General features: G+C 40.3%; 50 protein-coding genes and 1 pseudogene. 12 read left to right on the top strand and 39 right to left on the bottom strand.

The annotated features are described in order from the left end of the window. Window positions 1-695 precede the first annotated feature (695 nt). Window positions 696-1,310 (bottom strand): master DNA invertase Mpi family serine-type recombinase, encoded by a 615-nt coding sequence (locus ACTTJ8_RS04460; RefSeq protein ID WP_442720434.1) that lies wholly within the window; start codon window positions 1,308-1,310, stop codon window positions 696-698. Window positions 1,311-1,633: 323 nt separating this feature from the next. Between ACTTJ8_RS04460 and ACTTJ8_RS04455 the strand changes: the two genes are divergently transcribed. From ACTTJ8_RS04455 to ACTTJ8_RS04445, 3 genes are all read left to right on the top strand, one after another. After that, window positions 1,634-2,902, top strand: a complete 1,269-nt coding sequence (locus ACTTJ8_RS04455) for an ABC transporter substrate-binding protein (protein WP_442716284.1) — start codon at window positions 1,634-1,636, stop codon at window positions 2,900-2,902. Window positions 2,903-3,096: 194 nt separating this feature from the next. Further along, window positions 3,097-4,005, top strand: coding sequence for a carbohydrate ABC transporter permease (locus ACTTJ8_RS04450; protein ID WP_442720433.1), 909 nt, complete (start codon window positions 3,097-3,099; stop codon window positions 4,003-4,005). Continuing rightward, entirely contained in the window at window positions 4,005-4,865 is an 861-nt protein-coding gene (locus tag ACTTJ8_RS04445; RefSeq protein ID WP_442720432.1) for a carbohydrate ABC transporter permease, read from the top strand. The genes ACTTJ8_RS04450 and ACTTJ8_RS04445 overlap by 1 nt, the downstream gene beginning before the upstream one ends. A gap of 118 nt (window positions 4,866-4,983) precedes the next feature. On the opposite strand, the gene ACTTJ8_RS04440 is transcribed toward ACTTJ8_RS04445, so the two are convergent. From ACTTJ8_RS04440 to ACTTJ8_RS04425, 4 genes are all read right to left on the bottom strand, one after another. Further along, a complete protein-coding gene (locus ACTTJ8_RS04440) occupies window positions 4,984-5,679 on the bottom strand; it encodes a hypothetical protein (protein ID WP_442718907.1) in 696 nt (231 codons plus the stop codon). A 1-nt stretch (window position 5,680) separates the two neighbouring features. Beyond that, window positions 5,681-6,847, bottom strand: coding sequence for a DUF8084 family protein (locus ACTTJ8_RS04435; protein ID WP_442716280.1), 1,167 nt, complete (start codon window positions 6,845-6,847; stop codon window positions 5,681-5,683). Window positions 6,848-7,136: 289 nt separating this feature from the next. Then, window positions 7,137-10,481 (bottom strand): tetratricopeptide repeat protein, encoded by a 3,345-nt coding sequence (locus ACTTJ8_RS04430; protein WP_442720431.1) that lies wholly within the window; start codon window positions 10,479-10,481, stop codon window positions 7,137-7,139. Continuing rightward, window positions 10,441-11,190, bottom strand: a complete 750-nt coding sequence (locus ACTTJ8_RS04425) for a tetratricopeptide repeat protein (protein WP_442720430.1) — start codon at window positions 11,188-11,190, stop codon at window positions 10,441-10,443. Before ACTTJ8_RS04425 ends, ACTTJ8_RS04430 begins: the two co-directional genes overlap by 41 nt. Window positions 11,191-11,224: 34 nt before the next feature. On the opposite strand from ACTTJ8_RS04425, the gene ACTTJ8_RS04420 reads away from it, so the two are divergent. Both ACTTJ8_RS04420 and ACTTJ8_RS04415 read left to right on the top strand, forming a co-directional pair. Next, window positions 11,225-12,595, top strand: coding sequence for a tetratricopeptide repeat protein (locus ACTTJ8_RS04420; RefSeq protein WP_442720429.1), 1,371 nt, complete (start codon window positions 11,225-11,227; stop codon window positions 12,593-12,595). A 2-nt stretch (window positions 12,596-12,597) separates the two neighbouring features. Further along, window positions 12,598-13,272 carry a metallophosphoesterase gene (locus tag ACTTJ8_RS04415; RefSeq protein ID WP_442716276.1) on the top strand — a complete coding sequence of 225 codons (675 nt, stop codon included), beginning with the start codon at window positions 12,598-12,600 and terminating at the stop codon, window positions 13,270-13,272. An 81-nt stretch (window positions 13,273-13,353) separates the two neighbouring features. Here the strand turns inward: ACTTJ8_RS04415 and ACTTJ8_RS04410 are convergent, their stop codons facing one another. Both ACTTJ8_RS04410 and ACTTJ8_RS04405 read right to left on the bottom strand, forming a co-directional pair. Next, window positions 13,354-14,583 (bottom strand): ABC transporter permease, encoded by a 1,230-nt coding sequence (locus ACTTJ8_RS04410; protein WP_442720428.1) that lies wholly within the window; start codon window positions 14,581-14,583, stop codon window positions 13,354-13,356. A 2-nt stretch (window positions 14,584-14,585) separates the two neighbouring features. Continuing rightward, a complete protein-coding gene (locus ACTTJ8_RS04405) occupies window positions 14,586-15,809 on the bottom strand; it encodes an ABC transporter permease (protein ID WP_442720427.1) in 1,224 nt (407 codons plus the stop codon). A gap of 314 nt (window positions 15,810-16,123) precedes the next feature. Between ACTTJ8_RS04405 and ACTTJ8_RS04400 the strand changes: the two genes are divergently transcribed. The 6 genes from ACTTJ8_RS04400 (at window position 16,124) to ACTTJ8_RS04375 (ending at window position 23,953) form a co-directional block, all read left to right on the top strand. Further along, window positions 16,124-16,516: a hypothetical protein gene (locus tag ACTTJ8_RS04400; RefSeq protein WP_442720426.1), complete on the top strand. Its 393-nt coding sequence runs from the start codon at window positions 16,124-16,126 to the stop codon at window positions 16,514-16,516. Between the two features lie 154 nt (window positions 16,517-16,670). After that, window positions 16,671-17,603 carry an NYN domain-containing protein gene (locus ACTTJ8_RS04395; protein ID WP_442718912.1) on the top strand — a complete coding sequence of 311 codons (933 nt, stop codon included), beginning with the start codon at window positions 16,671-16,673 and terminating at the stop codon, window positions 17,601-17,603. Between the two features lie 41 nt (window positions 17,604-17,644). After that, complete coding sequence (locus tag ACTTJ8_RS04390) at window positions 17,645-18,682, top strand: hypothetical protein (RefSeq protein WP_442720425.1); 1,038 nt, start codon at window positions 17,645-17,647, stop codon at window positions 18,680-18,682. 208 nt (window positions 18,683-18,890) lie between these two features. Then, window positions 18,891-20,072 carry a dicarboxylate/amino acid:cation symporter gene (locus ACTTJ8_RS04385; RefSeq protein WP_442716270.1) on the top strand — a complete coding sequence of 394 codons (1,182 nt, stop codon included), beginning with the start codon at window positions 18,891-18,893 and terminating at the stop codon, window positions 20,070-20,072. A 65-nt stretch (window positions 20,073-20,137) separates the two neighbouring features. Then, the gene (pyk, locus tag ACTTJ8_RS04380; RefSeq protein ID WP_442718915.1) at window positions 20,138-21,898 is read left to right on the top strand and encodes a pyruvate kinase; all 1,761 of its coding nucleotides are present in this window, start codon (window positions 20,138-20,140) and stop codon (window positions 21,896-21,898) included. 294 nt (window positions 21,899-22,192) lie between these two features. Next, on the top strand, window positions 22,193-23,953 hold the full coding sequence (locus ACTTJ8_RS04375) for a thiol-activated cytolysin family protein (RefSeq protein WP_442720424.1): 1,761 nt from the start codon (window positions 22,193-22,195) through the stop codon (window positions 23,951-23,953). 120 nt (window positions 23,954-24,073) lie between these two features. Here the strand turns inward: ACTTJ8_RS04375 and ACTTJ8_RS04370 are convergent, their stop codons facing one another. Further along, window positions 24,074-25,789 (bottom strand): DNA repair helicase XPB, encoded by a 1,716-nt coding sequence (locus ACTTJ8_RS04370; RefSeq protein WP_442720423.1) that lies wholly within the window; start codon window positions 25,787-25,789, stop codon window positions 24,074-24,076. 174 nt (window positions 25,790-25,963) lie between these two features. Here ACTTJ8_RS04370 and ACTTJ8_RS04365 point away from each other — a divergent pair, with 174 nt between their 5' ends. Then, complete coding sequence (locus ACTTJ8_RS04365) at window positions 25,964-26,194, top strand: IS3 family transposase (RefSeq protein ID WP_442720422.1); 231 nt, start codon at window positions 25,964-25,966, stop codon at window positions 26,192-26,194. 174 nt (window positions 26,195-26,368) lie between these two features. On the opposite strand, the gene ACTTJ8_RS04360 is transcribed toward ACTTJ8_RS04365, so the two are convergent. From ACTTJ8_RS04360 to ACTTJ8_RS04210, 31 genes and pseudogenes are all read right to left on the bottom strand, one after another. Further along, on the bottom strand, window positions 26,369-27,094 hold the full coding sequence (locus tag ACTTJ8_RS04360) for a hypothetical protein (protein ID WP_442720421.1): 726 nt from the start codon (window positions 27,092-27,094) through the stop codon (window positions 26,369-26,371). 166 nt (window positions 27,095-27,260) lie between these two features. Then, on the bottom strand, window positions 27,261-27,536 hold the full coding sequence (locus tag ACTTJ8_RS04355; protein WP_442720420.1) for a hypothetical protein: 276 nt from the start codon (window positions 27,534-27,536) through the stop codon (window positions 27,261-27,263). 52 nt (window positions 27,537-27,588) lie between these two features. Continuing rightward, the gene (locus ACTTJ8_RS04350) at window positions 27,589-28,056 is read right to left on the bottom strand and encodes a hypothetical protein (protein WP_442720419.1); all 468 of its coding nucleotides are present in this window, start codon (window positions 28,054-28,056) and stop codon (window positions 27,589-27,591) included. Window positions 28,057-28,058: 2 nt separating this feature from the next. Next, window positions 28,059-28,505, bottom strand: coding sequence for a hypothetical protein (locus tag ACTTJ8_RS04345; RefSeq protein WP_442720418.1), 447 nt, complete (start codon window positions 28,503-28,505; stop codon window positions 28,059-28,061). A 200-nt stretch (window positions 28,506-28,705) separates the two neighbouring features. Further along, window positions 28,706-28,837, bottom strand: a complete 132-nt coding sequence (locus ACTTJ8_RS04340; RefSeq protein WP_442720417.1) for a hypothetical protein — start codon at window positions 28,835-28,837, stop codon at window positions 28,706-28,708. A 99-nt stretch (window positions 28,838-28,936) separates the two neighbouring features. Further along, window positions 28,937-29,293, bottom strand: a complete 357-nt coding sequence (locus ACTTJ8_RS04335; RefSeq protein WP_442720416.1) for a hypothetical protein — start codon at window positions 29,291-29,293, stop codon at window positions 28,937-28,939. Window positions 29,294-29,305: 12 nt separating this feature from the next. Next, complete coding sequence (locus ACTTJ8_RS04330; RefSeq protein WP_442720415.1) at window positions 29,306-29,752, bottom strand: hypothetical protein; 447 nt, start codon at window positions 29,750-29,752, stop codon at window positions 29,306-29,308. Window positions 29,753-30,105: 353 nt separating this feature from the next. Then, window positions 30,106-30,429, bottom strand: a complete 324-nt coding sequence (locus tag ACTTJ8_RS04325) for a hypothetical protein (protein ID WP_442720414.1) — start codon at window positions 30,427-30,429, stop codon at window positions 30,106-30,108. Between the two features lie 155 nt (window positions 30,430-30,584). Further along, window positions 30,585-30,758 (bottom strand): annotated as a pseudogene (locus tag ACTTJ8_RS04320) (DNA/RNA non-specific endonuclease); the annotation flags it as partial. A 106-nt stretch (window positions 30,759-30,864) separates the two neighbouring features. Continuing rightward, window positions 30,865-31,263 carry a DUF6985 domain-containing protein gene (locus tag ACTTJ8_RS04315; RefSeq protein WP_315555377.1) on the bottom strand — a complete coding sequence of 133 codons (399 nt, stop codon included), beginning with the start codon at window positions 31,261-31,263 and terminating at the stop codon, window positions 30,865-30,867. A 3-nt stretch (window positions 31,264-31,266) separates the two neighbouring features. Beyond that, window positions 31,267-31,629: a hypothetical protein gene (locus ACTTJ8_RS04310; RefSeq protein WP_442720413.1), complete on the bottom strand. Its 363-nt coding sequence runs from the start codon at window positions 31,627-31,629 to the stop codon at window positions 31,267-31,269. Beyond that, entirely contained in the window at window positions 31,626-31,817 is a 192-nt protein-coding gene (locus tag ACTTJ8_RS04305) for a GH-E family nuclease (protein WP_442720437.1), read from the bottom strand. The genes ACTTJ8_RS04310 and ACTTJ8_RS04305 overlap by 4 nt, the downstream gene beginning before the upstream one ends. A 7-nt stretch (window positions 31,818-31,824) precedes the next feature. Further along, complete coding sequence (locus tag ACTTJ8_RS04300) at window positions 31,825-32,382, bottom strand: ankyrin repeat domain-containing protein (protein ID WP_442720412.1); 558 nt, start codon at window positions 32,380-32,382, stop codon at window positions 31,825-31,827. A gap of 50 nt (window positions 32,383-32,432) precedes the next feature. Continuing rightward, a complete protein-coding gene (locus ACTTJ8_RS04295) occupies window positions 32,433-32,621 on the bottom strand; it encodes a GH-E family nuclease (RefSeq protein ID WP_442720436.1) in 189 nt (62 codons plus the stop codon). Beyond that, the gene (locus ACTTJ8_RS04290) at window positions 32,614-33,126 is read right to left on the bottom strand and encodes an ankyrin repeat domain-containing protein (protein ID WP_442720411.1); all 513 of its coding nucleotides are present in this window, start codon (window positions 33,124-33,126) and stop codon (window positions 32,614-32,616) included. The genes ACTTJ8_RS04295 and ACTTJ8_RS04290 overlap by 8 nt, the downstream gene beginning before the upstream one ends. 1 nt (window position 33,127) lies before the next feature. Further along, complete coding sequence (locus tag ACTTJ8_RS04285) at window positions 33,128-33,421, bottom strand: GH-E family nuclease (protein ID WP_442720410.1); 294 nt, start codon at window positions 33,419-33,421, stop codon at window positions 33,128-33,130. A gap of 418 nt (window positions 33,422-33,839) precedes the next feature. Then, entirely contained in the window at window positions 33,840-34,244 is a 405-nt protein-coding gene (locus ACTTJ8_RS04280; protein ID WP_442720409.1) for a hypothetical protein, read from the bottom strand. Further along, window positions 34,244-34,573: a hypothetical protein gene (locus tag ACTTJ8_RS04275; protein WP_442720408.1), complete on the bottom strand. Its 330-nt coding sequence runs from the start codon at window positions 34,571-34,573 to the stop codon at window positions 34,244-34,246. The genes ACTTJ8_RS04280 and ACTTJ8_RS04275 overlap by 1 nt, the downstream gene beginning before the upstream one ends. A 134-nt stretch (window positions 34,574-34,707) precedes the next feature. After that, the gene (locus tag ACTTJ8_RS04270; protein ID WP_442720407.1) at window positions 34,708-35,100 is read right to left on the bottom strand and encodes a hypothetical protein; all 393 of its coding nucleotides are present in this window, start codon (window positions 35,098-35,100) and stop codon (window positions 34,708-34,710) included. Window positions 35,101-35,216: 116 nt separating this feature from the next. Next, window positions 35,217-35,615: a DUF6985 domain-containing protein gene (locus ACTTJ8_RS04265; RefSeq protein ID WP_442720406.1), complete on the bottom strand. Its 399-nt coding sequence runs from the start codon at window positions 35,613-35,615 to the stop codon at window positions 35,217-35,219. After that, window positions 35,608-35,826 carry an HNH endonuclease gene (locus tag ACTTJ8_RS04260; RefSeq protein ID WP_442720405.1) on the bottom strand — a complete coding sequence of 73 codons (219 nt, stop codon included), beginning with the start codon at window positions 35,824-35,826 and terminating at the stop codon, window positions 35,608-35,610. Before ACTTJ8_RS04260 ends, ACTTJ8_RS04265 begins: the two co-directional genes overlap by 8 nt. Beyond that, the gene (locus ACTTJ8_RS04255; protein WP_442720404.1) at window positions 35,814-35,960 is read right to left on the bottom strand and encodes an AHH domain-containing protein; all 147 of its coding nucleotides are present in this window, start codon (window positions 35,958-35,960) and stop codon (window positions 35,814-35,816) included. Before ACTTJ8_RS04255 ends, ACTTJ8_RS04260 begins: the two co-directional genes overlap by 13 nt. Window positions 35,961-36,124: 164 nt before the next feature. Then, a complete protein-coding gene (locus ACTTJ8_RS04250) occupies window positions 36,125-36,517 on the bottom strand; it encodes an SMI1/KNR4 family protein (protein ID WP_442720435.1) in 393 nt (130 codons plus the stop codon). Between the two features lie 74 nt (window positions 36,518-36,591). Beyond that, window positions 36,592-36,825 (bottom strand): HNH endonuclease, encoded by a 234-nt coding sequence (locus ACTTJ8_RS04245; RefSeq protein WP_442720403.1) that lies wholly within the window; start codon window positions 36,823-36,825, stop codon window positions 36,592-36,594. A 27-nt stretch (window positions 36,826-36,852) separates the two neighbouring features. Beyond that, window positions 36,853-37,269 carry an immunity 70 family protein gene (locus tag ACTTJ8_RS04240; RefSeq protein WP_442720402.1) on the bottom strand — a complete coding sequence of 139 codons (417 nt, stop codon included), beginning with the start codon at window positions 37,267-37,269 and terminating at the stop codon, window positions 36,853-36,855. Window positions 37,270-37,830: 561 nt separating this feature from the next. Then, window positions 37,831-38,301 carry a hypothetical protein gene (locus tag ACTTJ8_RS04235; RefSeq protein ID WP_442720401.1) on the bottom strand — a complete coding sequence of 157 codons (471 nt, stop codon included), beginning with the start codon at window positions 38,299-38,301 and terminating at the stop codon, window positions 37,831-37,833. A gap of 15 nt (window positions 38,302-38,316) precedes the next feature. Continuing rightward, window positions 38,317-38,787 carry a hypothetical protein gene (locus ACTTJ8_RS04230; RefSeq protein ID WP_442720400.1) on the bottom strand — a complete coding sequence of 157 codons (471 nt, stop codon included), beginning with the start codon at window positions 38,785-38,787 and terminating at the stop codon, window positions 38,317-38,319. Between the two features lie 250 nt (window positions 38,788-39,037). Then, window positions 39,038-39,388, bottom strand: coding sequence for a hypothetical protein (locus tag ACTTJ8_RS04225; RefSeq protein WP_442720399.1), 351 nt, complete (start codon window positions 39,386-39,388; stop codon window positions 39,038-39,040). 21 nt (window positions 39,389-39,409) lie between these two features. Beyond that, window positions 39,410-39,619, bottom strand: coding sequence for a hypothetical protein (locus tag ACTTJ8_RS04220; protein ID WP_442720398.1), 210 nt, complete (start codon window positions 39,617-39,619; stop codon window positions 39,410-39,412). A 543-nt stretch (window positions 39,620-40,162) separates the two neighbouring features. Next, complete coding sequence (locus tag ACTTJ8_RS04215; protein ID WP_442720397.1) at window positions 40,163-40,876, bottom strand: hypothetical protein; 714 nt, start codon at window positions 40,874-40,876, stop codon at window positions 40,163-40,165. Window positions 40,877-40,886: 10 nt separating this feature from the next. Continuing rightward, entirely contained in the window at window positions 40,887-41,381 is a 495-nt protein-coding gene (locus ACTTJ8_RS04210) for a Tox-REase-5 domain-containing protein (protein WP_442720396.1), read from the bottom strand. Window positions 41,382-41,581 lie beyond the last annotated feature (200 nt).

Below are 41,581 nucleotides of genomic sequence, written 5' to 3'. Positions count from 1 at the left end.
TTAAAATGCAACAGTTGAGAGAATGTCAATTCTCGAAGACTGTTGCATTGGTGCGCGATAGCGCACATACAATCTGCGATGTTTGCGGGTTAGCAAACTCGACGTGTTTTTCAGCCGCGCTATTTCAGCGGCTGAAAATAAACCTCCATATAATTTGAACCAAATCGTTGTAGAGCATACCACTCATACCGTATACCGGTTTCTGCTTTATTACGATTGGAAAGTTGTTCTTTATATTGTAATAAGTGCTTATAAATAGCTGGGTACTCTCGTTGAAAAGCTTGTTCTGCTTCTTTTGAAGCACCTGTTATATTGGTATTTCTATGAAGCGGAAAATGCCATGGAATAAATAAGAGGTATAATTCAGCAAAATCATATCCATACCGTTTTATATCTCTGCCGCGAAGAATCGGGCGTATAATATCGACAGAATTAGGCGATAGTGCTATAAGCTCATCTTTTTTGCTTTATCTATAATAAAAGCTTCATTGCAGCCTGTTTTTATTCCGTAATTGATTTGGATATCCTATGAAGAGCTATGAGGAAAAATAATATTTACAGCTTCGTTTTTTCGTTCAAGTAAATCGCTGAAAAATAATACAGAGTAACCGATAAGAAAAACTGGGATAAAAACTAGACGATATAATTATTGGAGCCGTCCTCTACAGGCAGCTCCAAAATCGCAGGAATAGAAGCTATTCCGATATTGCCGGATTGTTAAGGCGTTCCTTAATAAACTTATCAACCGTTATACGATGTACATCAAAGATTCTTCCGATGGCTGCTTTTGAAATTTTTTTATTGAGCAGTTCTTCTACTTCCTGCTCTTTTCCACTTAATTTTAGCAATGAATTTTTACGTCCCTTAGGTCTGCCGAGTACAACGCCTTGCGTTTTCCGCAAAGCCAAGGCTTCTTTTGTGCGCTGACTGATAAGCTGCCGCTCAATCTCTGCTGCAAGCGAGAATGCAAAAGCAAGCACTTTTGAGTTGATATTATCTGCAAACTCAAAATTCTCTTTAATTGAAAAGATTCGGACATGTTTTTCAATGCACGCATTCAAGAAACTCATTACATTTAAAAGACTTCTGCCTAACCGCGAAAGTTCCGGTACTATCAGTAAATCATTTGCGTGTAATCGTTCACTTAGAGTGCCAAGTTTACGATGTCCAATCGAAATTCCACCCGACATTACTTCTTCGACAAATTCATCAATCGTAATGTTCCGCTCTTCTGCCCAACGGCACACCTCAAACCGCTGATTTTCCAGCGTTTGTTTTTCCGTACTAACCCGCAAATATGCGTATATCATAGATTACCTCCAATCTGCACAAGTATACGCATTAAAAAGAATGCGTATCAGAAGGTAATGCTTTTAAGTACGGACAAGAGAAACCAGGAGAGTATGTAACATTGTTTTCAACCGCAACGCAGCTTGTCTGCGTTGTTGGTTATACATCTATCCTCTTCTCTCTGATATTATATCATAAAATCTATAACTGATATAGTGATAGCAATCAGTCAGTATTTTTTTCTTGACAGATGCTTTTTTGTCGTTTATCCTTTAAAAGTATGTAGCTGTCCGTAAATATGCATAATTGCTATGTTGCGGTCTATTATTGAGGAGGATGATTTATGAAAAAAGTACTTGCAGTACTTGCGGCATGTTGTATTACTGCGTCGTTTGCTTTTTCTATGGGAGGCAGCGAAGGCGGAAATAAAAATGCAACGGTAAAGATGTTTCAACTCAAGGTTGAGATTAAAGATGCAATCGATGCTTATGCAGCAGCGTACTCAGCTGCACACCCGGAAGGCGCTGTAAAGGTTGAAACTCTGGGCGGCGGCGGAGACTATGCTGGGGCATTAAAAGCAAAGCTCCAGTCCGGGCAAATGCCGGATATTTTTGTTATTACCGGACAGGGTGAATACAATATTTGGAAAGACTATATCGCCGATTTAAGTGATCAGCCGTGGGTAAAGGATACTGATGTTGCCTTTAAGCAGAACGGAAAAGTATATGGGTTCCCGGTTGCCGTTGAAGGTTTCGGTTTGGCATACAATGCAGAGATTTTAAAGAAAGCCGGTGTTGACCCTGCAACACTTACAACTCGCAAGGCTTATGAAGAAGCATTTAAACTGATTGATTCCAAAAAAGCGGAACTGGGGTTGAATGCAGTTGTTTCAATGGCTGCTTCTGTTGCCGGTAATATGTGGTGGTCAATCGCACTGCACAACTTTTCATGCTATTGGGGCGGCGGTTTAGCGGCGGATGACACCTCTGTGATTGAGGCTGGACTCAAGGGAATGGTGGATGATGCCCGCTTTATGCAGTATGCAAAATATGTCCAGCTGCTGTTTCAATATGCCGACAAAAAAATCCTTCAGAATGGAAGCTATGATGAACAGGTGGCTTCCTTTGCACAGGGCAAAACCGCATTCCTTCATCAGGGAAACTGGGTTGATCCCAACTTAAAGCAACTCGGCGCTTCTTTTGAGATGGGGTATGCTCCCCTCGCCTTCTTGGATGCTGAAGAAAAAGGTTTGTATGTATTCGCACCGAGCTTTTATTGTGTAAATGCAAAAAGCCCGAATGCAGCTGCTGCAAAAGCATTCTTAGCTTCTATTGCCGGAACTTCAGAAGGTCATTCATACATGGTTAAATCAGCCGGTATGATCCCTGCGTTTAAGTCTGTCAAATTAGAGCCGGAAGGAAAACTGAGCCGTGCTTTAATGGCTGCGAACGCACGCGGCGGCAATTACGGTGTATTCTTCGGGATGATGCCGGATGGCGCCGGTCAAAATGTGTTTGGTCCGATCTTTGACTTATTTGCACAAAACCCTGATAATTTTGATCAGTTCGTTGCTGATATGAAGAAGGCGATTAAGTCTCTTCCAAATATGTAATTATCGTGCTAATTGAGACCTCTGGAAACTGCTGCATTGATGCATGAACAGCGTATATGTCAATGAACAGGTATTTTCGTAGCAAGTGCGAAGTGTTTTTAGAGGTCGCTTAGTATAGAAATAGCGCCGGTTTACATTGCAGCCAGTGCAAATAGCCCTTTGGAGTACAAAACCGGTACTTATGCTACTATATTATGAGAGAGTTTCCTATGAAGCTAAAAGAAAAGTCTATTATTAATGTGTTGTTTTGTATGCCGTGTGTGTTTTCTTTTATTATGATTATTGTTATTCCATTTTGTTTCGGTGTGTATTACTCGATGACAGACTGGAACGGTGTCCGCGATACTGTAAAGTTTGTGGGATTCGCTCATTTTAAAACGATTTTTACCGCACCTGATTTTATATATTCGTTTTTAATAACTGTTTTGTATACAGTGATCAATTTAATATTAGTGAATGTCGTGAGTTTTATGCTCTCGCTTTTTGTTACCTCTAAGATTAGATTTAGGAATTTTTACCGTGTAGGATTTTTTGTTCCGTATCTTATTGGCGGTATTGTACTTGGATATATTTGGCAGTTTATTTTTAACAATGCTGTCGTTTCTATCGGAAATAGCTTTGGTCTTGAATTTCTACAGTCTTCATTATTAAGCCGTCCCGGAACAGTTATTTGGATGATGTCGTTTGTAAACACTTGGCAGTATTCAGGTTATATCATGCTGATCTTTGTAGCTGCTATTCAAAGCATTCCCGATTCGCTTTTGGAAGCAGCCCAGATAGATGGTGCAAATTACATCAGACGGATATTCCATATTATTATTCCGATGATGGCGAATGCATTTACTATTTCTCTTTTCTTAACCCTGACTTCTTCCTTTAAACAATTTGACATGAATTTAACACTGACGACAGGCGGACCTGCAACCCGCTTCCTTGATACTCCGATTAAAGCAAGTCAGCTTTTGGCAATGAACATTTTTGATACAGCAACAGCAAACCGTATGGCAGAGGCACAAGCAAAGGCGGTTGTGTTATTTGCGGTGCTTGCCGTTATTTCTGCTATTCAAGTGTCTGTAAATAAACGTAAAGAGGTGGAAATGTGATGAAACACCATAAATCTATACAGCATCCAATAATCAGTATTGTAGTGTTTTTGTTTTTTGTTCTTTTTATGTTCCCTTTTGGTATGGTTATTCTCAATTCTGCTAAAACCTCAAAAGAGATTATCAATAATGCAATGGGGATGCCGGAATCGTGGGGGCAGCTTTTTACAAACGTGAAAGCTATTTTTACCAACGAAAGTGTAAATTATATTTCTGCATTTTTTGACAGCAGCGTGATTACCATTATCACACTTGCCGTTATTGTTGTTTTTTCATCTATGTGCGCATGGGTTTTGGTGCGGAACGATAACAGTGTTTCACGGATTGTATTCATGCTCTTTGTGATGGTTATGGTTATCCCGTTTCAGGTGCTTATGTATCCGATGGTGCGCTGGATGCGTATTATGGGGGAGGTTATGCATCTACCTTTGTTAGGCACAATGCGCGGTATTGTTTTTGCTTATCTGGGGTTCGGGTGTCCGCTTTCGATTTTTGTTTTCCACGGTTTTATCAAAAATATCCCATACGAGTTGGAAGAGGCTGCCACGATAGACGGTTGCCCGTATGGTACTATTTTCTTTAGAATTGTTTTTCCGCTTTTGCAGCCTATTATCATCACAGTATTGATCTTGAATGGTATTTGGATATGGAACGACTATCTATTACCGTTGCTGGTTTTGAGTTCAAACGGTGCAGTACAAACTTTGCCGCTTGCTATTACCGTATTCGCCGGTTCTTATTTAAAGCAATGGGATTTGATTTTGACATCAACCTTAATTGCAATGCTGCCTGTTATCATTTTATATCTCTTTGCACAGCGGTATATTATCAAAGGTATGGTTGACGGTTCAATAAAATAAAAACTCTGCTTTCACAGTGATATGATTTTGTACGAGACATTTGTAAGAGTGATACATTGGTTGATGAACGCGCTATTTCAGCTTAATAATATGGAAGGGAAGCTCTGGAAGGTTCAATTTAGAACGGCAGTGCAATCGGCTTACTTAAAAACCCGAACGACTGATCGCTATTTTCGCCGAAACACTGGACATATCGTGCATCGGCAGGTTTATCCTTGAGGGCAGCAAGCGAATCCGAGTGCTGTTCCGTATTATTTAAGGCTATCCGGTATACCGTAAGCGGCTGTAGGTCAGCGCTCAGCATAATCAAAGAAAAAGAAGAACACACATTACGGTCTTTAATAGAAAGTGTCCATTGCTCATCTTGCAAAGTAAAATCAAAAGGAAGCTCCTTTGGGGTATAGGGAGCTGCGAGGGAAAATGTTGTTTTGCTTGTATTACCGCCTAAATCAGCAGCAGTCAAGGTATATGTGCCTTCGGGAAACAAGCGGCGGGGATAGCTGAATTTATTTGAACCAACCCACTGAACCTGTGCGCCATACCCGGCTTCTTGCAGGAAAACAGTATTTTCACGGTGGATCATCCACTCTAAACCGGTACTGTCTTCCCGCAGCGTTAAATTTTTATAATCATTACGCCCGTCCCGGTCATCCAGCAGTATAAATGCGGCAAGCCGTTCCGTTAGCACTCCCTGCCGGTTATAACTATAGATTCGCTGCCTTTTTGCCTGTACAACCGCCGGGGTGTTAAAAGAGCACGCAGCATACAGAAGAATAGCCGGCAGCAAGCAGGCGGATAAAAAGCGCTGTCTCATATTAAAATCCAAATGAGAGGTTTACAACGGTCAAGTCTGCCGCCGATTTACTTGCATTCGATTCAAAGTGGACATTCACCTTTTCACACTGTTCAATGAGATAGGAAATATAATACATTCCTAAGCTGCATACGTCCGATCCTTCGGGCTGCGCCTTGTAAAAGTCGATCAAAGAATTTCTCTTTACATCAGCTTTTTTCATATCATTGAGATTTTCTTTCACTGCTTCTGCAGATTTTGCTCTATTATACAGCGAAATTTGCATCTTTCCTTGTGTACCGATAGATGTGTTACTGCCGCCGCCGATTTTCCACGACACAAATACCTTTTCATCCTTCCGCTTCAACTCAGCTATAATTAACTGCCTGACTTTGGGGTCATAAAGCGTTTCTTGCAGGTTTTCTTTATGCTGAAACAATACCTTGGCAGCATTCCTCATATTCATATTTTCTGCGCTTTGAATCAATTCCATCAATAAAAGCGATGTAAATTCCGCTATTTTCGTTTTATCCATGTATTCATTCAAACTTGTGCGGATAGTACGGACAATCAAATCAAAATCTGGTGCATTTTTAAACTTTGTAATGATAAACCAGGTAAACGGACGCAAATTGTTCAAGAATTTTTCGCCCAGAAAAAGCTTCATATTTTTATCTTCCGCACGCATACCTGTAGCCTTGTTAATAAAGGTATAGAGCGGCTCTAATATCTCTTTTTTGGTTTGATAAATTATATCTTCGTTCTTTTTCAAAAGATCGGCAAGATATTGCTGGTTGATATGTGATTTCTCATCAATAATACTGGTAGGGTTTAATCTATTCCATTTCTTTATAACAGGAGATGCTAGTATCTGTTTGAATATAAAGGCATCATATTGGCGGTATAACAGTGAAAATACAATCAACTTAGATAAATCCATGATCTCTTGACGCGAAGACACTAATTCTGCCTGTGATATTTCGATTTTGGAAATATAATTTGCAAGAATCAACCGCTGAATATTCTCAGGCATAAAAGAGTCGAGAGAAATACCGTACTCTTCAACATTGCCCGCCAAGGTAAAACGGAGTAACTTCTTATTTTGTTTAATAAAAAAAGTTGAACCTTCCTGCGTTAATACAAGCTTAATTGGAAGATCTAATATCCGTTTCTTTCCCACTGTTGCCATAATCAATTATCCTCATCTCAAACTAATAGACAAGGGGCATACCAAAAGCTGGTTACTTTCGGGATACCCCAGACGAGTTTAAAGTTAAGTCTTTAGGTATCAATAACTTAAACTCAAACATCGCAACTAAATCTAAGCAACTGTCCCAAAACTGTTACGCAATCCGCTTTAGCGTATATGACGAATCATTTCCTCACAGAAAAAGCTGATCGGCTTTCAGTTTTTGGACAGCCCCAACGCGCACCGCTACAAACTTCATTCTTACCATCGGGATATCATCGTATTCCTTTTAGAGATTCCCTAACACTTTTCGTATTTCAGCAGCATAGCGGTAATTCGGTCGCTGCCGCAGTAATTGCTCAAAAATGGCCTTTGCCTCACTCTTGTTATCCATACTAATATACACTTTTCCAAGCTCATAGTAACTATCCCACGCCTGTGCATTCATTTTTATGCTAGATTGATAGGTGTCGCGCGCATTTTCTTTTAAGCCTGCAGATAAATACACAGCGGCAAGGTTTTGACGGGCTTCCATATCATGCGGCATAATTTTTATTGCAGTGCTATAGAAGTCAATCGCTTTTCCATATTGGTTTTCAAGCCCATATAGCTTCCCCAAATTCATATTGACTTCAAAGTTAGAAGGTTCTATCCGGTACGCTGCTTGCAAATTTTGTTCAGCTCCATCGAGTTTTCCAGCTTCAAGCTGCAGCCGCCCAAGGTTAATACGCGGTTTACTGTACGAGCCGTCTGCAGCTGCAGCACGGGCATAGTAATCTTCCGCTTCTTTGATCCGATTATTTTTTTCTAAAGCGAGTCCATAGGTATACAAAAAGCGGGCATCCCGGCTATTCCCTGCAAGGGCTTTTTGTGCATTCTGCAGCGCATCAGTAGTATTCCCTGCCTCTAACTGCACTGCAGCGAGATTATAATAGGTAACAGGATCTGAATCACCAAGAGTCAGCGCCTCCTTAAAATAACGCTCTGCCTGTTTATTATCTTTTTGCTTTGCATATACTTGAGCCATTTCCTTGAGCGCTGATAAGTTTGCTGGTTCCAGTGCCAGTGCTTTTTGATAATTGGTAAGTGCTTCGGAATACTTCCGCTGCTTGTCCTGTATTCGTGCTATTTCGATCCATGCACGGACATACCCCGGTTTTAATGCTGCAGCCTTCGTAAAGGCCGTCAGCGCTGCATCATTGGCATTCATAATCTTATGGGTTATACCCAGGTTAAAATATCCCGCTTCATAATTCGGATTAGCTTTAACCGTTTGTTCAAAAGCAGTCCGGGCTTGGGGATATTTTTTTTGATCAAAATATTTTCTGCCTAATTCATAGCTATACAGATAGTTTTGACTATCCAAGCGGCTAGCTGTCTCCAATTCCTGCAATGCCAGCGCTGGATTATTCTGAGCATCGGCTTTCTGTGCAGAGATAAAATGCGTCTGTGCATCATTATTATCTGCTGCTGCTCCGGTACGGGTATTGGGTGCAGCCTTCTCCGTCCCGGTATTGCGTCCCCGGCTGGGAGCGCTCTTTTTTTGCTGAGCAGCAGGTTTCGTATTCTGCCCTTTAGCCGGCGTTTCTTTTTGCGCCGCACTTTGTGCCGCGGCAATTTTGGCTGCCAAATCCTGTGCAGCCGCATCATCCTTTGCTGCGATAGCCTTTTTCACATACTCATCAGCTTTTTTCAATGCATTTTGCTTTGCCTGTGCATTTGCAGCGCCCTCCGCAAAATCGAGCATTGCCTGAGCCATCGCCCGATAATTTTCAGCTGCAAAATCATTATCCTTAGGCATCAGCCGTCCTGCTCGGTCAAAAGCTAAAACACTATTGTTAAGTTGCTTCCGTTTTGCCGCAGTTGTTCCCTGCGCAACCAGATTTTCAACCTGCCGTTGCGCCGGAGTTTTTGCAGCAGCCTTTGTATTCTGCGCCGATTCCTTTTGCGGCGGCTGCGCCCCCGCTTTTTGCGCCCCGGCTTGATTTTTCTGTGCGGATGCAGCCTGTGTCTTCCGTTGCTTCTCAGCCCGTTTCTGCGCTGCTGCCTGCTCACGCTGCTTTTGTTGGGCAGCCGCTTTCTGTGCGGCTTGCGTTTTTGCTAACTGTTCTTGTTGTTTGCGTTGGCGTTGTTCATCGGCTTTCTTCCGGGCAGCTTCTTCTTCCTGTGCCTTCCGCTGCTCCTCAGCCCGTTTCTGTGCTGCTGTTTGCTCCTGCTGTTTCTGCTGCGCCGCCGGCTGCTGCGCAGCCCGCGCCTTTGCTAACTGCTCTTGCTGTTTGCGTTGTTCATCGGCTTTCTTCCGGGCAGCTTCTTCTGCTTGCACCTTCCGCTGCTCTTCAGTTTTTCTCTGTGCAAGCTGTTCCCGTTCCTTCTTCTGTGCTTCCGCCCGCGCCTGCTCTGCTGCTAGTTCCTGCTGCTTTTGCTGAGCTGCAAGCCGCTCTTGCGCTGCGGTGTATTCCTTCCGTGCGTCCAGTATTCGCGCATAAAGATTCCGTGCAGCTGCACTATTTTGCGCAGCAAGCGCTTGCTTTATATACGTTTCTGCCTTGTTCAATGCCATCGACACATCGGAAGGCTGTGATACGCGCTGCGATATTGTCAACATTGCGTCTGCCATCTCTTGATACGAATCAGCTGCAAACTGCCGAATATCCGGCATCGCAGCGGCGGCTCTATCAAATGCCAAAACAGCAGCGCTCAACAGCCGTCTTTCCACAGCGTTTTTTCCCTGTCCGATCAGCTCAACAACCTGCCGTTTCTGTCGTTCCGCTTGTTCTTCCTGCCGTATTCGGTCATCAGCTTCCTGCTGAGCTAACAGTTCTTGCTGCCGTTTAGCATCGGCGGTTTTCCGCTGTTCTTCCATAATATTGGCATAAAGCCCCCGCGCATCGGTAGTATTCCGCGCTGTAAGTGATTTTTTTATGTATCGTTCCGCTTCATCCCGCGCTGTTTGTGCCGTTTGTGCGTCAGATGCAGTCTTGGATAGCAAGAAAAGCGCAGCCGCCATGTCTTGATACGAAGCAGCCTGAAAATCCCTATCATCCGGCATCAGTTCACCCGCGTTTTCAAAGGAGGAGAGTGCATTTGCCAACTGATTTTTTTGTGCAGCGCTTTTCCCCTGCACAATGGCATCCCGTACTTGCATCCGCTGAAGATCAGCCTGCTGGTTACCGGCATTTTGTGCAGCCCGTTCCGCAATACTGCGGTTCAATGCAAGAGCATCTCCGCTTTCCAGAAAAGAGCCTGCTAATCTGTTGCTTTCTGCCGGTGTAGGCGGTTGTGCCGTTGTTTCCGATGCCGGCAAACCGCTGTATTTTTTTGCAAGGCTTTCGTTTGCAAGCTGTGCAGAAAGAAGGCGCTCCTGTTGGTCTGCGGTCAATTCACCGATACCGTCTTGCAGGAGTGAGCTGCTGTCATTGTCTAAAAGCTCAGGACGCATATCATCTGTACTATCTGTGTTTTCAGCTCTCTGCGTCAGCCCGCTGCCGAATGCAGCTTTTTCGCTTCTTGAGCCGGAAAATACCGAATAGCCGCCCCAAATCAGCAGACAAAGAATAATACCAGCAGCCGTTCCAACTAAATATTTATGTAAATCAGTCAAGATGATAGTCCTCCACGTAATCAAGCGTTTCATCGGAACCTGCAGACAGAGAAGAAGCGCTGTCTACCGACCGAAGATGCGCATTTATTTCTTCCTGCAGCTTCCGGTACCGCGTTTCAGCGGCATTCTGTTCAGCTTCTTCCGCAAGCGCCTGTGCCGCTGCCTGCATCCGCACAAGTTCCTCTTCCCGCAATTCAGCCTGTAAGAGAGATACCATACGCTGAATTGACTGCTTTTGGGAAGTGCTCGGCTCTAAATTCAGATAAAATGTATAATCTTCTAAGGCTGCGGCATAGTTTTCAAGTTTGATGCGGGTATTTGCTCTGTTGAGTACAGCCTGAGGATATGCCCGCCGTGCTGTTAATGCAGCAGTGTATGCCTCTTCGGCTTCCGTAAACCGGCTCTGTAAAAAATATACATTGCCAAGGTTATACCAATAAAGATAGCTTCCGGCAGTATCAGTCTCTTTTCCGGTCAACAACTGCTGTTCGGCATCGGCATATTTTCCTAATTGAATATAGCATACCCCAATATAGAGGTGAGTTCTAGTATCGGCTTTTCCATCCGACAAAGCTTTATAAAAGAGCGGTACTGCTTTAGCCGGCTGATTATTCAGCAGGAACTTTTTCCCTTCGCTTAAAGCATCTTGTGCATTGCCTAATCCTGTAGATATTGATACAGCATAGAGATAGACAATAACCGGCAAAATTCGCCCAGCCGATCTATAAAAAAAACGCTTCATTGACATTACCTCTCAAAAATTATACCATAAAATTATGTCTTTGTACCTTATTAGTTTTATCGGCGCACTTGCATTTTTTATTCTATTGCTTGCTTTTATACTGATACGTTCGATTGTATCGCCTCAAAGAACCGCAACAATAGAAAAATACATCAATGCAGGCAAATACGCAACCGCAATTAAACGGGCAAAAGCCATTATAGCAAAAAATCCGCGAGATACAAAAGCCCGCTATCTTCTTGGTAAAGCCTATCTGGCTGACGGGAGGGCGGAACTTGCGCTCATGGAGTTTAAAAGCATCAGTAAAGCATCTTTTGATTCAAAAGCGCAGGAAAAAGAGTTCCGCAATTTAACGGCTCAGTTATACGAACGCTTTCAGCAGCATAATGAAGCTCTTGCCGAATATGCATTGCTGATCAAGCTCGATCCTCGTAATGGAGACTATCACTATCAAATCGGTCAATTGTTTGAGCAGACAAATAAAACCGAACAGGCGGTTAATCATTATCGGCAAGCTATCGGATTGAGTCCCAAACATGCGGCAGCACATGCGGCTTTGGGGCTTTTGCTGTTTAAAAGCAAGATGCTGACCGAAGCAAAGCAAGAAATTGCTACCGCACTTTCGCTTGAACCTGACAACACAACGGCACTCTATTATCAAGGGCGGATGCTCCGGGAATCACGGGAATATGCACAAGCGCTTACCGCTTTTGAAAAAGCAGCCCGTAATGCGGACTTACGGCAAAAATGCTTTACTGAACGGGGCTTGTGCTATATGGATGCCAATAGTTTGGAGAAGGCAGCCTTTGAGTTTGACCGGGCGTTAAAATTGACTACTGCAAAAAACTCCAGTGCGGATACATTGCGGCTTCGGTATGCAGCGGCAACTTGTTATGAAAAGATGCGCGATCTTGATCATGCCATTGAGCAGTGGGAGGCGATTCGAGCAGTAAGTCCCAACTTTAAAGATGTTGCGGAAAAACTCGGACAATACAGTGATCTCCGCTCAAACGATTATATGAAAGAGTTTTTAACAGCCGGGCCGGAAGCTTTCTTGAAGCTTTGCAAAACGATCACGGAAAAAGCCTTTTCGCTTTCCGTTCAGTCGCAAAAAGAAATTAAACAGGGATGTGCGATTATCGCTTTGGAAGATAATTCGGAAAAATGGATGAATGTCCGCAAGCAGCCTAAACTCTTTATCTATTCACGCGATAGCGAGATTATCAGCGATGGTTTTTTACGCTCTCTGCATGAGCAGATGAAAGCACAGAATGTTGTTCGGGCTGTGGTTGTTACCTCAAGCGGTTTGTCCCGTGCGGCAATAACCTTTGCCGAAAACCGCCCTATTGAATTGATTGATAAAGATAAATTTGAAACGATATTAAAGAATCTGAAAGGTATTTAGCAATGAAAATTCTTTGTATTTCCGATCAAATTGACCCGCTGATCTATAGCGTGAATATCAAAGAACGCTATCATGATGTTGATCTTGTGATTTCGGCAGGGGATTTACCTATGGAATACTTAGAATTTATCGTTTCATCGTTAAATAAGCCGCTATTGTTTGTATTTGGGAACCATAATTTGGGCGCGTTGCCTTATTACCACAAGCAATGGCGGGATAATGCCGACTTACAGTCGATTAGCGAGGAGAATACCGAAGGATACGGTTCCACCTATATCGGTTTTACAACATACCGGGAGGGTAAACTCCTGTTGGCAGGTGTTTCTGGCAGTATCCGCTATAATAATGACATAGGACAATATACGGAATTTCAAATGCTATGCCGGCTATTAGCGCTTATTCCGCGGCTTATATATAACAAGTTGCGCTATGGACGCTATTTGGATGTCTTTGTCGCACATGCGGCGCCGTTCGGTATTCACGATCGCAAAGACCCTTGCCATATCGGTTTTAAATGTTTTCTATGGTTTATGAAAAAATTTACTCCCCGCTACTTTTTACACGGGCATATCCACCTGTACGATTTACAAACGCCGCGTGTAACCGCTTATGAAAAAACAATGGTGATAAATGTTTTTAGTCACTATCTTTTAGAATTTGAAAATCCTGCTCGGTAGAATCCGAAAAGAGACTGCCGGGAGCGAATGTATCCGGAGTATGATACTTGCAGGTGCGGCTGTAAAAAGTGTAAAGCACTATTAATCTGCTAATGCTGCTACCGGATCCAGCCGGGCAGCCTTTATTGCAGGGCGTAACCCAAAGAAAATGCCGATCGTAATAGAAACAACAAAAGCAGTAACCGAGCCGGGAATATTCGGGCTAAAGACCATTTCAAATTGAGCTGACTGAAAAACTTTTTGCACCAGCACTATACTTACGCCTCCGCCCAACAGCATACCAAGTACTCCGCCGGTTAAACTGAGCGTTGCAGACTCGATTAAGAACTGATTACGGATCACCTTTTCACTTGCCCCCAGCGCCTTACGGATGCCGATTTCTTTTTTCCGTTCTGTTACGGTAACGAGCATGATATTCATAATATTGATGCCGCCAACCAAAAGCGACATAACGGCAATCGCGGTGAGAATTGCACTTATCAAAGTAATTTGAGCCATAATATCATTCAATAATTCCTTGTACGAAAATGTCCAGAGCGAATTCTGCATTTTTGCAAAGTCATCGGAAAAGGCTTTGATCTGCGCAACCGCTTCATCAATATATGCGGCATCATAAAGCTGTACCGCGGCTGAATCCGAATCGTTTTTTCCAATCCCCATATCTTCTGTAACAAATGAACGGGGAATAAAAAACGCTTCGGTATTGCTAAAAGTATCATTTGGTTTAACCACGCCGCATACTTCAAACGAAAACGGCAAAAAGCGTAATCTGCCTCTGTTGCGGTATGCAACCGTAACGGCGACGTTTTTCCCAATGGCATTGCCTTCAGGAAAGAGTGTATTCGCCTCGCTTTCACCCAGGATAATCTTATGCCGCCTGTTTGCAAAATCATCAAATGTAAAGCCTTTTCCATAAAGCAATTCGTAATTATTCGCTTCGAGCCAGCCGTGTTCAATACCGCTGATCCGCTTATTTTCCAGCGTGAGCGCTTTCTGCGATACAGCGGCTGAAAAAGAATCGCTATAAAATACATTTTTGATAAGCGGTACCGCTTTCTCCAATTCGGCACGGTAGGTTTCCGTAAAGGTGATACTGGGCTTCCGTGTTTCAAAGTCCCACCGCGGTTCAATTTCAATAATATTCATCGTATCTAAATTGAACATTTTTTTCATACTGACTTGCATGGAGCTTCCGATATTGCTGATAATCGTAACAACCGTAACACCGATTGCAATTCCCAAAAGAGACAGCACTGTCCGCAGTTTTTTAGTACGGAAATTATTGAACGCATTGATAAAATCTTCCCACATGGCTATTCCTCCAACGCCTTAACCGGATCGAGTTTTCCGGCTTGCCATGCAGGATATAAGCCAAAAAAGATTCCGGCGGCGGCTGAAATCACAAAAGCCAATAGCGCACCCTGCATATTAAATGAAAGAATAACATCTCCATCTCCGGAAAACAGCCGCAGCACCGGCAAAATAGCGGCAAGGCTGATCAAAAAACCTACTGCAAGTCCGATTCCCCCGCCGGCAATGCTGAGCGCAGCCGATTCTGTTAAAAACTGAGAAAGAATAGCTCCTGTCGTCGCCCCTATTGCCTTCCGTATACCGATTTCCTGCCGCCGCTCCGCAACGGTTACCAGCATAATATTCATAATTCCAATGCCGCCGATAAGCAGCGAGAGTCCGGCAATTCCGGACAGTACTGCAGAAATCATCGCCAGGCTTCCCTGTATTTGCTGCTGCATAGATGCCGGCGACCATACCCGCACTGCATTTGACGTATTTGCAAAGGCATCGGAGACTTCTATAATAGCTGCTTCTACCGCTTTAAAATCCGTTACCGTATCGTAAACCTCTACTTCGATACACGCTCCTTCATTTTTATGCCCCAGCTGGCGTACCAAAAAGGCACGGGGGAGTAATACATACCTGCTTATTTGCCCCATTGCGGTCTTTTGGTTTTTTAGAACCCCTTTAACCGTACAGGTAAAAAGCAAAGGAGCTGCATTTCCATTAGGAACCGAGAGCGAGAGCGTCTTTCCTACCGCATTTCCTTCGGGAAATAATCCCTTTGCAATGTCTTCTCCAATAATAACTTTCCGGGCGCCGCTTATAAAATCAGAAAGCATCAGCGGTTCTCCATATTCAAGTCTCCATTTATTCGCTTCTATATAACCGTAGTCTATCCCGAAGCATTCTTTGCTGCCTGCACTCAGCCGCCCGCGCTGTACCGTGGCGTTAAAGGCATCAAATAAAAACGTATTCTTTATTTCCGGGATTTGCTTTTGGAGAGCTTCCGCATATCGGTTATTAAAAATAATGTTACGGTTCCGCCATGATTGAGGCCTCACACTCAAGATTGAGTTGCTTAAATCTTTAAACTCCTGTGCAATACTCGCCTCCAGCGAGCTGCTTAAATTCATGGTAATCACAACTGAACTCACCCCGATCATAATTCCTAAAAGGGAAAGCAGCGTGCGCATTTTGTTCTGCCGGAAATTTTGCAGAGCCGACAGTATATCTTCAAACATAAAAATGCCCCTGAGTTGAAAACAGTATATCCATATCCGTAATACTTCTTTGAAAAAGAGCTTTACAGAGTGTATGCTGATAATGCCGAAAAGGTCTATCCTGCATATTTCTAGCATACTAAAAAATTCCACGAGGAAAAAGAGCGGATTGTCTCCTTGATATATTTTTCACAAAATGCGTTTTTTCTCTTGACATCTTAAGGGGGGGGGGGGGGGTAATATGGAAGAAAGTCATACACTATGACGACCGTTCATCGTATGGTGAGCGTACTTGTAATACCGGTGCATTACTGCATTATGGTAAGGAGTTACAAATGAAAAAGAATCTTTCATTATTTGCTTTGTTCGCGCTTATTATAGGAAGCGCCTTATTTATGAGCAGCTGCGGCACAAAGCCGAAAGCAGCCGAAGTTTGGGAGCGTGATATCCTTGGTGTTAAAAACTATTATTGCTTTTATAGCGAAGGCGGAAAGGATAAAGTCGCTGTTGCTATCAATGCAGGAGGAAAACTGGCTAAAGTGTCCGGTCTTTCCGGTGAGTGTGTTTGGAGCGGATCTACAGTCAAACTGCCGCCGCTGTCTGTTGCACATGATTTTAAAATTAGCGGCAATACGATGACCATTTCACTCAAGAGTGTTGAGGTGATGAAATTAACGAAGGTTACTACTAATAAGCCTACGGCAAAGGAAGTAAGAGACGCTAAATAAAGCGCTTTTTGTAGACAGTCTTAATAAACCCATTAGAAATGTATAGCAATCAAGCGGCTGTTTGTCTTCGGCAGACAGCCGCTTTTTATATATCTTAAGGAAGCTTTCCGTGTATGCTTGAAAAAAGCCGGAATAGTGATAAGATGAATGCATTATGGATAGAAAATATCTTTTGTTAATAGATGGAGACAATATCTCTCCCAGTTTTTTAGAAGCAATTATTACCGAAGTTTCCAAAGAAGGCGAATTGCTGATTAAGCGTTTATACGGCGATTGGACAACCCCTAATATGAACGGCTGGAAAGCCTGGCTGGAAAAAATACCGATTAGACCGGTTCAGCAGTTCCGGAATGGTCCGAATGCAACGGATAACACCATCATTATGGATGCCATAGAGCTTGCTAATACCAATAAAAGCATCAATGCGGTCTGCATTGTTTCAACCGATTCCGATTATTACAGTCTTGCGCTCAAGCTGCGGGAATACGGCTTGTATGTACTTGGCATAGGAAAACAAAATGCAAAAGACATCTGGGTCAATGCTTGCAATGAATTTAAGTATTTGGAAAATCTTGATAGTACTACGGAAGAAACAAAGCCTCAAGATTCCCCGTTCGATTCCCTTGAAAAACTCATCAGCCATGCCTATAAAAATTCACGCACTACGGAAGAAGGCTGGGTCAGCCTATCAGATTTAGGAAAGTCTATTAGGCGGACAATGCCGGGCTTTGATCCGCGCTCCTATAACCACAATACCCTGCGGGAAATTCTTGAAGCGCTCTCCGATGAATATGAAATGACAGCTGACAAACTTGTTCCGCCCAATCACTGGATTAAGATGCTGGAACGGCAGAATACCGGTACACTCACCGGACGTATTAAGCGTTTTAAGGAAAACTGGGGAATTATCGAGACGGCTGATCATGGTGATTTTTATTTTGTACTGACGAATCTTACCAAATCTTCCCGGCGCAAAAAGATAACGGAAGGCATGAGTGTACGGTTTAAGGTCTTTAAAGAACCCAATCCCCGCGGAGAAAACTCAGCGGAAAAAAACGGCAAGGCAATGGATGTAGAGGTACGGTAACTTCTATAGGTTTTTAATATCCTGCCGATACTAGAAGCACTATGGTTGTATCTTTGCCCCGAAAACTTACCCTATTTCTCTGTACTGCGCTGCTTTCTACAGCAGTTGTCTATCCTTATGATGCAACGAATCCGGAAAAAAATGCAGGACTTTCGGCGGGACAGGTTGAATGGAAGCCGGTATTTCCCCGTGCGCTCTTTCTCAATAAGAGTGAAATAAGTGTGATGGAGACAGGCGGTTTGGCGGGGGGGCCTATCGAGTACCATGATATTCTGAAAAATCAAGAGCGTGCAGCGCAGGGGTTGCAGTCAGTACTGCTGAATAATGATGTATTTGCATTGTACGGGAAGCCGAATGCCCGCACCATGGGAATACTGGGGCAATATTCACTGACAGAGATAGAACCGATTATGAACGAGTTTGTCAAGCTTTATGACGCAGCAAACGGCAGCCGCTCCATTATTCCGGCATTTTATATCATCTACGGAACCTGTTGGCCTGAAGGAGAAATCGGCATTCTTTCAACAGATATTGTTGAACAATATATTGCCTTTGCGGCAGAACGCGGCTGGTATGTTTTTCTTGATCATCAAATTGGAAAATACTCGGTGAGTGAGGCTATGAAAAAACTGTTGCCGTTTTTGAAATACCCCAATGTTCATCTCGCTCTTGATCCTGAATGGCGTACCACGAAGCCTATGCAGGAAATCGGTTCTGTTGCAGCGGAAGAGGTTAACGAAGCGCAGCAGATTATGCAAAATTATATGGTTGAGCATGGAATAGGCGGGCGGCGTATGCTGGTGATTCATCAGTTTAATGCAAAGATGATAAAACAGCGTTCTCTCGTAAAAAGTAATTATGAACGGGTACAGCTTATTCATTGTTCGGATGGCTTTGGTCCGCCGAATCTAAAAAAAGAAACCTATGCGTATAATGCAGCGGCAAAAAATATTCCGCTTAAATCGTTTAAGCTATTTTTAAAACCGATGGTTGAAGGAGCCGGATACGATGTGCCGATTATGAAACCCGAAGAAGTGTTTAAACTTAATCCGCGCCCGTATCTCATTATGTATCAATAGGGTAACTGATAATGAAGGGAATCTCTACAAATCTAACTAAGTTGTTAGAGATGCCCGAGAGCTAAAGTTTTTAGACGTCTGCTGGAATGTATAGATAAAAATGTAAGAAAATGCGATAAGGCTGCTAATTGTGTTCAAAAAAACTGGACAATCGGCTTAAAGTCAGCTACACTGTAGGCGAATTGCTCATTTTAAAAAGGAGTCCATTATGAGTGCAAAAAAAATCGGTTTACTGCCGCGTTTGATCCTTGCGATTGTTGCCGGTATTATTCTCGGTACCGTAACGCGTTCAGGTCATTTGCCGCTGCCTGTTCAGGTTTTAGCAACCTTTAACGGGATATTTGGTAACTTCCTCAGCTTTATCATCCCGCTGATTATTATCGGGTTCGTTATTCCCGGTATTGCCGACTTAGGCGCTGATGCCGGAAAGCTGCTTGCCATCACGGCGGGTATTGCATACGGTTCAACCCTGCTTGCAGGAACACTGGCGTTTGCAACCGATTCAGTATTCTTCCCGCTTTTTCTCAGCTCTCATGCTGACATTTTCTCTCATGCGAATCCTGAAGATGCCTTGCTGCCCGGTTTATTCGGTATTGATATGCCGCCGCTTATGGGTGTTATGACCGCATTGATTTTGAGCTTTGTTCTCGGTATCGGTATCGCAGTAACGCGCTCCGAAACCTTAAAGAACGTTGCACGGGAGTTTCAGAATATCGTCGGTAAAGTTATTGAAGTTATCATTATTCCCTTACTGCCGATTCATATTTTAGGTGTGTTTACCAATATGACACATGCCGGACAGGTTGGGCTTATCCTCAAGATATTCATCAAAGTCTTTGCTATCGTTATTGCGCTGCATGTTATTATGATTTTGATTCAATATACGATTGCTTGTCTAGTTTCAAAGCGGAATCCTTTTACATCTATTAAAAAGATGATCCCTGCGTATTTTACCGCGCTCGGAACCCAGTCTTCTGCGGCAACCATCCCGGTTACCCTTGCTTCTGCAAAGTCAATCGGAATCAAAGAAAAGATTGCAGACTTTGTTATTCCGCTGTGTGCAACCATTCACCTGGCAGGTAGTACCATTACCTTGACAAGCTGTTCCATGGCTATTCTTATCCTGCATGGTCAGACTGCAAGCCCCGGTGTTATGCTTCCGTTTATCGCTATTCTTGGTATCGCAATGGTTGCAGCGCCCGGTATTCCCGGCGGTGCAGTTATGGCAGCGCTCGGTTTTGTGCAGTCCATGCTCGGTTTCAACGACACGATGTGCTCACTGATTATCGCACTCTATATTGCACAAGACAGTTTCGGTACGGCATGTAACGTAACCGGTGACGGTGCAATCGCAATTTTAGTAGACGCTATTTCAAAAGATAAAGAATAAACCACGGTTGTATCTTTACGGGGCTGTCCAATAGGGCAGCCCTGTTTTATATGAGAGGCGCATATATGAAGAAGACAAAGATTGTCTGTACTATTGGTCCAGCTTCCGATTCGGAAGAGACGCTGCGGGAGTTGTTTAAAGCAGGACTGAACGTCTGCCGCATCAATTTTTCACACGGCACGCATGAACAGCATCAGGTTCGTATCGACCGTATTAAAAAAGTTCGGGATGAGTTAAATCTTCCGATTGCGATTATGCTTGATACTAAGGGACCGGAAATCCGGCTTAAAAACTTTGGAACAGGCTCTGTAGTGCTCACAAAAGGTCAGCCGTTTACCCTGACTACCCGTGATGTTACCGGCGATGAAACTATTTGCAGCGTAACCTATACCAATCTTGCAAAAGAAGTGCAGCCGCGTGATCGCATTCTTATTGATGACGGTTTAATTGAGCTGCGGGTTGAAAAAATTACCGATAGTACTGATATTCTCTGCACCGTTATGAGTGATGGACCTGTTTCAAATCATAAAGGTATCAATATTCCCGGTGTAAAGATCAAGTTACCGTTTTTAAGCGAACAGGATATTTCCGACTTGAAGTTCGGTGTTGAAAATGGTATCGACTTTGTTGCAGCCTCGTTTACCCGCAGTCCTGCAGATATTTTAAGCATCCGCAAAGTATTGGAAGAAGAAAACGGTCATCACATTCACATCATTGCAAAAATAGAAAATCAAGAAGGTGTGGATGCTATCGACAAAATACTGGAAGTTGCAGATGGCATTATGGTTGCGCGGGGCGATTTAGGGATTGAAATACCGCCGGAACAAATTCCGCTTGTGCAGAAAATGATTATCCGGAAAACCTTGCGGGCAAGCAAACCGGCAATTACTGCAACCCAGATGCTGGAATCGATGACGCACAACCCGCGCCCTACCCGTGCAGAGGTTACCGATGTTGCCAATGCTATCTTTGACGGAACCAGCGCAATCATGCTTTCAGGAGAAACGGCAGCGGGAAAATATCCGGTAGAAACGGTTAAAATGATGAACCGGATTGCTATTACAACCGAAAACTCTTTAAACTACGATAAGATTCTGAGCGCTGTTGCACGGGAGCACTCTCTCACTATCACCAATGCTATTGCTCATGCAACCTGCTCTATGGCGCTGGAAATGAATGCACAGGTCATCATCACGGCAACGTCTTCAGGAGAAACCCCGCAAGCGCTGTCAAAATACAAACCGAAAGTGCCGATTGTTGCAGTTACACCGGTAGCAGAAACAGCGCGGCGGCTTTCGCTCAACTGGGGTGTGTATCCCATTATGGCTCCGTATTTTCAGTCAACCGATGAAATGTTTGAACGGTGTATCAATGTTGCAAAAGAAAACGGTTTTGTACAGGAAGGGGAGCTTGCCGTCTTAACAGCTGGAGTTCCAATCGGCTTGGTTGGTTCTACAAACTTACTCAAAGTAGAAACTGTTGGAAAAATATTGCTGAAAGGCAAGGGCACCGGTATTCAGTCGGTTGTTACCGGCAGGGTAAAGGTTATTCATACGGAAAAAGATTTATTGACTGATTTTGCAGACGGAGACATTATCGTAACAGAATCTACCAATGATCTGATGAATTCGTTTATTGAGCGTGCCGGCGCTGTCATTACGGAAAACAGCAGTTTGAGCGGTCATGCCGCACTAATGGGAATGACGCTTTCAAAGCCGACGATTGTCGGAGCCGGTGAAGCGACCTCAGTATTAAAAACAGGCGATATTATTACCCTCAACGGCAAAACCGGTGTTGTGGTAAAGGGAACCGCTACTATTTACTAATCATGTCTTTAAAATGCGGCAGCTATCAAGAGAAATTGACGGATAGCTGCTGTTTCTATCTTTTATTATAGTTCTTTTCCGGGCATCTCTAAACCTCTAACAGAGCTTTTAGGGATGCCCTATTTTCAATCACATCCCTAAGATTATCAGTTCAGCCGCAGCTCATGAGCGTATTACTTATTGATATACATACGCGAACAATTTTTTAACTTTTTTTATTTTTTTCTCAAATTTTTAGCCATTTTTGCCTCCACGCTTTATAGACATAACAGCATCGACCACAAGGAGGTTTCTATGCAACAACAAATATGGACAAAGTTCATAGCACGGATGAAATGGTATACCGTGCCGCTTCTTTTTATCGCTGCTGTTGTGAGCGCCGGATGTCAACAACCGGCAAAACCGCTGGTAACGGAAACGCAGCAAAAAAAAGCGATAGAATTGTCTACCGGATCGAAAAAAGAAAAGAAGCAGGGAAAAGACAAGAGCAAAAAAGATGGAGAGAACAAACAGACTGAAAACCAGCAGCCGAATAATTCCGGTGTAGGAGCATATCAAGGGTTTACCATTCCTGATACCTTGTCTCGGTCTCCACAAGAACTTCGCAAAATGATCATACAGGAAACACAGCGCAGTGAATCCGAGATGAAACTGAATGCTCAAGGGCAGGTAGTCAAGTATGTCGAAAAAGAAATTGAATATGACATTACGGCAGCCTTTAAGGACAATATTTTGCTTGATCCGGCACATAATTCAATATATCCGGGGGCTGTGCTTGTTGGAAGCAGTATTGATAAAGGCAGCTATCGCGAAATTAGCCAGGGACGCAAGCGGGAAGCAACGATTTCCTTTAGTCTTCAAGGTGTAAAAGATAAAGAAAAGGGCGGTCAAGCAGGAATAACTTCCGGCAAAATCATTCCGACTTTAGCAGCATATAGGAAGCTGCACAATGAAGTGCTTAGCCAGCATATCACCTATCACGCTTCGGCTTCTTTAAGCTATGAAGAAACAGAAATTAAAAACGAACAAAGCTTTGATACTCAATTTAAAGTGGGAGTCGGTTTTGCTGCAGCAGGTATTAAAAGTAAGATTGCTGCCGGATTTAAATTCAAAGATGGTGATAATCTGCATCGGCACCTTATTAAATTCGTGGAGACATTCTATACTGTCGATGTGGATCAAGAGAATGTACCGCTGATGCTTGACATTCCTCGCGAAGTTGCCGGCGAGCGGATACCGGTATATGTATCATCGGTATCCTACGGGCGTATCGCGTATCTGACTGTTGAATCCAAGAAAACATGGCAGGAATTAAAACCGAGTTTTGAGACGGTCTTAAAGCGTGGAACAACTAATATCGGTGATGTCGATCTTAATGCGGCGATTAAAGAATTGCAAGACAATGCTGTTATTACCATCAATATTATTGGCGGAGGCAGTCAAGCAGTTACTAATGTGGCACAATTTCAGAGATACATCGTAAACGGAGGCTTCTCTTCCGGTAATCCGGGGCAGATTATTAAGTATCAGCTGCGGTTCTTAGATGACAATGCTCCCGCGCATATTAAGTATGGCGGTTCATACAAAACGGTGGAGCGGAAAGAAATTCCGGCAGAAGGATACGAAATAAGTGCAACAGTTACCAATGTAAAATTAACATGCAAGGATTTTCATAGTGCAAATGTTGTTGGTACTGTAGGCATACAGCCTCAAGGCAGAAAAGACCTCTGCAAAATGATATTTCAGCATGATGGTACATCGGGGCACCCTAAATTGGCTGTGATAAACCAAGAAGCAAAAACCCCGCAAAAGCTGACTCAATCCATTGTGATTCCGCAAAACGTGTCTACGGCAGAATTGGTGTTTGAGATACGAACAGAAGTTGGCTCTGAAGCGCCGCGGCGGTTTACCACAAAGAATCCCGTTGATGATAAGCTAAAGAGCATTTCCGGTCTGACTCGCAACAAGCTGGAACCTATAACACTGTATCGTGAAGGTTTTCCGGAGGAAACCTTAACTTTTGATATTAAATTTGATGTAAAGAAGGTGCCGTAAGGAAATACATAACAAACAAATACCCCCGATGCTCAGTCTCGGGGGGAGTGATTCGAAAAACCTTTTTTAAGAATATGATGATAGCCTGAGGCGGGAGTTTTTATAATTATAAACGGAGTATCAGCTATTCTTGAGCGATGGTGCGCAAAGCGGCAGATTCAGCTGCATATCCGTGTCGGTGATGAGTGAGTACGCATAGCCTTGCTCCGCGAGGAATTTTTGGCGATGATCGGCGCATTCTTCTTCTACGGAATGGCGGGTTACCAATGTGTAAAAAAACGCATTCCGTTCTTTGGGACGGAGAATACGCCCCAACCGCTGAGCCTCTTCCTGCCTGCTGCCGAAGGTACCGGAAATCTGAATAGCAACCGAAGCATCCGGTAAATCGATTGCAAAATTTGCTACCTTAGAGACCACTAATACGCTGATACTGCCGCTCCGGAACGCTTCGTAGAGGGATTCCCGTTCTGCATTCGGGGTTTTACCGGTAATGAGCGGCGCATGTACGGCTTCCGCAATCTTTTTAAGCTGCGTGATGTATTGTCCAATGATTAAAATCTGATCTTCCGAGTGCCGCATCAGCAGCTGCCGGGCAACCTCGATTTTTGCTTCATTTTCGCTTGCAATCCTATGTTTTTCCCGTAACGGGGCAGCAGCGTATTCTATTTCTTTTGAAACCGGCAGCGGTATTCGTATTTCCGTGCAATAGGCGTGTGCAATCCAGCCTTTTTCTTCCAATTCCTTCCACGGAACATCATACCGTTTGGGACCAACCAAACTGAATACATCCCCTTCGCATCCGTCTTCCCGGATCAGGGTTGCCGTTAAACCGAGCCGCCGGATAACTTGCAGCTCTGCGGTAATGCGGAACACCGGAGCAGGTAGTAAATGCACCTCATCATAGATAATCAGCCCCCAATTCCGCTCACGGAAAAGGCGGAAGTGCGGAAATTCCGATTCAGTGTCCGGTCTCCATGTTAAAATCTGATACGTTGCCACGGTAACCGGTTTAATTTCTTTGCTATCGCTTGAGTATATGCCGATACAATCGTCTTCAAGACCGGTTTTATCGAGTAATTCGCGTTTCCACTGATACACTGCAGCAGTATTGGTAGTAAGAATGAGCGTATCGGTGTTTAGCATCGACATCACCAGCATACCGACGATTGTTTTTCCAGCTCCGCACGGCAAAACAATGGTGCCGAACCCCGTTCCCGGCCCCTTATCGCCGGTAAAGGCGTCCGCTGCTTCCCGCTGGTAATTACGGATGCTAAAGTCCATGCCTTTCTTTGTTTGTGTTCGTAAGGGAATGGCAAGCGGTGCTCCGTCTTTCAGCGGCACTTGATCCCGTACCGGCCAGCCCATTTTAAGCAGAACCTGTTTTACCGTACCGCGATTTAAAAGCGCAATCAAAAATGAGTGCGGTTTTTCTGCTGCAAGTAAGTATTTTGAAAGCTTAGGAGCCGCTTTCAGCTCTCGATAGATACGTTCGCTTTCCGCAGTAAGATATAAAAACGCAGGGTCTTCGCATGCTGTCAGGGTGATTTTGCCATATCTGCCGAATGTTTCTTCAATCCAGCTAATAACAGCAGGGGGAACATCAAAACGGGCGAATCGCTGCAGCGTTGTGATAATTTTTTCGGCTGTCAAACCCGCGCTTGCTGCATTCCAAAGCGACAAGCCGGTGAGCCGATAGGTATGTAAATGTTCCGGAGATTTTTCCAGTTCGGCAAAGGGAATGAGCGCAAAACGGGCTTCGAGCGCATCAGGACTATGTACATCGAGCAATATGGAGCGGTCGCCTTGGATAATCAGCGGTAATAGTGGATTCGGCATAACGGGCTATTGTACGGTATCGGGACAATTTAGTCAAACTGCTTATTTTTATATCCTGTTGGGAAAATGAGCTGCCATTTGCTTTGAAAGCATCTGAGTATCCGTATGTTTATTCAGAAGAAAATATGAAATATCTGCGTAATAGTATAAATCAGATTGAAAGTGGATATAAAAATGAAAGATTTTGAACTGCTGAAGCAGATACAAGTAATACAGCTCGAACATTCTGAAAAAGGCTACCGCAAGATATGGCGAGAAATCAAAAGGCAAGGAGAAGAGGCAACAGAAAAACAACTCAGACGTGTGATGAAACGATTTGGAGTGATGGCGGTGTTTCCAGGTAAAAACCTGTCAAAAAGCTGTAAACGGCATAAGAAATATCCATATCTACTGAAAACCTCCTAGCGCTTACAGCAGGGACTTGATTATGAAGTTCTCGATGATATGTATCAAAGCTTCCGGTCGGAAAAGCCGGATAGAAATATGGCTGCTTAAATACACCTTAAATAAATTATTTTTTTGTATTGACAAAAGGGCGCAGTATACATTTTTCACTTTCTTCTATGGTTTATGGCCATTTTACTCCGAGATGCCAAGCTCGCTCTTTGGGATTTCGTTGCCGTCCTTGTCGTAATATAAAGTACTTATTACGCTCGCGTTTTCATCTCTGTACTCAATGATTCTATATACTTTTCCCTTGTAAAGTTGTTTTTCATAGTATTGCTCAGAATACAGTTCCTTTCTTTCTTTGCTGTATTTACTAACATATTTTGTAAACAGTGTACTTCTTTTTGTTATATCTAAATAATATTCATGAAAATAAGTTCCATCCGGGTTTTCTGTATTTATTTGTTTTAATAATCCATGTGGGTTATTTTCATAGATAGCTATTTGCAAGTAAGGATTATCATTTTCATAAGTATAGTCTGGATATGAATAATAATTCTCAAGAGTTTTCAGTCCATCTGGGTGAGTTTTGTAGTCTGATTTGACGTATGTAATTTGATTGTTATCATATTCAAAATATGACTGTGAAAGCCTCTTATTTTGATTGTAATATAATGTTGATTTTACCTTGCTGTTTCCGTCTAAAGTGAATGTCTCCACAGCCTTTTTCAGATTTTTAATATTATTCGGCTTGAAATCTGAATCAAGCTCAACAAAATATTCATCACCTTCCTTTTCCCATAACGAATCGGCAGTATCTTGTAAAATAAGAGCTGCGGCAGCAACTGTGCATGTTTTTCCGTCAGGAGTTTCTATATCTATCTTTGTAAAGGGATTTAGCTTTACGCGCCTAAACAATACACGGCTATTTTTCTATAAAAATCCTTATCGTTGTCATAATTTGTTTCGGGAAATAGTTGTTCGAATATCTTGTAAAGCGGCATTATTCCTTTAATCATACTGCGAATTCAAGACTTTAAACAGTGAGTAGTTTATCTTTGACAAGAGTGGTTCAAAATCAAATTTATAGATAGGTAGTAAAACTATTAATAATGGTATCGTACTGTTTACTCCAGCGATCATAGGTCCAATTACTGTTGTCCCCTTTATTTGCCTCGTAATCTTTCCATCTTTGAGTTTTATGCTCAGGAGTTCCTGGTATTAAGTTTTCAGTAGTATTTTTTTGAGAAGATTTATTGATAATTTTATCGGCAGTTTTTTTATTTTTTTTAATCTCCGAATCGACACTGTGGATGTTTCCATCCTTGTCAACTTTAAGCTGCTCCAACTTGCCTGCCATACCTTTCTGTCTTCGTAGGCCAAGCGTGCCGTCCTGGTCATGTTTTATTTGCTTATTGGATAGCGGTCATAGTCTTCTTAAAATCTTCATACATCTTAAATACTATATAAAAAATGTCATCTAAATCTTCATACGAACTAAAAAATGGAGGCATTATTTTATAGTCCGGATTAATTATTAGCCTTGAATATAAACTCCAAGGGGAACCTAAAAGTAACTCGCCATTTTCTTTAACCACCCAAACTAAATCAGCAGAGCCATCGCGAAGAATAATATGAAACCCAAACGCAAGGTTTCCGGCTTGTTCTTCTTTAATTTTAAAAAATTTTTCTTTTGTATCAAACAATGGCTTATATCCCAAACCTGCTATTGTTTCCATGACTTCTTCGCCGTCAATATAAACAAGCCTCTTTGCTGACGGCGTTCTATCAGAAGCATACTTATGGGATAATGCTTCATAGCGTTTTATAAAATCAATCCTTATCAACGCTTCTTTTATTTTGGGATTTAATTCCGTCATTCTCATTCCTCCGTAAATCTTATGACTACATTATATTCTTTTGCAATATCTTTGTAATGTTCAATGCCGCTTATATTAGCATTTCTTGCTGGTATTTCAAAAATATAATTACCTTCCAGAATTTTTTCATTCAAATCAGGATATGCATTTGAGCTCATTTTTGTTCCAATAGAATATTTTTGAGAAAATTCTTTCAAATATCCTCTGTAAGTTTCTTCTGTTATTTTACTCAAATCCGTTGCTTTTCTTGAGATAATTTCTCCGATAATAGGATCATACGAATCTAGTCTTTTCCCGTTTTTCAAATGTATTTCATAATATGGATATTTTTTAGAAGCACGCACTTTTTTATTAAAATTATTTCCTCGTGCTACAGGAGATTCTTTAGTCCAATAATCACTTGCTTCTTTCCATTCCAAACGGTTTTTAGAAGTTTGTCCTTTCCGCATTTTTCGCTTTACATATGCTTGGTAGTTATTTTCCTGCGTCTGATTTTTAAATTTCCCTGTATTATCTAATAATTTTGTGTCTGCTCTAGTAATATTTTCAACATTATTGATGTTTTTTCCGATGGCGCTTTTTGCATTCTTGTAGTGAGGCTTCGGCTTTTGTTTTACCGGCTCAATCTTATTCCCGCCCTTTACACTCTTTACAGCACCTCAAGCTCTATAAATGCAATGCCGGTAATGTGCGCCGCTTCTATTGCTTGTTTTGCTGTTTCCGTGCAAACCAAAATAATCTTTTTTTCTGCTAAGCAAAAGAGATTATTTTCTTTAGGCAATATTTCTACCTTTGATTTATCCAGTACTGCTTTTTTTAAGTTAGTTACAATTTCTTTACCGGTTACATAGCTTATATCTTTTGTATACTCGGAATACTCTCAACTGAATACCTCATATTCGGGGAATATCATCGTATAATACATATCCCATAATTTTTTTCCGCGTAAATCCCGCTGTTTGCCTTGATAATACATTTGACTTTCTAAAGCTTCATAATCTTTGTTCAATGTTTTGATTATATCCAGCAAGCGTCTTGATACGAGGCGTGGGTACAATGTTACATAATCTTTTGGCTCATACTTATTCTGCACATAGTAAGGAATAGGCAGTTCATGAAGCTTCTCATACTTATTTCTCCAAAGTTTTTCATTACTCCATGAACTTGACTCCATAATATGCGGATCGCAATATTTTGTTGTTCCGATAGTTTTTTTGTCTACTTCATAATATTTCATATCTTGTTCCTCCTACTCATCAAGTATATATAGTTTAGCTTTTTCTTCTTCAAACCAAGTATTATAATTATCAAATACAGAAATATCATCAGTTGTTTGATTATCATACTTATAGTCTGCATTGAATTTTTTTGTTTTCGGTTCATACACAAGTTTCATCAATTTTGGTATTGGTTTATTATATTTTTCACAAAGGTTCTGTATTTTCTGAATGTCTTCATTTAAGATATCCAATACTTGCCCCTGACAATCTTTAGATACATCAAAGTCTGCTGACAAGCCAGCATTATTAAGTTTACTACACTTATATAAATTCAAATTAATGCAATAGAAATGTTGTGTTAAAATCATTCCTTCATTAGCTGCATAAATAAAAATCTTATCCGCAAGTCCTTGCGAGTACTCATTACAGATATCTACCATATCTGCCTGTAATGCTGAAAATTCATCTTCAAACATATTCATTACTCCTAACAAACTCATCAATCTGTTTCTTTACAAAATCGACGGCTTTATTCAAATTATCATTCGTGCTTGCGAGAACGCCTTTTATTTTGTTTCCGTATTTTGAGTTTTATTCGCGCGGAGGGTTTAATACCCCGACGCTCTGCGTCGTGATAAAGGGTATTAAAGCCCGACTGCAACCACCTCGTCAAAAATATACATCCTTGTACATTTTTGACTGCGAGTTTTTTACAAAGCAAAAAACTCGTTTCTGTTTGGAACCACCGGCATCCATGCCGGATCGTACACACAGTGCGAAACGTTGAGCACTGTGCCCCGACGCTCTGCGTCGGGGTTGTTGATTATGACTAGCCCTTCTCCCATTTGTCTTGAAGCGCTTGATCCCATTCAAACTCCATGTCGAAGCGTCCGTTTTTCTCAAGCGTGTACACGGCTTTGTTCCATTTATGTTCCGTGAGCATGGATTCTTGGAGTTCGAAAACACTATCCATTAAATCGCTTACCGTTAATACGGGAAATTTTAATTCTTTCGTTTCTTTACTTGACAAAACATATTCTGCCTGAAATGAACACATTTTTTTTAGGCTGGATTCGATTTTTACCGTTACTTTCTCCCATTCACCAAAAATATTCTTCTGAATTGCATTTCCTAATTCTTTATATAAGTCCATATATCGCCTCTTTAATTATTAAATATTTTTTGAATAGTATGTTCATTACCTACTTTATATTCAACTAAAAATCTTTTAGGTCTCTTATTAATGTCTCCATCATAGATTATTTGTATCTCAACTTCTACTTTTTTTCCAGCCCTTAATTCTTTCTTCTATTCATTCTCCATTGCCCGCCATTCGCCGTTATTCAGTTTGGCATTTTGCGGAATATAGTTTATCCGTTCGCCGGGGCCGTTGAAGATTCTTACGATAAGATGTCCGCCTTGATCTTCGCCTTTTACCCCGTCTTTTATTTCAACAGCCTTTCTTTGCTGATACATATTTCTATCTTTCGTTTCAAGTTTTCATTCTCCGCTTACTTTGCTTACGCGACCGGGATTTGCTGTCGTCAGACAATTTTATCTTTTGGTAGTCTGCTATATAAACCTAACTTTATAAAAAAGTATCTTGAGGGCCTATTTCATACGTTGGAAAAATTTGAATTCCTAGACCGTTTTCTTTATCCCAGTTTGCTTCACAGAGTAAAATCAATCTTCCATCTTGCTTAATAAATATTTCGGATAATTGAAGATCATTTTGAATTGTCCAGCTATCTTCAAGGTATGTATTCATATAAGAGTTGATTTCAGCATTAACCTTTGCCGTAATGTCTTCAATGTGCGAAAAAAAGTCCGATAGGCATCTTTCTTGAAGTGGAGTAATTTTTTCTGATTCAGAATAGGCATCAAATACAATTTGTATATTACTTTCTTTTTCAAAGAAGAAGAGGGGCATCTCATAGCACCATCCATATTCAAACTTTACATTTGCAATAATTTTCTCAATATTCATAGGTTATATTCCTTTGTATTTATTTATTTCTGAAATTCCACCTGCATGGAGAGTTTGAATATCAATCATATTTTTTACGGTATATTTATCTTCCAGAAGTTTACATAATCTGGAATGTATATTTTCTACTTTTTCTGCAAAATTTTGTTTTGCATTTTCAGAAGAAAAGCCTAGATATTTAAATTCTATTTGGTTATTTACATATAAACGTTCAAATTCAGTCTGCAATCCTTCTAACATGCCGCATAATGTATCATCCTTTTTAATTTCATCAATCAAGTCATTATCAATAAGACTGCCTTTTTCATCATAGATCCAAAGAGGATAACATTCATACTCCAGCATTAATCTTATTTCTTTTTTCATTTCTTCTCCTTCAATCCTCTATTGTAGCAGGGAAGCTGCGGTTCGTAATTTTTAGCGTTTCTATACCACTCTAAAAAGACGTCCTCAGTTATTTCCCCTCTTAGGTATTTATCGTATTCCCTTGCATAAATATTCGGTTTCTTTATATCCTCGACTATATGCCCCATATCCCATTGACCACTGCACAGAGACTTGCTATTCCTTTACCAACCCTTTTTCGACTAAGTAATTGTACGTTCGCGGATTTTCAAAAAAATCTCGCGTTTCCTCTGCAAGCACAAGGCAAGACATGCCGGATTTATTCTTCCAGTAGATATCAGGATTGTGTTCCAAAAGCAGTTTAAAAATATCAAAGCCCGGCCCGTTTGAGCGCGCAGTAGCTTTTATGAGCGGTGTGCTCTGCTGTTTATTACACTCATTAACATCAGCGCCTTTATCAAGCAGTATTTTAATCAGCTTGAAGACCTCGTTGTAATCCGTTGAATTATCATCGCACAAATAATGCAGCGCGGTATTGCCGCCGCTGTCTTTTAGGTTGACATCTATCCCCTCATTTATCAGGAACTCCGCTATATCCCATTTATGACCGGATAGCGCTTCATGCAATAAAGAAAATCCGTACCGATTTTGTTCGTTCAGTTTCGACTTGTCGTATTTTTCTAAAAACGCTTCAAGAGGACCATACATTGCAAGGGTATAGAGACCGGCTGTTTCGTAATTAACGCCTTCTACATAATCAATTTTCTTTGTCATTTGACTGCTCCTTATTATTTGTTTTCATTACTAATATATATCAACTTCTTCTATTCCCCTTTATGTCCTCTATTAAAGGGAATTGTTTGCGGTTCGTAATTCTCTGCGGTTCTGTACCACTTCAAAAACTCCTTTTCTGAAATATCGCCTCTGATAAAGAAATCGTACATATCAGAATATTTTTGATCTTCCAAATGTCCCATATCCCATTGCCCGTTACGAGGCGGCTTTTTAGAGATAACGTCTAATTAGCTCGGATAGCTTACAGTTTTCATGAATCGCCTCGACCATTTGCGCTATTTCAAGTGCGGTTTTTCCGGCTTTATTTTTGAGCGTAAAATCAGGATGCTGCTGACATAAAAACTCAACGAACGAACAATTCTCATGCCCTTGCACCCGTAAGATTGCCAATATTAAAACCGTGCTGCCTTTTTGATTTTGAATATTGATGTCCGCTCCGTGCGCCAATAACAGTTTTGCCGTTGTGATTGCTTGAGTAATATCATTAGTATCACAGAGATAATGCAGCGCGGTATTGCCGCCGCTGTCTTTTAGATTGACATCTATGCCCTCATTTATCAAAAACTCCACGATATCCCATTTATGACCGGATAGCGCTTCATGCAATAAAGAAAATCCGTACTTATTTCTTTTGTTCAACAGTTTCCTGTCAAACTTTTTTATAAATAACTCCAACGTTCCGAGTTCGGCTAAATCGTATGCATCCATTAAATCATAATTCATATTATTCCCCTTTGTGTCCCCTATTAAAAGGTATGGTTTGCGGTTCATAGTTTTCAGCAGTTCTGTACCACTTCAAAAACTCCTTTTCTGAAATATCGCCTCTGATAAAGAAATCGTACATATCTGAATATTTTTGATCCGGCAAGTGTCCCATATCCCATTGACCACTGCGCGGTATATCTCTGTTCCATGATACCGTACCATGCTCTGTACGTATATATTCCGTATTATTTTTACTAAAATAAAAATTCTTTTGGTCTTTCTTTGCATTTTCCCATACTTCTTTTATTTGCATCTCTCTATGATGCGGGCGGAGCTTTAGAAGGCGCACTCAAATCACCGGAATTTGTTGTTTACCCATCTAATAGAGTATTTTTTTCTCTTCTATTTTTATGTAAGCCGATTTCTCTAAATCTCGTTCCGTTATATTCCCACTCCCATCTGCGTGTCCTACATCTGAGAACTGGTTTCTTGCAAACATCGGATCGATTTTTGTGAGCGCCGCTTTGTCATAAGCATAGTTTGCGTTTATGAGGTGCCATACGCGACTTTTCTTTGTCGGCAGCAGACAACTTGTTGTACAGATTAGGCGAGTGCTCTGCAGAGGAGCTTTCTGCAGTGTGTTGCGAACCTCGAGTCCCGCCGGGAGTATTTGCCTCCGTCAGGCAATTTTATCTTTTGGTAGTCTGCTATCTCTTGTACATCAATGAATACTACAAAGAATATTGATTTTTAAATTCTTCATAATATTCACGAATAGATTCCTTTTCATCATCTGTTAATTTTTGATAGCGTTCGTTTATTTCTGGAATATATTTACGTGCATTATCTTGCGGCGACAGATACAGCATATTTTTCATTATATCGCCTAAGAGATAGGATTCTATTGGTTTTTCTCTGTGCAATAAGCATGGTAGAACGCGCTCAATGTCCGCAGGAACGATACAATCTATCAATAATGCCTGGAAATATGCATCAACTTCGTCCTGTTCCAAATACTCAAGAGCAATTTCTAAAAAACGCGAATACAGGAGTTCTGAAAGTTTTACCGCGGCTTCCTGCATGCTATCAAGATCATTACTGTTTCTGATAATATTTTCTAATTCAGTTGCAATCATTATTTTACCTCTTTTATTATTATAGTTGTGCAATAAGGACCTTCTATATTCGGTATCCACTTACTTTCGATTATGACATCTTTTTTCGTTCCCTTAAAACGACTTTCTATTGAAGTATTTTCAGCCGTAACTTTTTTGGCATCCTCCTGTGTTGTATCGTCATAGTCGTTTTTTAAGTTTACTTTGTATTCGCCCCCGGTTTTATCGGAGCTTTCCGCGCCTAAACAATACACGGCTATTTTTCTATAAAAATCCTTATCGTTGTCATAGTTCGTTTCGGGAAATAGTTGTTCGAATATCTTGTAAAGCGGCATTATTCCTTTAATCATACTGCGAATTCAAGACTTTAAACAGTGAGTAGTTTATCTTTGACAAGAGTGGTTCAAAATCAAATTTATAGATAGGTAGTAAAACTATTAATAAAAACTTGGAGGATTTATAATCATTTCTATGTTATTAGCAATCATTCCCTTTTTTTACGAAATATAAAAAGTCCAAGTTCTTCATACGGACTAAGCAAAACTCCGTATTTGTTAAATCCAGAAATAACCGGCATACCATAAAGCATAGAGTTTCCTCTCATATCTAAGCAACATTCCCATTTACCGCCATAATTTCTTCGTACCACTTCTCCTATATAACTGGCGACATCATCAAATAGCTCATGATTTTCATCGATATTCTTTTTAAGAATAAAATTCTCAAGGCTATCAAGGCTTTTTAGTGAAAAATCCCAATTATAGCTATTATCTTTTGTTGCATATTTAAGATGTTCAATTCTAAAATCGACGGCCAGCAAGAATTTATCGAATGTTTCTAAAAGTTCCTTTTTGCTTACTTTCCTTAAATCTGCCATAATAAACTCCTATTGGATTTTCTTTCCTATTATATATTTGATGCCATACTTATCCATAGCATTAAGTACGGATTGTGATGCACCATTTGCTCATCAACTGCATCTTTTAACTTTATTTATAATATTATGTATTCAGGTCCCACTTCGAAAAATTCGTAATTCTTAAAAGAAACGCATATATCGTTTTCTCTGTCATACCTAAAATAAAACAAAAATCCAAAGTAATCGACATCCGTATGCCGAGTGACAATAATTGCCTTCGGTATTATGAATTTGAAGATATTTTCGGGAATTTCATTGTTTGGAAATAATTCCTTTCGTTCTTCATTATGCATATATTCATATATTTTTGTTCTACAAACATCATACAATTCATTCAGTTTATTCTTTATAATGTTAAATATTCTTACTTGAGAATCTAAAACTTCTTGATTGCTATGACAAGCAAGAGAAACATCGACTTGAAAGCTTCTTCCCCAAATTTCAAATTCTTCCTTAAAATCAGAATCAATCATCAAATTTTACCTCCTTTAATTGAGTTTTTTGATTATTATTCATCTTTACAATTCCACCATTATGAGACATATTTCCATGTATCACAGAAGGAACTTTTTTCATCGTTTTACAATCAACTTCTTCATGCCATGTATATTTATTTTTCTCTCGCCACAATGTAACATCATCTGCTGTACAAGGTTTACCTTTTTTTGTTCTTAATAAAGCCAATGCTTTATCTGCAAATCATTACTAATTTGTGCTAAACGGTTATCCAAAAAATTTTCATAACTTTTCTTATGCCTTCCATTATGGCCGACAATCAACGAAAGGTTTTTCTTAGACTTTAATAAATCCTCTTTCATCGGCGGGCATTGCAAAAAGGGAAACTGCTTAGTATATTGTTGTTCCGATAGTTTTTTTGTCTACTTCATAGTATTTCATATCTTTATTCCTCCTAATCGCCAAGTATGTATAATTTGGCTGTATTCAATTGTCAGCTGTCCCTCTGGCTTTTTCCCATGCGCTTTTATTCATCATCTGGAGTTAAAGAATCCAAAAATGTATCTATGTCTTGCGCCAAGAATGTGACATATTTTTCTGGATTCTCTCCGTACTCAAATTCATGTGAATAATAATAAATCGCACCTTCCTCGCTAGCTCTTAAACTGTATGCAAAAATATCTCCGCCCAACTCATCTGCCAAAGGCACGAGCCAAGAGGGAAATACCCTTTCATCTCGTATTATAGACCATGTTTTTTCTATTGTTTTTCCTCCTTCACATCCAATTGAGAAAAAATAGTTTACTGCATACTCCCTGTCACTTCCGGCTAAGTGAAATATACTTCGCTCTGGATAACCACCGTTGAATTTTAAGTAATGCTTTTTATTTTTTTGGGCATGACAACATTGAACTTCGATTCAAATTGTTCCAAATCATCATCTGTCAATGAGCGTTTAGTATTAATAAACTTGTTTTCCATTTTCTTTTACTCCTACTTATATTGTATATTATAATACTTTTCATATTGTGCAACAGCACCTTTGTGAGGATATGTTGCCTTATGTGCATCGTATAATACTAATTGCATCGTACATTCACTAGTTTTGGGATTAAAATTGTCCAGATGATGCCAAGTATAATCTGCATCCAAAGTTTTACGAAGACTTTTAGGAATATTTAAATTATCATATGCCTGTTTATAATCCCCCGTGCGGCTTCCTGTCATTTTAATTTTGACAATTGCTTTCCTATTCTATAACGATTCGATTTTTATGCATATTTGCAACTCTTCGGCTTTTTCTAGCGCGTGCATGAATAATGCAATAAAGTCATCTCCATCACTAGTAACAAAATAATTAGACAAATCGGTAATTTCTTTGCTGATGTTTTTTCCCCATGGCGGAGATACAGTCAAATCATCTATATCCCATATAACCTTGTCAGGAGAAAAATCTTTTAGTTTTTCTTTTATGATTTTTAATTCCTTGATTGCGTCATTAATATGTTCAACTTCTAAGCTTCCGTTGTAAAGCTCATTCATAATAATTGGAAAATCAGCCCCCCATCTACCGTTTTCCAAGTTTCCTGCAATTGTAGAAAAGAATCCATGAAGAAAATCTCCGTTTCCAATTTGAAACCAATAAAAACCAACCTTAAATCCAACGGCCATGAAAAGCTCCTTTATCTATCAATATTGTTTGTTTTGTTCCTGATGGTAAATGATAAATTCTTTTGTTATATTGCTCTTCAATATTTCTAACTAAATTAATCTTTCCTGTTTCTTTTTCTAGATTATAATTTTTTGCATCAATACTTTTTGAAGTTTTATAAAAATCCGGTCTAATACTCCCTTTTGTACCATAAGGTACATCTTGACCATTTAGAAATGATTTTTGTTCTGCGTAATTTGGATAATCTTTTGCAACATCTAATTCAGATTGTCATCATGAAGGTCTAGAGTTTTTATTTTTATCCAATAAATTACCGCCCTTGACTTCCGCATCAACCTTAAAGATGTTTCCATCCTTGTCAACCGAAAGCTGCGCCAGTTTGCCTGCCATACCTTTCTGTCTTCGTAGTCCAAGCGTGCTGTCTTTTCTTGTGAACTTTTCATAGCCTTCGATTGAGCCGACATCATTGATGTTTTTTCCGACGGCGCTTTTTGCATTTTTGTAGTGAGGTTTCGGCTTTTGTTTTACCGGCTCAATTTTATTCCCGTATTTCAGTTCTCTTATGCTTTGTACTTTCCGGTAGGCACCGCGTTTCCGCCTTCGAGTTTAGCTTTTTCTTCTTCAAACCATTTATCATCATTATCGAATACAGAAATATCATCAGTTGTTTGATTATCATACTTATAGTCTGCATTGAATTTTTTTGTCTTTGGTTCATACACAAGTTTCATCAATTTTGGTACAGGTTGTTTATATTTTTCACAAATAGATTGTATTTTTTGAATATCTTCATTTAAGATATCGAGAACTTGTTCCTGACAGTCATCAGAAACGTCAAATTCAATATTTAACTCAGATTTGTTTAATTCCTGACAATCTAATACTTTATTATTTATGCAATAGAAATGTTGTGTTAAAATCATACCTTCATTAGCGGCATAAATAAATATTTTATCAGCAAGACCTTTTGAATACTCATTGCATATATCTACCATATCTGCCTGTAATTCTGAAAATTCATCTTCAAACATATGTGTTTTCTCCTATTATGTTTTTGGCGTTCCGGTAGGCTCCTCGCCTAAGTTTGCAAGTTTAGCTCTTTCCTCTTCAAACCAAGCATCATAATTATCAAAAACGGAAATCTCATCCGAAGTTTGATTTTCATATTTATAATCTGCATTAAATTTTTTTGTCTTGGGTTCATACACAAGTTTCATCAATTTAGGTACCGGCTGGTTATACTTGTCACAAACGGATTGAATTTTTTGAATATCTTCATTTAAGATATCCAAAACTTGTCCTTGACATTCTTTAGAAACATCAAAATTAACTTTTAATCCCGCATTATTAAGTTTGCTGCATTTATAGAGATTAAAATCAATACAATAGAAATGCTGTGCTAAAATTATTCCTTCATTTGCAGCATAAATAAATATCTTGTCTGTAAAGCCTTGAGAATACTCATTACAGATATCCACCATATCTGCCTGTAATTCTGAAAATTCATCTTCAAACATATGTGTTTTCTCCTATAAAATGTTAATTATTGTATATCGTATAAAGTATTTATATTCACCGGCACGGTATTTTATGTTCGGCTTTAGTTTTCCGTTTTCTCCAAACGGTTCGGTGGTAAACTTTTTATTTTCAAGTTTAAGATCGCCGGACTTCTTCTTCGATAAGCGCGATTTCTTCCCTTTTCCAAATACCCTCTCTTCAAACTCATCAATCTGTTTCTTTACAAAATCAACGGCTTTGTGCTAGGACTTATTTCATTGGCATTCCTAAATTGATAAACTCAGTCAATGATACTATCAGTCCAAAATCATTATCGATATAAATATCTTTTGGGAAATTATCTCGGCTTAGAACTTTTCTCACGCGTTCTGATGAAGTATATGTCATCATGATAATTGTCGGGTTAATAAACGGAAGCATAGGCATATCACCTTCAAACTCATCAATATTTGTCATTTGCTCATAAAAAATGTGATCATCACCAAAATCAACGCAATACCTGCCGTCCTCATCATATGAACAGACCATATCGGCGTGCTTCAATTTTTTTACAGTCTCTACATTAAATGTTTCATTTCCGATTAAGAATATCCATTTCATTTTGAATTACCTCATCTATAACTAATGATTTGCTAAATATTTAAGCAATTCTTCCATATCAGTAAAAGTTTGAAAACCATTTTGTCTAACATTTCTTAGAACAGCCGCAGATTGAGCGATATCAGGTGTGTACGATATTACGGTTTTCCCCGTTGCCTTTGCGGTACGAAGCATTTGAGCTGTTAGTCCCTTGGCAGAACCCGATTTTACTTGAATAACAATATCATCCAAATCTATATCTAAGTCTGTTATTATTTTTCCATCCGAACCTTTAATTATTTTTTCTACCGCTCGAACTCTTCCCGGATATTTTTTTCTATTGCATTAGCTAGTTCTGGAACATACTTATCTTTACCTGACCATATATGTTTCCCCGTTTCTTTTTTAATTCCATTCAGTGATTTATATTTCTGCGATTCGTTTGCGGCTGTTTTGACGGACTTCCCTCTTCCAAATACCCTTTCCTCAAACTCATCAATCTGTTTCTTTACAAAATCAACGGCTTTGTTTAAATTCTCATTCGCACTTGAGAGAATACCTTTTATCCTGTTTCCGTACTTTGAGTTGCCTGCATGCTCAAGCCATTTATAGACCGTTGCTATGGCTTCGTCAATGCTTGCAAGAAATCGCGTCTTAAACAGTTTGAACGCCTTATACGCATCTTCCGCGTCAAGTTTTTTGAGCAGCGTAAAAACAATGTCGTCGGCTCCCTTTATAACCGCCTTACAGCCGGCTTTTACAACATCCCCTGCATACGGTAAGCCTGCTTTTAAATTATTTCAGCAATGTCTTTTGCAATTCATCTTGAAATCTGATATCTTCTTCTTTAGTCATATCCAAAGCGGTCTCCTTAATTGAAAGAATACCATCAATATATTTTAGATTTCTATTTTTCTCCAGAACGGTATGTATTTTTTCCATGCCGATTTTATTAATGATAGCCGGAGACCAATAATTTATCCACTGAACGGTTGCGGGCAAACCCTCGTTCAAGTGCTTTCCATATTTTCTGGACAAAACTTTATTTGAAACGATTCCCCAATATGGTCTATAGGCAAGTACAAGTTTTTGAAATAAACTGCTTATCATATCTGCATCTTTTTTTGTATACAGATTTAACGCTAGTGGTACATTTACAATTATCGTATTAAAAAAACTTTCATTCTTATTTCCAACGGTAATCTCAAAACCGCATGATTCATGATCATTTATTGAAGAAAAAAAGGAGACGGAATATCCTAAATCTTCAAATACAGTGGCATCCTCTCTATTTACTCCATGCCTCAATACCGTCCTAAAATTTTCATAAATCCAATTAAATTTTTGAGCAGTCGCTTTCGTTTTACCGCTCAAAAAGTTCGGTCGTATTTCTTCAGGATATTGTTGAAAGACCATGAGAATTTCATATGTTTCTCTCGCAATTTCGTCAAAATCTTTGTCTATCTTTTCAGCTTTTTTCCATAAAAGTATTGAATGCCGCTGTATCATGTTTTTCTCCTTATTTTGGTGCTTGAAAAATTAATTGTATTTCTGTAATTCCCCTATCTATAAATAAATCTTGTACTGCATTTAAGCTTTCTTCTTTAGCAAAATACCATTGTATTTTTGCCCCTTCAGAAGCGGATATCTGTCTTCTTGCTTCCGATACTAGTGTTTCTTTTCCGGAAAACCATTCACAAAATTCACCTGTACTTTTATCTATAAACTGAGAATATTTTCCTTTTGCGTCTAAAAGAATTCCATCCTTCATTCCATCAAACTTTACGCCATTTTGTACCCATACTACGCCTTCTTTTCCTGTTACTTGCTTTTGATAATTTCTGGAAAACTCACTCATATTTTCATTAACCGTTTCCCACTTTCCACTTAATGAAGTTGAAATATCATTCTCTATTTTAATTGTTTTACTTTTATTTGTCTTGCTGTGTTTTCCAAATACTCTTTCTTCAAACTCATCAATCTGTTTTTTTACAAGATCAACGGCTTTGTTCAAATTCTCATTCGCACTTGAGAGAATACCTTTTATCCTGTTTCCGTACTGTGAGTTTTATTTTGGTTAGCTTTTCTCCCACTCGTCTTGAAGCGATTGATCCCATTTAAATTCCATATCGAAGTGCCCGTTTTTCTCAAGCGTGTACACGGCTCTGTTCCATTTGTGTTCCGGAAACATGGATTCTTGAAGCTCAAAAACAC

The organism is Treponema sp. (genome assembly GCF_052169735.1).
Lineage (GTDB): Bacteria > Spirochaetota > Spirochaetia > Treponematales > Treponemataceae > Treponema.
The sequence above is the reverse complement of the archived record's forward strand: the minus strand, read 5'-3'. Positions and strand labels throughout refer to the sequence as shown.

Coding starts and splice junctions, on each gene's coding strand:
- ACTTJ8_RS04230 (WP_442720400.1), bottom strand. CDS start 38,787: ATGTTTGAAGATGAATTTTCAGAATTACAGGCAGATATGGTGGATATC.
- ACTTJ8_RS04315 (WP_315555377.1), bottom strand. CDS start 31,263: ATGAATATTGAGAAAATTATTGCAAATGTAAAGTTTGAATATGGATGG.
- ACTTJ8_RS04405 (WP_442720427.1), bottom strand. CDS start 15,809: ATGTTTGAAGATATACTGTCGGCTCTGCAAAATTTCCGGCAGAACAAA.
- ACTTJ8_RS04410 (WP_442720428.1), bottom strand. CDS start 14,583: ATGTGGGAAGATTTTATCAATGCGTTCAATAATTTCCGTACTAAAAAA.
- ACTTJ8_RS04225 (WP_442720399.1), bottom strand. CDS start 39,388: ATGAAATGGATATTCTTAATCGGAAATGAAACATTTAATGTAGAGACT.
- ACTTJ8_RS04450 (WP_442720433.1), top strand. CDS start 3,097: ATGAGAGAGTTTCCTATGAAGCTAAAAGAAAAGTCTATTATTAATGTG.
- ACTTJ8_RS04280 (WP_442720409.1), bottom strand. CDS start 34,244: ATGATTGCAACTGAATTAGAAAATATTATCAGAAACAGTAATGATCTT.
- ACTTJ8_RS04345 (WP_442720418.1), bottom strand. CDS start 28,505: ATGCGGAAAGGACAAACTTCTAAAAACCGTTTGGAATGGAAAGAAGCA.
- ACTTJ8_RS04460 (WP_442720434.1), bottom strand. CDS start 1,310: ATGATATACGCATATTTGCGGGTTAGTACGGAAAAACAAACGCTGGAA.
- ACTTJ8_RS04395 (WP_442718912.1), top strand. CDS start 16,671: ATGGATAGAAAATATCTTTTGTTAATAGATGGAGACAATATCTCTCCC.
- ACTTJ8_RS04385 (WP_442716270.1), top strand. CDS start 18,891: ATGAGTGCAAAAAAAATCGGTTTACTGCCGCGTTTGATCCTTGCGATT.
- ACTTJ8_RS04215 (WP_442720397.1), bottom strand. CDS start 40,876: ATGATACAGCGGCATTCAATACTTTTATGGAAAAAAGCTGAAAAGATA.
- ACTTJ8_RS04445 (WP_442720432.1), top strand. CDS start 4,005: ATGAAACACCATAAATCTATACAGCATCCAATAATCAGTATTGTAGTG.
- ACTTJ8_RS04265 (WP_442720406.1), bottom strand. CDS start 35,615: ATGATTGATTCTGATTTTAAGGAAGAATTTGAAATTTGGGGAAGAAGC.
- ACTTJ8_RS04310 (WP_442720413.1), bottom strand. CDS start 31,629: ATGAAAAAAGAAATAAGATTAATGCTGGAGTATGAATGTTATCCTCTT.
- ACTTJ8_RS04420 (WP_442720429.1), top strand. CDS start 11,225: ATGTCTTTGTACCTTATTAGTTTTATCGGCGCACTTGCATTTTTTATT.
- ACTTJ8_RS04455 (WP_442716284.1), top strand. CDS start 1,634: ATGAAAAAAGTACTTGCAGTACTTGCGGCATGTTGTATTACTGCGTCG.
- pyk (WP_442718915.1), top strand. CDS start 20,138: ATGAAGAAGACAAAGATTGTCTGTACTATTGGTCCAGCTTCCGATTCG.
- ACTTJ8_RS04350 (WP_442720419.1), bottom strand. CDS start 28,056: ATGACGGAATTAAATCCCAAAATAAAAGAAGCGTTGATAAGGATTGAT.
- ACTTJ8_RS04335 (WP_442720416.1), bottom strand. CDS start 29,293: ATGAAATATTATGAAGTAGACAAAAAAACTATCGGAACAACAAAATAT.
- ACTTJ8_RS04325 (WP_442720414.1), bottom strand. CDS start 30,429: ATGGACTTATATAAAGAATTAGGAAATGCAATTCAGAAGAATATTTTT.
- ACTTJ8_RS04270 (WP_442720407.1), bottom strand. CDS start 35,100: ATGGCAGATTTAAGGAAAGTAAGCAAAAAGGAACTTTTAGAAACATTC.
- ACTTJ8_RS04440 (WP_442718907.1), bottom strand. CDS start 5,679: ATGAGACAGCGCTTTTTATCCGCCTGCTTGCTGCCGGCTATTCTTCTG.
- ACTTJ8_RS04275 (WP_442720408.1), bottom strand. CDS start 34,573: ATGATTAAAGGAATAATGCCGCTTTACAAGATATTCGAACAACTATTT.
- ACTTJ8_RS04285 (WP_442720410.1), bottom strand. CDS start 33,421: ATGCAAATAAAAGAAGTATGGGAAAATGCAAAGAAAGACCAAAAGAAT.
- ACTTJ8_RS04240 (WP_442720402.1), bottom strand. CDS start 37,269: ATGGCCGTTGGATTTAAGGTTGGTTTTTATTGGTTTCAAATTGGAAAC.
- ACTTJ8_RS04355 (WP_442720420.1), bottom strand. CDS start 27,536: ATGGCAGGCAAGTTGGAGCAGCTTAAAGTTGACAAGGATGGAAACATC.
- ACTTJ8_RS04390 (WP_442720425.1), top strand. CDS start 17,645: ATGGTTGTATCTTTGCCCCGAAAACTTACCCTATTTCTCTGTACTGCG.
- ACTTJ8_RS04425 (WP_442720430.1), bottom strand. CDS start 11,190: ATGAAGCGTTTTTTTTATAGATCGGCTGGGCGAATTTTGCCGGTTATT.
- ACTTJ8_RS04235 (WP_442720401.1), bottom strand. CDS start 38,301: ATGTTTGAAGATGAATTTTCAGAATTACAGGCAGATATGGTAGATATA.
- ACTTJ8_RS04370 (WP_442720423.1), bottom strand. CDS start 25,789: ATGCCGAATCCACTATTACCGCTGATTATCCAAGGCGACCGCTCCATA.
- ACTTJ8_RS04365 (WP_442720422.1), top strand. CDS start 25,964: ATGAAAGATTTTGAACTGCTGAAGCAGATACAAGTAATACAGCTCGAA.
- ACTTJ8_RS04435 (WP_442716280.1), bottom strand. CDS start 6,847: ATGGCAACAGTGGGAAAGAAACGGATATTAGATCTTCCAATTAAGCTT.
- ACTTJ8_RS04430 (WP_442720431.1), bottom strand. CDS start 10,481: ATGAAACGCTTGATTACGTGGAGGACTATCATCTTGACTGATTTACAT.
- ACTTJ8_RS04415 (WP_442716276.1), top strand. CDS start 12,598: ATGAAAATTCTTTGTATTTCCGATCAAATTGACCCGCTGATCTATAGC.
- ACTTJ8_RS04400 (WP_442720426.1), top strand. CDS start 16,124: ATGAAAAAGAATCTTTCATTATTTGCTTTGTTCGCGCTTATTATAGGA.
- ACTTJ8_RS04375 (WP_442720424.1), top strand. CDS start 22,193: ATGCAACAACAAATATGGACAAAGTTCATAGCACGGATGAAATGGTAT.
- ACTTJ8_RS04330 (WP_442720415.1), bottom strand. CDS start 29,752: ATGTTTGAAGATGAATTTTCAGCATTACAGGCAGATATGGTAGATATC.
- ACTTJ8_RS04245 (WP_442720403.1), bottom strand. CDS start 36,825: ATGACAGGAAGCCGCACGGGGGATTATAAACAGGCATATGATAATTTA.
- ACTTJ8_RS04255 (WP_442720404.1), bottom strand. CDS start 35,960: ATGAAAGAGGATTTATTAAAGTCTAAGAAAAACCTTTCGTTGATTGTC.
- ACTTJ8_RS04300 (WP_442720412.1), bottom strand. CDS start 32,382: ATGACAAAGAAAATTGATTATGTAGAAGGCGTTAATTACGAAACAGCC.
- ACTTJ8_RS04290 (WP_442720411.1), bottom strand. CDS start 33,126: ATGAATTATGATTTAATGGATGCATACGATTTAGCCGAACTCGGAACG.